Annotated in this window: 51 protein-coding genes and 1 pseudogene (2 of these 52 running past the window's edge); 25 read left to right on the top strand and 27 right to left on the bottom strand. The window is 56.9% G+C overall.

Translation table 11 applies throughout. The features are described from left to right. The 9 genes from nirB to GRX76_RS06735 form a co-directional block, all read left to right on the top strand. Positions 1-1,550, top strand: the 3' portion of a protein-coding gene (gene nirB, locus GRX76_RS06775; protein WP_160152612.1) for a nitrite reductase large subunit NirB. 979 nt of this gene lie to the left of the window's left edge; only the last 1,550 of its 2,529 coding nucleotides appear in the window; the start codon falls outside the window, past its left edge; its stop codon occupies positions 1,548-1,550. Positions 1,551-1,789: 239 nt separating this feature from the next. Next, positions 1,790-2,146: a nitrite reductase small subunit NirD gene (nirD, locus tag GRX76_RS06770; RefSeq protein WP_160152611.1), complete on the top strand. Its 357-nt coding sequence runs from the start codon at positions 1,790-1,792 to the stop codon at positions 2,144-2,146. Between the two features lie 25 nt (positions 2,147-2,171). Further along, positions 2,172-4,874, top strand: a complete 2,703-nt coding sequence (locus GRX76_RS06765) for a nitrate reductase (protein ID WP_160152610.1) — start codon at positions 2,172-2,174, stop codon at positions 4,872-4,874. Between the two features lie 270 nt (positions 4,875-5,144). After that, positions 5,145-6,398: a gephyrin-like molybdotransferase Glp gene (gene glp / locus GRX76_RS06760; RefSeq protein ID WP_160152609.1), complete on the top strand. Its 1,254-nt coding sequence runs from the start codon at positions 5,145-5,147 to the stop codon at positions 6,396-6,398. Between the two features lie 197 nt (positions 6,399-6,595). After that, the gene (locus tag GRX76_RS06755; protein ID WP_160152608.1) at positions 6,596-6,889 is read left to right on the top strand and encodes an antibiotic biosynthesis monooxygenase; all 294 of its coding nucleotides are present in this window, start codon (positions 6,596-6,598) and stop codon (positions 6,887-6,889) included. 220 nt (positions 6,890-7,109) lie between these two features. Then, the gene (gene trmH, locus GRX76_RS06750) at positions 7,110-7,799 is read left to right on the top strand and encodes a tRNA (guanosine(18)-2'-O)-methyltransferase TrmH (RefSeq protein WP_160152607.1); all 690 of its coding nucleotides are present in this window, start codon (positions 7,110-7,112) and stop codon (positions 7,797-7,799) included. A 24-nt stretch (positions 7,800-7,823) separates the two neighbouring features. Beyond that, on the top strand, positions 7,824-8,552 hold the full coding sequence (locus GRX76_RS06745; RefSeq protein WP_160152606.1) for a dienelactone hydrolase family protein: 729 nt from the start codon (positions 7,824-7,826) through the stop codon (positions 8,550-8,552). Between the two features lie 146 nt (positions 8,553-8,698). Beyond that, complete coding sequence (locus GRX76_RS06740) at positions 8,699-9,646, top strand: ABC transporter ATP-binding protein (RefSeq protein WP_160152605.1); 948 nt, start codon at positions 8,699-8,701, stop codon at positions 9,644-9,646. 17 nt (positions 9,647-9,663) lie between these two features. After that, entirely contained in the window at positions 9,664-10,425 is a 762-nt protein-coding gene (locus GRX76_RS06735) for an ABC transporter permease (protein ID WP_160154856.1), read from the top strand. An 8-nt stretch (positions 10,426-10,433) separates the two neighbouring features. Here the strand turns inward: GRX76_RS06735 and GRX76_RS06730 are convergent, their stop codons facing one another. Beyond that, the gene (locus GRX76_RS06730; RefSeq protein WP_160152604.1) at positions 10,434-11,099 is read right to left on the bottom strand and encodes a TetR/AcrR family transcriptional regulator; all 666 of its coding nucleotides are present in this window, start codon (positions 11,097-11,099) and stop codon (positions 10,434-10,436) included. A 247-nt stretch (positions 11,100-11,346) separates the two neighbouring features. Between GRX76_RS06730 and GRX76_RS06725 the strand changes: the two genes are divergently transcribed. Both GRX76_RS06725 and GRX76_RS06720 read left to right on the top strand, forming a co-directional pair. Then, positions 11,347-12,486 (top strand): efflux RND transporter periplasmic adaptor subunit, encoded by a 1,140-nt coding sequence (locus GRX76_RS06725; protein ID WP_160152603.1) that lies wholly within the window; start codon positions 11,347-11,349, stop codon positions 12,484-12,486. A 77-nt stretch (positions 12,487-12,563) separates the two neighbouring features. After that, on the top strand, positions 12,564-15,650 hold the full coding sequence (locus GRX76_RS06720; protein ID WP_160152602.1) for an efflux RND transporter permease subunit: 3,087 nt from the start codon (positions 12,564-12,566) through the stop codon (positions 15,648-15,650). 114 nt (positions 15,651-15,764) lie between these two features. On the opposite strand, the gene GRX76_RS06715 is transcribed toward GRX76_RS06720, so the two are convergent. The 13 genes from GRX76_RS06715 to GRX76_RS06655 all read right to left on the bottom strand — a co-directional run bounded on the left by GRX76_RS06715 (position 15,765) and on the right by GRX76_RS06655 (position 30,370). Further along, positions 15,765-16,688: a glycerophosphodiester phosphodiesterase gene (locus tag GRX76_RS06715; protein WP_160152601.1), complete on the bottom strand. Its 924-nt coding sequence runs from the start codon at positions 16,686-16,688 to the stop codon at positions 15,765-15,767. Next, the gene (locus tag GRX76_RS06710; protein ID WP_160152600.1) at positions 16,685-17,509 is read right to left on the bottom strand and encodes a glycerophosphodiester phosphodiesterase; all 825 of its coding nucleotides are present in this window, start codon (positions 17,507-17,509) and stop codon (positions 16,685-16,687) included. The genes GRX76_RS06715 and GRX76_RS06710 overlap by 4 nt, the downstream gene beginning before the upstream one ends. 6 nt (positions 17,510-17,515) lie before the next feature. Further along, positions 17,516-18,154: a VWA domain-containing protein gene (locus GRX76_RS06705; RefSeq protein ID WP_236250584.1), complete on the bottom strand. Its 639-nt coding sequence runs from the start codon at positions 18,152-18,154 to the stop codon at positions 17,516-17,518. Then, positions 18,151-19,674 carry a hypothetical protein gene (locus GRX76_RS06700; RefSeq protein WP_201276931.1) on the bottom strand — a complete coding sequence of 508 codons (1,524 nt, stop codon included), beginning with the start codon at positions 19,672-19,674 and terminating at the stop codon, positions 18,151-18,153. Before GRX76_RS06700 ends, GRX76_RS06705 begins: the two co-directional genes overlap by 4 nt. A gap of 260 nt (positions 19,675-19,934) precedes the next feature. After that, a complete protein-coding gene (locus GRX76_RS06695) occupies positions 19,935-21,059 on the bottom strand; it encodes an ABC transporter permease (RefSeq protein ID WP_160152599.1) in 1,125 nt (374 codons plus the stop codon). Continuing rightward, positions 21,056-22,027, bottom strand: a complete 972-nt coding sequence (locus tag GRX76_RS06690) for an ABC transporter ATP-binding protein (RefSeq protein ID WP_160152598.1) — start codon at positions 22,025-22,027, stop codon at positions 21,056-21,058. Before GRX76_RS06690 ends, GRX76_RS06695 begins: the two co-directional genes overlap by 4 nt. Then, positions 22,014-23,045 (bottom strand): HlyD family secretion protein, encoded by a 1,032-nt coding sequence (locus tag GRX76_RS06685; RefSeq protein WP_236250583.1) that lies wholly within the window; start codon positions 23,043-23,045, stop codon positions 22,014-22,016. The genes GRX76_RS06690 and GRX76_RS06685 overlap by 14 nt, the downstream gene beginning before the upstream one ends. Before the next feature lie 338 nt (positions 23,046-23,383). Further along, complete coding sequence (locus tag GRX76_RS06680; RefSeq protein WP_160152596.1) at positions 23,384-23,980, bottom strand: NTP transferase domain-containing protein; 597 nt, start codon at positions 23,978-23,980, stop codon at positions 23,384-23,386. Then, on the bottom strand, positions 23,970-24,956 hold the full coding sequence (locus GRX76_RS06675) for an XdhC family protein (protein ID WP_201276930.1): 987 nt from the start codon (positions 24,954-24,956) through the stop codon (positions 23,970-23,972). Before GRX76_RS06675 ends, GRX76_RS06680 begins: the two co-directional genes overlap by 11 nt. A 42-nt stretch (positions 24,957-24,998) precedes the next feature. Continuing rightward, the gene (locus GRX76_RS06670) at positions 24,999-25,718 is read right to left on the bottom strand and encodes a nucleoside-binding protein (RefSeq protein ID WP_236250582.1); all 720 of its coding nucleotides are present in this window, start codon (positions 25,716-25,718) and stop codon (positions 24,999-25,001) included. A 59-nt stretch (positions 25,719-25,777) separates the two neighbouring features. Next, entirely contained in the window at positions 25,778-27,001 is a 1,224-nt protein-coding gene (locus GRX76_RS06665) for a c-type cytochrome (protein WP_160152595.1), read from the bottom strand. Then, the gene (locus tag GRX76_RS06660) at positions 26,998-27,546 is read right to left on the bottom strand and encodes a (2Fe-2S)-binding protein (protein WP_160152594.1); all 549 of its coding nucleotides are present in this window, start codon (positions 27,544-27,546) and stop codon (positions 26,998-27,000) included. The genes GRX76_RS06665 and GRX76_RS06660 overlap by 4 nt, the downstream gene beginning before the upstream one ends. A 13-nt stretch (positions 27,547-27,559) precedes the next feature. After that, entirely contained in the window at positions 27,560-30,370 is a 2,811-nt protein-coding gene (locus GRX76_RS06655; RefSeq protein WP_160152593.1) for a xanthine dehydrogenase family protein molybdopterin-binding subunit, read from the bottom strand. 690 nt (positions 30,371-31,060) lie between these two features. Here GRX76_RS06655 and GRX76_RS06650 point away from each other — a divergent pair. The 8 genes from GRX76_RS06650 to GRX76_RS06615 all read left to right on the top strand — a co-directional run bounded on the left by GRX76_RS06650 (position 31,061) and on the right by GRX76_RS06615 (position 37,552). Next, positions 31,061-31,654 carry a response regulator transcription factor gene (locus GRX76_RS06650; RefSeq protein ID WP_160152592.1) on the top strand — a complete coding sequence of 198 codons (594 nt, stop codon included), beginning with the start codon at positions 31,061-31,063 and terminating at the stop codon, positions 31,652-31,654. 8 nt (positions 31,655-31,662) lie between these two features. Beyond that, entirely contained in the window at positions 31,663-32,094 is a 432-nt protein-coding gene (locus GRX76_RS06645) for a curli production assembly/transport protein CsgE (protein WP_236250581.1), read from the top strand. After that, on the top strand, positions 32,094-32,513 hold the full coding sequence (locus tag GRX76_RS06640) for a curli assembly protein CsgF (RefSeq protein ID WP_160152590.1): 420 nt from the start codon (positions 32,094-32,096) through the stop codon (positions 32,511-32,513). The genes GRX76_RS06645 and GRX76_RS06640 overlap by 1 nt, the downstream gene beginning before the upstream one ends. 118 nt (positions 32,514-32,631) lie before the next feature. Then, the gene (locus GRX76_RS06635) at positions 32,632-33,495 is read left to right on the top strand and encodes a CsgG/HfaB family protein (RefSeq protein WP_160152589.1); all 864 of its coding nucleotides are present in this window, start codon (positions 32,632-32,634) and stop codon (positions 33,493-33,495) included. 38 nt (positions 33,496-33,533) lie between these two features. Beyond that, a complete protein-coding gene (locus GRX76_RS06630) occupies positions 33,534-34,106 on the top strand; it encodes a curlin (RefSeq protein ID WP_160152588.1) in 573 nt (190 codons plus the stop codon). A gap of 46 nt (positions 34,107-34,152) precedes the next feature. Further along, positions 34,153-35,097 (top strand): hypothetical protein, encoded by a 945-nt coding sequence (locus GRX76_RS06625; RefSeq protein WP_160152587.1) that lies wholly within the window; start codon positions 34,153-34,155, stop codon positions 35,095-35,097. A gap of 586 nt (positions 35,098-35,683) precedes the next feature. Further along, positions 35,684-36,556: a hypothetical protein gene (locus GRX76_RS06620; RefSeq protein WP_160152586.1), complete on the top strand. Its 873-nt coding sequence runs from the start codon at positions 35,684-35,686 to the stop codon at positions 36,554-36,556. A gap of 120 nt (positions 36,557-36,676) precedes the next feature. Next, positions 36,677-37,552: a hypothetical protein gene (locus GRX76_RS06615; RefSeq protein ID WP_160152585.1), complete on the top strand. Its 876-nt coding sequence runs from the start codon at positions 36,677-36,679 to the stop codon at positions 37,550-37,552. 72 nt (positions 37,553-37,624) lie between these two features. Here the strand turns inward: GRX76_RS06615 and greA are convergent, their stop codons facing one another. From greA to dapB, 7 genes and pseudogenes are all read right to left on the bottom strand, one after another. Then, complete coding sequence (greA, locus tag GRX76_RS06610) at positions 37,625-38,101, bottom strand: transcription elongation factor GreA (protein ID WP_160152584.1); 477 nt, start codon at positions 38,099-38,101, stop codon at positions 37,625-37,627. A gap of 110 nt (positions 38,102-38,211) precedes the next feature. Then, entirely contained in the window at positions 38,212-41,442 is a 3,231-nt protein-coding gene (carB, locus tag GRX76_RS06605; protein WP_160152583.1) for a carbamoyl-phosphate synthase large subunit, read from the bottom strand. A 69-nt stretch (positions 41,443-41,511) separates the two neighbouring features. Beyond that, positions 41,512-42,660, bottom strand: a complete 1,149-nt coding sequence (gene carA / locus GRX76_RS06600; RefSeq protein ID WP_160154852.1) for a glutamine-hydrolyzing carbamoyl-phosphate synthase small subunit — start codon at positions 42,658-42,660, stop codon at positions 41,512-41,514. Positions 42,661-43,110: 450 nt separating this feature from the next. Next, on the bottom strand, positions 43,111-43,752 hold the full coding sequence (locus GRX76_RS06595) for a YfiR family protein (RefSeq protein WP_236250580.1): 642 nt from the start codon (positions 43,750-43,752) through the stop codon (positions 43,111-43,113). Between the two features lie 188 nt (positions 43,753-43,940). Continuing rightward, on the bottom strand, positions 43,941-44,861 hold the full coding sequence (rimK, locus tag GRX76_RS06590; RefSeq protein WP_236250636.1) for a 30S ribosomal protein S6--L-glutamate ligase: 921 nt from the start codon (positions 44,859-44,861) through the stop codon (positions 43,941-43,943). Positions 44,862-44,945: 84 nt separating this feature from the next. Continuing rightward, a pseudogene (locus GRX76_RS19260) lies at positions 44,946-45,350 on the bottom strand (ATP-dependent zinc protease); the annotation flags it as partial. 52 nt (positions 45,351-45,402) lie between these two features. Further along, the gene (gene dapB, locus GRX76_RS06585) at positions 45,403-46,212 is read right to left on the bottom strand and encodes a 4-hydroxy-tetrahydrodipicolinate reductase (protein WP_160152581.1); all 810 of its coding nucleotides are present in this window, start codon (positions 46,210-46,212) and stop codon (positions 45,403-45,405) included. A gap of 231 nt (positions 46,213-46,443) precedes the next feature. Between dapB and GRX76_RS06580 the strand changes: the two genes are divergently transcribed. Beyond that, complete coding sequence (locus GRX76_RS06580) at positions 46,444-46,887, top strand: hypothetical protein (RefSeq protein ID WP_160152580.1); 444 nt, start codon at positions 46,444-46,446, stop codon at positions 46,885-46,887. 84 nt (positions 46,888-46,971) lie between these two features. On the opposite strand, the gene dnaJ is transcribed toward GRX76_RS06580, so the two are convergent. The 3 genes from dnaJ to grpE all read right to left on the bottom strand — a co-directional run bounded on the left by dnaJ (position 46,972) and on the right by grpE (position 50,896). After that, on the bottom strand, positions 46,972-48,096 hold the full coding sequence (gene dnaJ, locus GRX76_RS06575) for a molecular chaperone DnaJ (protein ID WP_160152579.1): 1,125 nt from the start codon (positions 48,094-48,096) through the stop codon (positions 46,972-46,974). Positions 48,097-48,230: 134 nt separating this feature from the next. Next, complete coding sequence (dnaK, locus tag GRX76_RS06570) at positions 48,231-50,162, bottom strand: molecular chaperone DnaK (protein ID WP_160152578.1); 1,932 nt, start codon at positions 50,160-50,162, stop codon at positions 48,231-48,233. Positions 50,163-50,293: 131 nt separating this feature from the next. After that, on the bottom strand, positions 50,294-50,896 hold the full coding sequence (gene grpE / locus GRX76_RS06565; RefSeq protein WP_160152577.1) for a nucleotide exchange factor GrpE: 603 nt from the start codon (positions 50,894-50,896) through the stop codon (positions 50,294-50,296). A 311-nt stretch (positions 50,897-51,207) separates the two neighbouring features. Between grpE and recN the strand changes: the two genes are divergently transcribed. Together recN and GRX76_RS06555 are read left to right on the top strand one after the other, a co-directional pair. Continuing rightward, positions 51,208-52,860: a DNA repair protein RecN gene (recN, locus tag GRX76_RS06560; protein WP_160152576.1), complete on the top strand. Its 1,653-nt coding sequence runs from the start codon at positions 51,208-51,210 to the stop codon at positions 52,858-52,860. A gap of 147 nt (positions 52,861-53,007) precedes the next feature. Further along, positions 53,008-53,601, top strand: a complete 594-nt coding sequence (locus GRX76_RS06555) for a 1-acyl-sn-glycerol-3-phosphate acyltransferase (RefSeq protein ID WP_160152575.1) — start codon at positions 53,008-53,010, stop codon at positions 53,599-53,601. Between the two features lie 94 nt (positions 53,602-53,695). Here GRX76_RS06555 and fur read toward each other — a convergent pair whose 3' ends face one another. Next, entirely contained in the window at positions 53,696-54,106 is a 411-nt protein-coding gene (gene fur, locus GRX76_RS06550) for a ferric iron uptake transcriptional regulator (RefSeq protein WP_160152574.1), read from the bottom strand. Between the two features lie 386 nt (positions 54,107-54,492). Here fur and GRX76_RS06545 point away from each other — a divergent pair, with 386 nt between their 5' ends. Beyond that, complete coding sequence (locus GRX76_RS06545) at positions 54,493-54,837, top strand: outer membrane protein assembly factor BamE (protein WP_160152573.1); 345 nt, start codon at positions 54,493-54,495, stop codon at positions 54,835-54,837. Between the two features lie 37 nt (positions 54,838-54,874). On the opposite strand, the gene GRX76_RS06540 is transcribed toward GRX76_RS06545, so the two are convergent. Together GRX76_RS06540 and GRX76_RS06535 are read right to left on the bottom strand one after the other, a co-directional pair. Next, positions 54,875-55,204: an RnfH family protein gene (locus GRX76_RS06540; protein ID WP_160152572.1), complete on the bottom strand. Its 330-nt coding sequence runs from the start codon at positions 55,202-55,204 to the stop codon at positions 54,875-54,877. Then, complete coding sequence (locus GRX76_RS06535; RefSeq protein WP_160152571.1) at positions 55,204-55,641, bottom strand: type II toxin-antitoxin system RatA family toxin; 438 nt, start codon at positions 55,639-55,641, stop codon at positions 55,204-55,206. Before GRX76_RS06535 ends, GRX76_RS06540 begins: the two co-directional genes overlap by 1 nt. Positions 55,642-55,904: 263 nt before the next feature. Here GRX76_RS06535 and GRX76_RS06530 point away from each other — a divergent pair, with 263 nt between their 5' ends. Together GRX76_RS06530 and smpB are read left to right on the top strand one after the other, a co-directional pair. Further along, a complete protein-coding gene (locus GRX76_RS06530; protein WP_160152570.1) occupies positions 55,905-57,323 on the top strand; it encodes a sodium-dependent transporter in 1,419 nt (472 codons plus the stop codon). Positions 57,324-57,368: 45 nt separating this feature from the next. Beyond that, positions 57,369-57,671, top strand: partial view of an SsrA-binding protein SmpB gene (smpB, locus tag GRX76_RS06525; RefSeq protein WP_160152569.1) — the 5' portion only. Its footprint extends 177 nt past the window's final position; the window shows 303 of its 480 coding nt (coding positions 1-303); it begins with the start codon at positions 57,369-57,371; its stop codon lies off the right edge, out of view.

Here is a 57,671-nt window from a genome sequence, read left to right as displayed (position 1 = left end):
TGGAAGTCGGCTCCATCGGCGACGCCCACGGCCGCGCGGAAGGCTCTGCCGCGATCACTTTCGTCGACGAGCAGACCGGCGTGTACAAGCGCATGATTACCGATCGCGAAGGCAAGAAGCTGCGCGGCGCGGTGCTGGTGGGCGACACCGGCGATTACGACACCCTGCTGCAATACCACCTGAACGATATGGATCTGCCGGAGCACCCGGAGCAACTGATCCTGCCGGCACTGGACGGTGCCGCCCCGGCATTGGGTGCGGACGCCCTGCCAGACACCGCCACCATCTGTTCCTGTCACAACGTCAGCAAGGGCGACATCGTCGGCGCGGTTCAGGGCGGTTGCTGCTCTGTGGGTGAAGTCAAAGACTGCACCAAGGCGGCCACCGGCTGTGGCGGTTGTTCTGCACTGCTGAAAAATGTGGTGGATGCGGAGCTCGCGGCTCTGGGTATGGAAGTCAACAACGACCTCTGCCCGCACTTCCCCTACACCCGCCAGGAAATTTTCCACATGGTGCAGGTGGAGGAAATCAAAACCTTTGACGAGCTGCTGCACAAGCACGGTTCCGGTAAAGGCTGTGAAATCTGTAAGCCGACCGCGGCTTCCATCTTCGCGTCCCTGTGGAACGAACATATCCACGAGAAGCCCCACGTTGGCCTGCAGGACACCAACGATACCTTTATGGCGAATATGCAGAAGAACGGTACCTACTCCGTGGTTCCGCGTATTGCCGGCGGTGAGATTACGCCGGATAAATTGATTGTTCTGGGTCAGGTGGCGAAGAAGTACGACCTCTATACCAAGATTACCGGCGGCCAGCGTATCGACCTGTTCGGCGCGCGTTTGGAGGAGTTGCCGGAGATTTGGCGCGAGCTGACCGACGCGGGCTTTGAAACCGGCCACGCGTATGGCAAATCCTTGCGTACGGTGAAGTCCTGTGTGGGCAGTACCTGGTGTCGCTTTGGTGTTCAGGACAGCGTGGGCATGGCGCTGACAGTAGAAAACCGCTACAAGGGCCTGCGCTCGCCGCACAAGATCAAGATGGCGGTTTCCGGTTGTACCCGTGAGTGTGCGGAAGCACAGAGTAAAGATATTGGTGTGATTGCCACCGAGAACGGTTGGAACCTGTATGTGTGTGGTAACGGCGGTATGCGCCCGCGTCACGCGGACTTGTTCGCGACGGATCTGGATGATGTGACGCTGATTAAATATATCGACCGGGTGCTGATGTTCTACGTGCGCACGGCGGACAAGTTGCAGCGTACTTCGGTATGGCTGGAGAACCTGGAGGGCGGTCTGGATTACCTGCGTGAGGTGGTGATCGAGGACAAGCTGGGTATCTGCGATGAGCTGGAGCGCCAGATGACCAATGTGGTTGGCACTTACCAGTGTGAGTGGAAAACCGCGATCAACGATCCGGAGATGGTCAAGCGCTTCCGCCAGTTCGTAAACACCGATGAGAAGGACGAGAAGATCGTCTTTGTAGAAGAGCGCGAACAACGCCGCCCGGCCACTCAGGAAGAAATCGTCAAGATTGCCGAGCCGGCCTAATGCCATCTCTGCCACAACCCGCACGAACCCGGGCTGTGGCGGCGAAGCACCGGGTACGGGTTTTCAGGACCGCTGTGAATACATCCCTGTACGCTGCGTCGGCGACGTCCCTGTCGCCGACGCTCCTGAAAACCCGTACCCGGCACTTCGCCTTCGCATCAGATTTTTGATGCCCGAACAAAAAACGTTTTACAAAATTTCACCACCCTACTCTTTTTATATAGATGTGGAGAACCAGAATGAGCGAAGTTGCCATAACCCGCACCGAGTGGCTGCAAGTCTGCAAGCGATCAGATCTTGTAGCCGATTCCGGAGTGTGCGCTCTTGTGGGCGGTCGTCAGATTGCCCTGTTTTTTTTACCCGAGCAGGAACCCCAGTTGTACGCCATCGATAACTGGGATCCTATCGCCAACGCGGGCGTAATCGGCCGCGGCCTTGTGGCGGAGATCGACGGTGAGCTGACCGTTGCCTCGCCGCTATACAAGCAACACTACCGTCTGACCGACGGACAGTGCCTGGAAGAGGAAGAGATCAAGCTGGATATCTTCCCGGTTGCCTTTGAGGGCGATGACGTTCTGATTCAATTCGATCAATAAAACAAGCAAAAATAAGCAGTCGAAGATGGCATTAACAGAACTGTTCAGCGCCCACAGATCCTGCACCACCTGCCCCTATTGCGGGGTGGGTTGCGGGGTGGCGGCGACGCGGGAGTCCAGTCCGGCCACTGGTGAGGATGTGATCCGCATTGAGGGAGATCAGCAGCATCCGGCCAACAAGGGCAAGTTGTGCGTTAAGGGTTCGTCGCTGGCGGATACTCTGGGCAATCATGGACGTCTGTTAAAGCCGCAGTTGCACGGCGAAGAGTGCGACTGGGAAACGGCGATGGAATTTGCCGCGTCTCGGCTGCGCGAGACCATTAATGAGCACGGGCCGGATTCGGTGGCGTTTTATCTGTCCGGCCAGTTGCTGACTGAAGACTACTATGTTGCCAACAAGCTGATGAAGGGGTTTATCGGTACGGGCAACGTGGATACCAATTCCCGCCTGTGTATGTCCTCCGCGGTGGCCGCGTACAAACGCGCCCTGGGCGCGGATGCGGTGCCGTGTAATTACGAGGATCTGGACGAGGCGGAGTTGGTGGTGCTGATCGGCTCTAACGCCGCCTGGACCCACCCGATTCTGTTCCAGCGTATGCAGGCGGCCAATGCCAAGCTGGTGGTTGTGGACCCCCGCGGCAGTGCCACCAGTGAAATGGCGGACATACACCTGGCAATTACCCCGGGTAGTGATGCCGCGCTGTTCAATGGTCTACTGCACTATCTCACTGAGTTCGGTGCGCTGGACCAGGGGTTTATCGACAACCACACGGAAAATTTTACCGACACCCTCTACGCCGCAGCGGAGTGGACGCCAGAAAAGGTAGCGGAATACTGCAGTGTGGAGCTGGAACAGTTACTTGAGTTTTACGAGCTGTTCCGCACCACCGAAAAAGTCATCAGCTTTTATTCCCAGGGTGTCAATCAGTCCAGCACCGGCACCGACAAAAACAACACCATTATCAACTGCCACCTGGCCACCGGTCGCATCGGCAAGCCCGGCTGCGGACCCTTCTCCATCACCGGCCAGCCCAATGCCATGGGCGGGCGTGAAGTGGGCGGGCTGGCGAATATGCTCGCTGCGCATATGGATTTCACCGAAGACAATATCGACCGTGTGGGCCGTTTCTGGAACGCCACAAAAATGGCACAGGCCCCGGGCCTAAAAGCGGTGGATCTGTTTAACGCGGTGGAGAGTGGCCAGATCAAGGCCGTATGGATCATGGCCACCAACCCGGCGGTGAGCATGCCGGACGCACGCCGCGTGGCCGCCGCCCTGAAGAATTGCCCCACGGTGATCGTTTCCGACTGCGTCGGCGACACCGACACCGCACGCACCGCCGATCTGTTGCTGCCCGCGACCACCTGGGGCGAGAAGACCGGTACCGTCACCAACTCCGAGCGCCGTATCTCTCGTCAGAAAGGCTTCCTGCCCAAGCCGGGCGAGGCCCGCCACGACTGGGAAATCATCTGCGACGTGGCTAAGCACCTCGGCTTTGGCGAAGCATTTGATTTTGAAAGTCCCGCAGATATATTCCGCGAACACGCCGCCCTGTCCGGCTTTGAAAACAACCGCGACCAGGCCCGCCGCGCCTTTGATATTTCCGCGCTGGCGAATATCAGCGACCAGGAATACGATTTCTTCACTCCCGTTCAATGGCCGGTCAATGCCGAACACCCCAACGGCACCGCGCGCCTGTTCAGCGACGGCGACTTCTACACCCCGAACGGCCGCGCCCGCTTCGTCGCCGTACAACCCCAGTGCCCGAAGCAGGAAACCCGCGACAAATACCCGCTGGTACTGAACAGCGGCCGCTTGCGCGACCAGTGGCACACCATGACCCGCACCGGCCGTGCGCGCAAACTGCTGGACCACAGCGAAGCACCGGAGCTGCACGTACACCCGCAGGAAGCCGCAAAATTCGGTATTGAAGACGCGCAACTGGTACGTGTGGAAAGCGAAAAGGGCCAGTTCTTCGGCCGCGCCCATCTCACCAGCAGCCAGAAACCCGGCCAACTGTTCGCCCCGATCCACTGGAGCGACAGCCTCGCCCACAACGCCACCGTCAGCGCACTGGCCATCCCCTTCACCGACCCCCTCTCCGGCCAGCCAGAGTTAAAGCAAGTGGCGGTAAAGGTAGAACCCCTCTCCGCCCACAGCTACGCCTGCCTGCTACTGCGCACCAAAGCCGCGGAAGAACTCCACAGCCGCCTGCAAGCCGGCGATGCGCCACTATTCGAAACCATCCTGCACTGGTACCGGGTACCAGTAGAAGGCGGTTACCGTTTCGAACTGGCCCTGAAAAAACAGCCGGACTGGCAGTCCATCGCCGACAAGCTGTTCAACCTCAGCGGCAAAAAACTCAATCGCAAACAACTGCAATTGCCCAGCGGCGAACGCTGGCTGCTACACAGTGAAGAAATGGAATTACTGGTCTTCACCAGCGCCGATTGGCAGGGCCTGCCGGACCGCAAAACCCTGGAAAACGCCCTGCAAGAGCCATTGCCAGACGCCCCCGCAAAACTCTTACATGACGTCCCCGCCGGCGCGCAGATGATATGCACCTGCCTGCAGGTATCCCGCAAGGAAATCGAAGCGGCGATTGCGGAAGGTGCAGCGTCGGTTGATGAGCTTGGTGAACTGCTGGGATGTGGTACCAACTGTGGTTCCTGCAAACCGGAAATTTCGGCGCTGCTGAATACCAACCTTGCAGTAGCAGTCGGATAATTCTCTCGCTGTTTATCAGCCGGTACACGCTCGACGAGAAGGCAAAGTGCCGGGTATGGAGTTTCAGGAGCGTCGCAAACAGGATGTTTGCGCCGCAGCGCCCAGGGATGGGTTCACAGCGGTCCTGAAACTCCATACCCGGTGCTTTGCCGCCACCACCCCACCCAAGTAAGTACCACAAAGATCCAAAATCTACTACCACGCACTTGGCAAATCCCATCCAGCCCAGCTATCTTCTCGACCAAACAGACAAGAATTTAGGCAATAACAATGACCGATGCCTGTGCAGAAAACGGCCTGCGTTCCGTAGAAGCCGCCAAACAAATGCTGATCGACAGCATCAACCCCATTACCGCGACCGAAACTATCCCATTGAGTCAGGCCTGCGGCCGCGTACTGGCCGAGCCCGTATTGGCCGCACTCGACCTCCCCCCCTGCGACAACTCCGCCATGGACGGCTACGCCCTCAGTGGTGACCATGACAACTACACCATCATCGGCAAAAGCCTCGCCGGCCATCCTTTTGATGGCACTCTAGAGCCAGGCCAAGCCACCCGAATCACCACCGGCGCCGCCCTACCCACCGGCGCCGACCGCGTACAAATGCAGGAAAACTGCACCTTAAACGGCGACCAACTCACCATGAGCCGCCCCGCCAAACCCGGCGAAAACATTCGCCGTCGCGGTGAAGACGTGCACACAGGCCAGAGCCTCATTCCCGTTGGCTCGAAAATCAAAGTCCCCCACATTGCACTGCTAGCCGGCGCTGGCGTGGCCGAAGTCACGGTACTGCGCAAACTCAAAGCCGCCCTGCTCTCTATCGGCGACGAACTGAAACCCATAGGTACACCCGCTTCCGAGTTGGGTGACGGCGACATTTACGATAGCAACCGCATTGCCCTACAGGCTGCGCTGGAACAACTGGACGTGGATATTCTGGATCTGGGCTGCTGGCCGGACCAACCGGAAAAAATCCGCGAGGCGTTTATCAAAGCCCGCGACAATGCAGATTTTGTCATCACCAGCGGCGGTGTATCCGTTGGTGAAGCGGATTTCACCAAAACCGTTTTGCAGGAACTCGGCGAAATCGGCTTCTGGAAACTCGCCATCAAACCCGGCAAACCCTTCGCTTTCGGCCGCCTCCCCAAAACTGACGCTGAAACCCTGTTCTTCGGCCTACCCGGCAACCCGGTTTCCGCGATCGTTACCCTTTACCAGCTGGTTGTTCCCGCCTTGGAAAAATTGCGTGGCACCTCCGAACAATTCCGTCAGCCTCCGCTGCAGCTTCGTGCACGGTTGTTGAACGATATTCGAAAGAGACCTGGACGTACGGATTACCAACGCGGGTTTACCTATCGCGATGAGGATGGGATTCAAGTGGTCGAGACTCGCGGCATTCAGGGGAGTCATATTCTTTCCGGCTTTGCCGCGGCGAACTGTTTTGTTGTTTTGCCTCGGGAAGGGGGGGATTGTGAGACTGGGGATTGGGTTACTGTGGAGCCTTTTAATGCGCCTTTGGCTTAGTTTTGTGGCCCCGAGTAAGCAAGTTTAGTGGCGGCAAAGCACCGGGTATAGGTTTTCAGGACCGCTGTGAATACATCCCTGTACGCTGCGTCGGCGACGTCCCTGTCGCCGACGCTCCTGAAAACCTATACCCGGCACTTTACCTTCGCTTCAAATCTTGTATTTTTACAGACAACATTGTTTTACGTGGAAATAACATGATTCTTGAAGTGGCGATTCTGGACGTGAAGCCAAACCAGAATGAAGAGTTCGAACGTGCCTTTAAAAAGGCACAAAGTATCATTTCCTCAATGCCGGGCTATATCAACCATCAACTACAAAAGTGCCTGGAAAAAGAAAATCGCTATATCCTATTAGTGAATTGGAAAAAACTAGAAGACCACACAGAAGGCTTCCGAAAATCCCCCGAATACCAAAACTGGAAAGCCCTCCTCCACCACTTCTACGACCCATTCCCCGAAGTAGAGCACTACTCACTAGTCGAACATTAAAAACCCAGATGCGAAGGCCAAGTGCCGGGTAGGAGGTTTCAGGAGCGTCGGCGACAGGACGTCGCCGCCGCAGCGCCCAGGGATGGGTTTACAGCGGTCCTGAAACCTCCTGCCCGGTGCTTGGCCGCCACCAAATCACCCAAGTAAGTACCACAAACCCGGACACAAACCACAATGCTATAATCCGCGGCCAGATCAGAACCCCGAAGATAGAAGTACCATGAGCCGCAGCCGCTACGAGAAATTCAAGCAGGTGCTCCGCCAGCGCCAGCACGACATGACCATCCTCACCGACCAGGTCCACAAAGCCCAGAATATCTCCGCCATGCTGCGCACCGCCGACGCCGTCGGCATCCCCGAAATCCATATGGTACAACCCACCCACGGGCACAAGATCTACCACAACACCGCCGGTGGCAGTGGCCGCTTCACCGGCAATAGCGTCTACCCCGATATTCAGACCGGCATGGCTGAACTCAAAAACCGTGGCATGCATTTATACGCAGCCCACTGGTCCGACCGCGCCATCGACTACCGCGAAGCCGACTACACCAAACCCTTCGCTCTCGTTATGGGAGCAGAAAAGGACGGCCTCAGCGACTACGCCGCCGAACATGCCGACGATCATGTCACCATCCCCATCATCGGTATGGTAGAAAGCTACAACGTAAGTGTCGCCGCCGCGATCATCCTGCAGGAAGCCATGCACCAGCGGCAGAAGGCCGGCCTCTACGACAATAAAACCCTCGATGAGGAAGATCCGAAAATCAAAGACATCCTGTTCCGCTGGATGCACCCGAAAATGGTGAGATACTGCGAACAGTACAAACTGCCATTCCCGGAACTGGACGAAGATGGCGATATCATTCCACCGCAAGACCCGAGATATCGCCAACCGAAGAAAGCGTAAAAACCATCCCTCAAGGAGGACACCATGTACACCGAAGATATCGAATACACCGTAAACGGCGAATCCTTCACCGGCTATCTGGCCTACGACGAAACGGTCGAAGGCGAGCGCCCGGCCATCCTCCTGGTACACGAATGGTGGGGTCTCAATGACTTTACCCGTGAAGAGGCCGAGCGCCTCGCCGCTGAAGGCTACGTCGCCTTCGCCCTCGATATGTACGGCACTGGAGTCGGCGCCGACAATCCCAGCGACGCTGCCGCCCTCATGAACAAAACCATCGAAACCGAAGGCGCGCCCGTCGCCCGCTTCCAGGCCGCGCTGGATCTGATCAACGGCCACGAAAAAGTCGCCTCCGGCCAAATCGCCGCCCAGGGTTACTGTTTCGGTGGCGCCGTCGCGCTCACCATGGCGCGACTGGGGCTCGACCTGAAAGGTGTCGTCAGCTTCCACGGCGCACTGCAGACGGATGTAAAAATCAAACCGGGTGATGTGAAAGCGGAGCTCCAGGTGTACACCGGTGGCAGCGACGACATGATCCCCGCGGATGAAGTCACCCGCTTCGTACAGGAAATGTTCACCGCTGGCGTGCGCTTTGACCTAGCCTGCTTCCCCGATGCCAAACACGGCTTTACCAACCCCGCCGCCACTGGTCGCGGTGAAAAGTTTGGCATCCCGCTGGCTTACAATGAAGACGCCGCCAACCAGGCCTACGAAGGCGCCGTCGCCTTCTACGAGCGTATTTTCAATCGCTAGGCGCTGTTGATTGGCAATTCTGATCGACGCTTTTTAAAAGCCGCACGCTTTCCCGCTCCAAGACTGGCGCCGCTGGTGCCAGCGCGGCACAATGTCCGCCCCCGTGAGCAACCTCACGGGCACGACACACAGCGAAAGGGGAAAGCGTGCAACCCATCATCTCCATCCAGAACGTCGGCAAAACCTATGCCGGCGGCTTTACCGCCCTCAAATCCGTCGACCTCGACATTCAACCCGGTGAAATCTTCGCCCTGCTCGGGCCCAACGGCGCCGGCAAAACCACTCTGATCAGCATTGTCTGCGGCATCGTCAATCCCAGTAACGGCAAGGTGCTGGCGGATGGCCACGATATCCAGCGGGAATTCCGCGCGGCACGCAGCAAAATCGGATTGGTACCCCAGGAGTTATCCACAGATTCCTTTGAAAGTGTCTGGGCCACGGTCAACTTCAGCCGCGGCCTGTTCGGCAAGGCACCCAACCCGGAATATATCGAGAAGATCCTCCGTCAGCTGTCCCTGTGGGAAAAGCGCGATAGCAAGATCATGGCGCTCTCCGGCGGCATGAAACGCCGAGTGATGATCGCCAAGGCGCTGTCCCACGAACCCTCTATCCTGTTTCTCGACGAACCCACCGCCGGTGTGGATGTGGAGTTGCGCCGGGATATGTGGGAAATGGTACGCGGCCTTCGGGAGTCCGGAGTGACCATCATCCTCACCACCCACTACATCGAGGAAGCCGAGGAAATGGCGGACCGTATCGGTGTGATCAACCACGGTGAGCTGGTGCTGGTGGAAGACAAACATACCCTGATGCGCAAACTGGGCAAGAAGCAGCTGGCCATCCAGTTGCAGAACCCGATTCAGGTACTGCCGGCGTCACTGGGTGAATTTGCACTGGAACTGGCCGACGAAGGCAACCAGTTGATCTACACCTTCGACACCCAGCGGGAGCACACCGGCATCGCCGATCTGCTGCGCAGCCTGAACCAGCAGGGTATCGAGTTCAAAGACCTGCATTCCAGCGAGAGCTCCCTGGAGGAAATCTTTGTAAACCTGGTGCACCAGAACCAGAGCGAACGCCAGCAGGCGGGATGACTGAGGAAGTAATGACAATGAATACCTATGGCATCCGCGCCATCTATAAATTTGAAATGGCGCGCACCGGGCGCACTCTGATGCAGAGTATTGCCTGGCCGGTAATATCCACCTGCCTCTACTTTATCGTGTTTGGCACCGCCATCGGCGGGCGCCTGGGAGAGATTGAGGGGGTCAGTTACGGGGCCTTTATCATCCCCGGGCTGATCATGCTGTCGCTGCTGTCCGAGAGTATTTCCAATGCCTCTTTCGGCATCTTTTTCCCGAAATTCTCCGGCACTATTTACGAAGTGCTGTCAGCGCCGGTATCGGCGTTTGAAATTGTGGCGGGTTACGTGGGAGCGGCAGCGACCAAGTCGGTGGTGATTGGCATCCTGATTCTGATTACCGCGCGCTTTTTTGTGGACTATGAAATTGCACACCCGTTCTGGATGATCGCATTCCTGATTCTGACCGCGGTCACCTTCAGTATGTTCGGTTTTATCATCGGGGTCTGGGCGGATGATTTCCAGAAACTGCAGATAATCCCGCTGATGGTGATTACCCCACTGACCTTCCTCGGTGGCGCCTTTTACTCCATCAATATGTTGCCGGAGTTCTGGCAGAAGGTGACCCTGTTCAATCCGGTGGTGTACCTGATCAGCGGCTTCCGCTGGGCATTTTACGGGGTGTCGGATGTGAATGTGGGCATCAGCCTGGGGATGACCCTGTTCTTCCTGCTGCTGTGCATGACCGGTATCTGGTGGATTTTCCGCACCGGTTACAAGATCCGTACCTAAGCCCCCAATCAGCCACCAAACGCGCGCATAAAGACCCGCACAACTTCGGCGACATGCGCGCGATTCTCTTCTGGCGACGGCGCCTCACAGCAACCGAGCATAATGTGCACGTGCCGGCAGCCGCCCTGCAACATGCCAAAAAATAATTCGCTGGCACTGATGGTATCCGGCACCCGCAATTGCTGCAGTTCATCCGCCCGCGCCAGGAAGCGCACCATTTCACCGCGCGTGCGCAGTGGCCCCGCCTCGTAAAATAATTCCGCCATGGTCTGGTCCTGCGCACCAATCGCATTGATCAGGCGCATCAGTTTCATTGGCTCTTCGCTGTAGAGCATCTCCAGAAAGGCTTCACCGATTTTCTGCAGCATGTCCGCCACATCCATGCCCGGCTCCAGGTCAAACATGGGCACCGGCATCTGGCTTCCGCACTTGTCGGCAATGGCCGAGGTAAACAGTGTCTCTTTATCCGAGAAGTGGTTGTAGACCGTGAGCTTGGATACCCCCGCCTCCGCCGCCACCGCGTCCATATTGGTACCGGCAAAGCCATGGGTCAGGAACAACTGCTTGGCAGCTTCCAGAATGGCCAGTCGTTTGGTCTGGTCCTTTGGGCGACCGCGGGCTGTAGTGGCAGCCCCGGGAGAGGCGGTTCCGCGGGTGGAGATATGTTCTGGCATGGCGCGCTCATCATCTATTCATCGTCAGCTCGCGAGCACAGAGAAACATCCACGCAATTAGTGGACTCGCGAGTTTAATAAAATTACTATACTGGCCAGTATAACAATTCAGCAGGCGCTCGTGGCGCCTGACTGCACTGGTAACACTAGAGTACCAGCTTTTGTGATTGTGCCACGTCTTTTGCAACCGGCCAGTCACCCCCTGAAGACACTGCTTGTTCGCGGAAATACAAGGAAAGAGGCCCTTATGAACAGCTCACCCATTCGCAGACTGCGCCAGTTGCCCTGGCTTGCACTGATTGTCGGCGGGTTGCTGACCAGCGCCTGCTCGGCTCCGGAGTCCGGTATACAGAAGCCCCCGCGCCCGGCAATCGTGGTCCAGCCTACATTGGCCGGGGCCCAGCTTGAGGTCTACCCCGGGGAAGTGCGCGCACGCCATGAGCCGGCGCTGGCATTCCGCGTGGGCGGTGCTGTCACCCAGCGGTTAGTAGAGGTGGGCGACCGGGTAGCACAGGGACAGGCGCTGGCGACACTGGATGCGCAGGACCTGCTGTTGCAGCGGGATGCGGCCCAGGCGCAACTGGAGGCTGCAGATGCGGAAAAGCGCAATGCCGGCAACGAGCTCGCCCGTTTTCAGGAACTGTTTGATCGCAAGCTGGTAGGCGAATCCCAGTTGGATGCGGTGAAAACCCGTCACGAGAACAGCCTGGCCCAGCTGGAACGCGCGCGTTCGCAACTGAAAGTCGCCGCCAATCAGGTGGATTACGCCACCCTCAAAGCCCCGAAAAATGGTGTGATTACCCGGCGCATGATCGATGCGGGCCAGGTTGTCGCCGCCGGGCAGTCCGCGTTTGTGCTGGCCGCCGATGGCGACCGCGAAGTGCGTATCGATCTTCCAGAAAAAGAAATCACCCGCTTTGCCGTGGGCCAGCCGGTAAACGTCGAACTCTGGTCCAATCCCGGCGCCCCCTTCCCCGGACAGATCCGCGAGCTGTCCCCCTCTGCAGAGTCCGGCCTGCGCACCTTTGAAGCCAGAGTGGCCTTCGACAACGGCAATGCTGGTGCCGAACTCGGCCAGAGCGCACGGGTGTATGTACAGGGCGCAACCAAAGGCAATTCCCTGACCCTGCCGATGGCTGCGGTAACCGCCGACGAAGGCCGCGCACACGTCTGGGTGATGGACCCGGACACTTTTACCCTGCGCAAAACCCCTGTCACCCTCACCAGCTTTGGCGATAAAAATGCGATCGTCGAGGGCGGCCTGACGCTACAGGATTGGGTGGTGGCTGCCGGCACCCAGCTGGTGCAGGAAGGCCAGCGCGTGCGCCCGGTGGACCGCCGCAATCGCCCCATCGAATTCGACAACAGCCTCGCGCGGACGCCATGACCGCTCGGGCCTGACCCGCATATCAGAACCGCCTACAACAATATTCGCACTGCCGACTTGCGCACGGAATGACTGCCATGGGATTCAATCTCTCCGAATGGGCGCTGAAGAACCGCCCGCTCGTGCTCTACGCCATGATCGTACTCAGCGTCATGGGCGCCATCTCTTATACCCAACTGGGACAAAGTGAAGACCCGCCTTTCACCTTCAAGGTGATGGTGGTCAATACCCTCTGGCCCGGAGCCAGCGCCGAGGAAGTCTCCCGCCAGATTACAGAGCGGGTGGAAAAGAAGTTGATGGAGACCGGCGAGTACGAGCGCATCACCTCTTTCTCCCGCCCCGGTCAGTCCCAGGTCATGTTCGTGGCCAGGGACAGCATGCGCTCCCACGAAATTCCCGACCTCTGGTACCAGGTGCGAAAAAAGATTGGCGATATTCGCCACACCCTGCCGCCGGATGTTCAGGGGCCATTTTTTAACGACGAGTTCGGCACCACCTTCGGCAATATCTACGCCCTCACCGGTGACGGTTTCGACTACGCCCTGATGAAAGACTACGCCGACCGCCTGCAGCTGGCGCTGCAGCGGGTTGGCGATGTGGGCAAGGTGGAACTGCTCGGCCTGCAGGACGAAAAAATCTGGATCGAAATCTCCAATGCCAAACTGGCATCCCTCGGCATTCCGCTGGCAGCAGTCCAGGGCGCCTTACAAAATCAGAACCAGGTGGCGGATGCGGGATTTGTGGAAGCCGCCAGCGACCGGGTGCGCATGCGCGTGAGCGGCCAGTTCCGCACGGTTGAGGAAATTCGCCAGTTCCCGATTCACGCCGACGGCCGCACCCTGACGCTGGGCGATATCGCCACCATCGAGCGCGGCTTCAGTGATCCGCCGCAACCGCGCGTGCGCTTTATGGGGCAGAATGCCATCGGCATTGCCGTCTCCATGAAAACCGGCGGCGATATTTTGCAACTGGGTGAACGCCTCGACAGTGCAGTTGAAGGACTGCAACAGAACCTGCCCCTGGGGCTGGAACTGCGCAAAGTCTCCGACCAGCCAGCGGCGGTAAAAAGCAGTGTGGGGGAGTTCGTCAAAGTATTGGCAGAAGCCCTGGCCATTGTGATGCTGGTGAGCTTTTTCTCGCTGGGACTGCGCACCGGCCTGGTGGTCGCACTGTCCATTCCACTGGTGCTCGCCATTACCTTTGCGCTGATGAATTACTTCAACATCGGCCTGCACAAGATTTCCCTGGGTGCACTGGTACTGGCGCTGGGGTTAATGGTCGACGACGCGATCATCGCGGTGGAAATGATGGCGATCAAAATGGAACAGGGGCTGTCGCGCCTGAAAGCCGCCGGTTTTGCCTGGACCAGTACCGCCTTCCCCATGCTTACTGGCACTCTGATTACCGCAGCGGGCTTTCTGCCCATTGCCACGGCGCAGTCCGGTACCGGTGAATATACCCGCTCTATTTTCCAGGTGGTTACCCTGTCGCTGCTGGCATCCTGGGTGGTCGCGGTGATCTTCGTACCCTATCTGGGCCACCGACTGCTGCCACAAACACTGGGCCACGACGCACAGCACAACCCCTACAACAAACCGTTCTATGAGAAATTCCGGCGCTTGCTGCAATGGTGCCTGCACTACCGCAAAACCGTAATGCTGCTGACGCTGATCGTTTTTGTCGGTGCCATTGCCCTGTTCCGCTTCGTGCCGCAGCAGTTTTTTCCTTCCTCGGCGCGCCTGGAACTGATGGTGGACCTGAAACTGAACGAAGGCGCCTCCCTGAAGGCGACCGAGGAGCAGGCAATGCAGCTGGAGTCGCTGCTGGCCCAGCATCCGAAAGTCGAAAACTATGTGGCGTATGTCGGTACCGGGTCCCCGCGTTTCTACCTGCCGCTTGACCAGCAATTGCCCGCCGCCAGCTTTGCCCAGTTCGTGGTGCTGACCCGCTCGGTCGAAGAGCGCGAGGAAGTGCGCCAGTGGCTGATCGCCACCCTGAGCGAACAATTCCCCAGCGTGCGTACCCGGGTTTCGCGCCTGGAGAACGGCCCACCGGTAGGCTATCCGGTGCAGTTCCGGGTGTCCGGTGAACACATCAGTGAGGTACGGCGTATCGCCCGCGAGGTGGCAGATACTATTCGCCCGAATACTGCCATTTCCAACGTGCACCTGGACTGGGAAGAACCCAGCAAGGTCGTACAACTGGACGTGGATCAGGCGCGGGCGCGCACCATGGGTATCAGCAGCGGCGCACTGGCGCAGGCTCTGCAGGGCTCACTCTCCGGCACCACCGTTGGCCAGTTCCGCGAAGACAACGAGCTGATTGCGGTCGCCCTGCGTGGCGAGGAGCGCGAGCGCCAGGCGCTGGAGCAACTGGGTAACCTGGCGGTACAGACAGATCAGGGCAGCCGCGTGCCGCTGAACCAGATAGCCACCCTGGATTACGCCTTTGAAGAGGGGGTTATCTGGCACCGCAACCGCCTGCCCACGGTCACCGTGCGCGCGGATATTTACGGCACACAGCAACCGGCATCCGTGGTCGCGGAAATCTGGCCGCAGTTACAGGTGCTGCGCGACACCATTCCCCCGGGCTACCTGCTGGAAATCGGTGGCAGTGTGGAGGAATCCGCACGGGGACAAAAATCGGTGAACGCCGGTATGCCCCTGTTTGTGCTGGTGGTCTTTACCTTGCTGATGTTGCAATTGCGTAGCCTGTCGCTGTCCACCATGGTGTTTCTGACCGCGCCGCTGGGGATTATCGGTGTCACCCTGTTCCTGCTGCTGTTCAACAAGCCCTTCGGCTTTGTCGCCATGCTCGGCACCATTGCCCTGGCCGGTATGATCATGCGCAACTCGGTGATTCTGGTCGACCAGATAGAACAGGATATCAAGCAGGGGCTGTCCGCCTGGGATGCCATTGTGGAATCCACCGTGCGCCGCTTCCGCCCCATTGTGCTGACGGCGCTCACCGCGGTACTGGCGATGATCCCGCTGTCTCGCAGCGACTTCTTCGGCCCCATGGCGGTGGCAATCATGGGGGGACTGATTGTGGCCACCGCGCTGACCCTGCTCTTCTTGCCGGCACTTTACGCGGCCTGGTTTCGGGTGCGCAAACCGCAAGAGGATGCACCGCTTGCGCCTGAGGCCGCCGCCATCCAGAACTGAGCGAATGGTAAAAACCAATTAAATGGTAAAACCAATTAAAAAGGGGCAAGGTGTTTTCACCTTGCCCCTTTTTTATCGCCAGCTATTGCCAGGATTATTTTCCAGGCAATCACACTATTGGCTCATTTCCTCAAACTCCTGCATCTCCGCAATCACCTGCATAAGGCGGTCCGGCCTGTCCGTCATGATGCCGTCTACCCCCAACTCGATCAGGTGCCGCATTTCCGCTTCGTCATTCACCGTCCACACATCCACCCGCACGCCGTGTTGTTGTACCTGCTCCAGTGCACTGCTATCCACCAGGGTAATACGGTCGTAGGTCACCGGAATATGCAGGGCCTGATAGTGCGGACTCAGCAAGCGGAAGGCCTTGAGCTTGGACGCCAACGCAAACAGTTTGACCTCATCGGATCCGGCACCAGTGGCCACATGGGGGCATTCGCTGCGGAAGGCATCGATCGCCCCCTGATGGAAAGAGGAAACAATCACCTGATTACTTTTGTTGTACGCCTTGAGTTTGCCACACAGAGCCAGGGCTGCATCCGCTTCCGGCGATTTCAGTTCAATCACCATGGGGTATTTGGGATATTGTTTGAACACTTCATCGGCTGTGAGGATACGCTGCGGATTTTCCCGGTAGGGGTAGCTGCTGCCGTCCTGGCTCCAGTTGTAGGCCACATTGAGTTTTTTCAATTCCGCCAGGGTCAGGTCTCTGATCGCACCCTCGCCATCGGTGGTGCGATCCACGGTGGCGTCATGCATCAGCACCAGTTCATCATCGGCAGTGGCATGCATGTCCATTTCCAGCACGTCGACCTTCATCGCCGCCATCTGCTGCAGAAATACCGGGGTGTTCCCCGGGTAGAGCCCCTGCCCCGAGTCGTCCGCATGGGCAATCACCAGGGGCCGGCGGAAGCCGTCTTTTGGGTAAGCGGGGAATTGCAGCCCCATATCCGCCGCAGGGCGCGCTGCGAGATAGCGCCAGCCGACAAAAACCACCAGGGCCAGCAGGATAAAAAACAGCAGTCGCTTGATCATTCAACTTTCCTGAATCGAGAGTCCAGAATCGACAACAACCGGTCGGGCCTGTCGGTAACAATGCCGTCCAACCCCTGGTTGATATATTTTTTCATGCTTTCGAGATCGTTCACTGTCCACACTGCCAGGTGCAGACCGCAGCGGCGCGCCGCCTGTACAAAGCGCCGGGTAAATACCGGTAGGCCGTAGTAACGACAGGGCAGCTGCATGGTCTGGTAGGCGGACCGCAAACGTCTTTCTGCAAACAGGCACTGAGCGGCAAAAAACAGCAGCGCCTCCGGCAGTGTGGCCCCGGTAGCAACCTGTGGACACAGATTGCGAAAGCGACGGATCACGCCCCGGTGGAAGGATGAAACAATCACCCGCGTTTCACAGCCAGCTCGCTGTATTACCCGGGCCAGAACCTCTGCCGCACGGTGATCACTGTCCTTGAGCTCGATAATCAGCGGGGTGTGCGGAAACTCGGCCAAGACTTCATCAATGGTGGCCAGCGGCTGCGGGTTCTCGCGATAGGGGTAGCGTTCACCATCCGGGGACCAGTGGTAGGCCGCATTGAGCGATTTCAGTTCCGCCAGGGTTTTACTGGCCACCATGCCTTTGCCATCGGTCGTACGCTCCAGGGTGCCATCGTGGAGCATGACCAGGTGACTGTCGGCGGTGAGATGCAGATCCATCTCCACCGCATCCACCCCCAGCGCCACCATCTCGCGCAGGTACAACAGGGTATTACCCGGAAAAAGTCCGCGCCCACCCTCGTCGCCGTGGGCAACAACCAGCGGGCGCGAGCGGCCCGGCCGCAACCAGTGATCAGTGTTGTTCAAGCGTGATCACGGCAGTATTTTCTCCAGCCGCTCCAGATCATTTACTACGCGCCAGCTACCGCCGCCCTGCTCCACTTTTTCCTGCCACTGCTGCAGACGCCCGAGGTATTCACCGGGGTCGACATTGTCACTGTTGAGCTTGGTTACATTCAGGGCGATCAGGTCGAACCCGTTCAGCGACAGCGGCAGATCGCGATTGTAGCCCTGCTTTATTTCTTCCTTGAGGTCCGAAAAAATCAGGATGGTTTTACGCCCCGGCTGCTTTTCATTCAGGAATTCCACCGCCTGCAGCAGGCCACCGGTAATATCCGTGTAAGCCGCAGGCTGCGCGCTTTTCACAAAGGCATCGATGCTCTGCTGGAAGGCCTGCTTCTGCCGGTTGGCCACACTGGGTTTGTCGTCAAAGGTGACCTTGGCATGGATGTTTTTCTCACTGAAGCTGCCGGTATTGATACTGGCCACCGCAAAGGTATCCCCGGGGTTCAGCCGTGCCAAGGTGAAATTGATCACCTGCTGCGCCTTGCCGAGCTCCTCGGTGTAGGTACCCGAGGTGTCGATCAGCATATACACACCCTGGTTGCGGGCCACCGGCTCTCCACAACCGGTGAGGACAAACAGCAGACACAGCGTTAGACAATTTTTCACGAGGGCTGCTCCTCCAGGTTTGTAGGAAGTTTTGCTGAAGACTTCGATACGGACTTTGCAGATCGCCTGGAGGGCGACCGGGAACTAGCCTTGGAAGCCGGCACAGATTCTTCAACCGTACTTTCTACAACGGCTTTTTCCGCAGCCTGCTCACGCCAACCCAGAAAGCGCGCTTCCAGCCACAGGGGGAAAAAGATCACGATATCGTAGAGTCGCACAAGCAAGGTGCCGGTGCGCAGGCTGCCCGTTCCCGCAAGGCGCAAAACAACCGACAACAAACGCAGAAAAAATGCCGTAACAATACCGATCACAGTGCGGGTAGAGGCGATAAAATTTTCCAGTGGTATGGCCACAAACGTGAGCGCAAATGGCAGGATAAAGCCCATCCCCATTTGCGCCGCCGTGGTGATCCAGTAAACGCTGCTGTCCACTGCGGCGACCTCCGCGCCCCGCAGTTGCGCACTGACGGCCAGGTCTTCCCGCATCAGGATTTCGCGCATAAACGCCAGTCCGGCTTCCACCGTGGCCAGGAAAAACAACAGCGCGAAGGCGGCCCACATCATCCGCGTGCGCAGCTTGTCACTCAGTGCACTGATCACCGGAAACAAGCGGGTAATCCGCAGGCATTCCATGACAAACAGCCCCATGGTGATCTCCACCAGGATGATCACCAGCGCGGAGATGTCCGCCACTTTAAAGTTGCCGATATAGCTGGTGCCACCCACCATTTCCGTCATTGGTCGTGCGATCAGATGGAAATTAATCAGCGCACCGCCGACCGCAATGGCCAATACAAAGGCGGAAATAAAGAACTGACTCAGGGATGAGGACGACAACATGCGCTGGGCGCGGTCGCTACCCTGCAGGATTTCCTCGTAGCGGTCCATATGGCCATCGACGACTTTGGAGCGCTGTTGCACCGTGGCAACGGTTTTATTCACCTTGCCCAGGCTTTTCAGGATGGAACGCCACGCCGGCATCATACGTTTTAGCAACTGGTGACGCTCGCGGGCGGACTCGCGGTAGGCCTCCAGCGCTTTGCCCTCCGCCTTGCGCATGGAGCCGTGAATGGTTTCCAGCACATCCCCCACTACCGGATCCTGCTTGGCAGGAATTTCGGCAACGGCCTTGATGGCCTTGGCCCAGTTGGTGGGTTCCGGCGGCACTTCAGCGCTGCGTACGTAGTCTTCGTCAATGGCGGTGAGCTGCTCGCACAGTTTTCGATGCAGCGCCGGGTACTGCGCCAGCTCCTTTTTCATCGCTCCTTCGATACGGTCGAACTCGCGCTCGATATGCCGCTCGGTGGCCTCGCGCCCGGCAGCGAGCAATACCTCGCGGTTGCGCAGTTGCAGGCGGTGCTCCGAGGCGGCGACCGCGTTGGCGCCCAGGCGCAGGGATTGGTGAAAAAAGCGCGCCAGGGCGAGTATTCCCTGGTGAACAGGCTTGCGCGCCAGAAACAGCGCAACCAGTGCAATGACAAACCACAACCAGGGTGGCAGGCTCTGGAAAATTCCGGTCATGGTACAGCTTCCTCCCTTGCTGACAGGCAGCAACAGTTAACGTGTGTACAGACCCGACCTCAGTCTTGTAGTAGAAAGTTGGCGGCCTTTACCACCAAATTATGAGAAATGACCGCCCTATCCTATCAGGGCTCGGCGGCGGTTTCTTTTATGTCATCACAGTTCCGATGCAATTCGTCGCACCGAACCGGGGAACCGTCAATATGGACAGGGAAGAACACTCGAGAGGAGAGGCTTTTTGCGCCAATCTTGGAAGGACGTCAATCCAAGCGCTTGCGGAAGCGCGCTATCGCCAGGGTCATCATCAGCAGGATAAACGCCAGCAGTGCCAGCAGGTCCGGCCACAGCTCGAAGATACCGGCGCCGCGCAACATTACCCCGCGGATCAGGCGCAGAAAGTGCGTCAACGGCAATAGCTCCGCCAGCCACTGGGCGGCTTTGGGCATACCGTCGAACGGAAACATAAAGCCAGACAGCAATATGGACGGCAGAAATACAAAAAAGGTCATCTGCATGGCCTGGAACTGGGACTGGGCGCGGGTGGAAATCAGCAGCCCCATGGCCAGGTTGGCCACAATCAACAGCAGCGCCGCAATATAGACATCCAACAGGCTACCGCGTATTGGCACACTGAACAGCCAGGTTCCCAGCAGCAGGATCAGGCTGGTCTGGATCAGGCCGATGATGCCGTAGGGCAACACCTTGCCAATCATCAATTCGGCGCTGCTCACCGGGGTGGCAATCAACAGCTCCATATTGCCCCGCTCGCGCTCGCGCACTATGGCCACCGATGTGAACATCACCATGGTCATGGTGAGAATGATACCGATCAGCCCCGGCACAATATTGATCGCCGATACCCGCTGCGGATTGTAAAAACTGACGATGCTGACCGAGGTCTGGGGTAAAGGGATCGAAGACTGGCGATTGGGCAACCTGGGATTGTTCTCTGGTGGTGGCTCACCCACCGGCACCTGTGCGAGCTGGGCAGCGGCACTCTGTACTACCGTATCGCTGCCATCCACCAGTATCTGCACCGCCTCCTGGCCCAGAGCAAGGCGCCGCTCGTAATCGTAGGGAATCGCCACACCGACGCTGATTTCCCCCCGGCGCAGCATTTCCATCAACTGCTCAGGGGTGCGGGCATCTGCTACCGGCTCGATCACTTCCGTCGCCAACATATCCATCACCAGTTGGCGCGAGGCACTGGTACCGGACTGATCGGCGATGGCCGCCGGCAGATGGCGCAAATTCAGGTTAATGGCATAGCCGAACAACACCAGCTGCATCACCGGAATGCCAATAATCATCGCCAGTGTCATACGGTCCCGGCGCATCTGCCGGAATTCCTTGACCAGGACCGCAAACAGGCGACGCAAGTTCACGAATCCGGCTCCCCGGTTTGACCAGGCTCACCCGGCTTTTGCGACGGTTGATGGGTCACCGCCACAAACACATCTTCCAGGCTCGGGGTTACCGGGCCCACGTCCGCTTCAATCCCCGCTGCCTGCAAGGCTTGCTGAATGTTCTGTCGACAGTCCTGCTGGGGCCCGGTCAAAACCCGCAGGGTATTGCCAATCTGCGCCGCACTGATCACGCCGGACACTTTGAGAATGGCCTGCTTGGCACGGCGCTGACTATCGGTATTAACCAGCAAGGTTCTCCCTTCCAGGTCACCAGTCAGCTGTGCCGGGCTGCCATCGGCGACCAGGCGCCCGCGATCGAGAATGGCCAGGCGGTGGCAGCGCTCGGCTTCATCCATATAGTGCGTGGAAACCAGAATCGTGGTGCCGGCGTCGGCCAGCTCGAACAGCTTTTCCCAGAAATCCCGCCGGGATTCCGGGTCTACCGCACTGGTCGGCTCGTCCAGAAACAGCAGCTCCGGCTTCTGGATCACCGCGCCCGCCAGCGCCAGGCGCTGCTTCTGGCCACCGCTCATGGTACCTGCCAGCTGATCCGCTCGGTCTTCGAAATGATACTCTTGTAACAGCTCGGCAATGCGCGGACGCGCTTTGCGCGAGGGTATATTTTGCACCGCGGCGAGAAACTCCAGGTTTTCGCGCACGGTAAGGTCCGCGAACAGGGAAAATTGCTGCGTCATATAACCAATGTGCTGCCGCAGAATTTCTGCCTGCCGTGGAATTTCCAACCCCAGCACTTCGATCTCGCCTGCGGTTGGCGTCAGCAGGCCGCACAGCATGCGGATACTGGTGGACTTTCCCGAGCCATTGGGCCCGAGAAACCCGTAAATCTGCCGGCGTGCGACGGTGAGATCCACATCATCCACTGCCTTCAGGCTACCGAAGGTTTTACTCAGGCCCCGGGCGCGAATGGCAATTTCACTTTCCGCCATCGTAGGGCTCGGGATCTTCCGGGAAAGCGGGGGATGATTCAGGCTCCGGTATATTGGGAGAGCGGAGAGACTCTGCCTTAGCTTCAGTACCGGCATCTTGCCCTGCCGGAGCGCCCGCTAAAAATTCTGCGTGCAATGGGAGTCCCGCCGGTAAGCGCGCCGCGTCCTGTTGCAACTGGATCTCGGCAATGTAGCTGAGACGGCTGACATCATCTCCGGTCAGCGCGTAATACGGTGTAAAGCTGGGCTCGTTGCGCACCAATCGTACCCGCCCGGAATAAATGCGGGGCTGCCCCTTGTCTTTACCTGCCGGATCAATGTTTTTGCCTTGCAACGTGACCTGCGCAGGGCTTCCAACCGCTACTTGCAAGCGCATGGGCTGGGGTACATAGACGCGCGCATAGGGCGTATCCCCGGTCAACATCACCACTAGCGAGGCGCCTATGGGTGCTTCGTCCCCGAGTTTGAAAGGAATACTGTCGACGATACCTTCCCTGGGTGCACGCACCGTCAGCTTTTCCAATAGCACACGCTGCGCCTCGGCCTCTGCCCGCGCCTGCGCCAGCGCAGCCCTTCCCTGCTCGATCTCCTCGCTGCGCGTGCCGCGTTCTAACTCCAATAATTGCTGGCGGGCGGACTGCACCTGAGCTTTGGCGCTATCTGCCGCAGCCCTGGCCCGATCCAGATCGGACTTTGAAACATAATCGCGCGACTCAAGTGGCAACAAACGCTGATACTCGGCAGCCCGATCCCGAGCCTCCGCCTCGGCAGCATCCAGGCTGGCCTTGGCTCGCGCTATTTCTTCTACCCGCGGCCCCACATTCAATTCTTGCAGCTGCGCCTCCTGGCGTTTCACTGCAGCCTCGAGTGAAAGAAGACGAGCGCGGGTCTGCGATGGATCCAGCTGCAGCAGAATCTGGCCCGACACAACGCGCTGACCTTCCTTAACCGGAATGTCGACAATCTTTTCTGCCACCGGTGCCGGTAGTGCAATTCGGTCCCACTCCAGCGTACCCAAAACGGTTTCTTCCCGCTGGGCGCAAGCTGCCAGAAATAGGTAAGTTACAAAAAGTAGGGCCCCGGGGGTTTTGCTCAACGTCCACATCACTATCAGCCACGCTGTCGTCCAATTGAAGCAGTCATCAAGTCAGAGCGGTCACCAAATACCGGCAAACGCAAATCAGCCCAGTACAACACCCCGAAAAACATCAGAAATAAAGAGGAATCGCAGAAAGGCTCACCAAGTATACATTGGCGCTTCAATTTCTATCCACAGGCGCAATTATCCAGATGACAGCGAGCTTGCGTTCGGAATTGTTGTGGAATCCCCGGAAAATTAAGATCAAGACTTGGGAATTACAGAACCCGAGCGATGTCTTCGCGGGTATCCACATCCGAAATCACCCCCCGGTCCGCTACCGGCACTTCGTGATAATGCGAAAGATTGCGGCGAATAATACGTATCGCGCCCAAGTCGCCAGTTAGCGCGGCAAGTTCAGGCCAAAATTCACGCCCAATAATGACCGGGTGCCCGACGTGCCCCCCGCATGACGGGCGCACGATGATGGTGCGATCTGCCTGCTTCACTACCGACTGCAAAGTGCTGAACTTAATAGCGGGCATATCCCCGAGAAATATCGCGGTGGCGTCTATAGCGTCCAAACTCGGATCAGCACTGATAACGCGAACCGCGTCTGCCACACTGCAGCCCAAACCACCAAGCGCATTAGGGGCATGGAGAACGGGCGTACTCGGAGGTAACCCGAAGCTTTCAAGGCTATCTTCTGGCCGCCATACAAGGCGCCAGTTTCGAAAAAATGCACTGACGTGAAAAACAGAATTCTTTAACAGCATCTGTCCATTGGGCAACAAGGCTCGACGCTTGTCCCGGCGACCAAAACGCTGAGAAGTACCCGCGGCCATCAACAGTGCGACGATGCGATCAGAGTGCATCGCGAGATCGACCGCGTTGCACGCGGATAATATCGGCCATAACCGCCATGGCGATTTCAGCCGGCGTTTTACTGCCAATAGCAAGTCCGATGGGCATATGGATCCGGTCTACCTCCTGTTCGCTTAATCCGCCAGATCGGCGCAGTCGTTCACCCCGGACCACCGATGTGCGTTGCGATCCCATAACACCGATGTAGAAAGCTGGCGTCTTTACGGCTTCCATCATCGCAAGGTCATCGATACGGGGATCATGGGTTAGCGCAACGACGGCGGTGGCGGCGTGACAAATTCCGGAACTTGCAATAACCAGAGAGGGGAGTATCTGCCGAAACTCGACTCCAGGCACATCGAAAGCGCCTTGAGCCTCTTCCCGCGGATCACAAACAATAACTTCAAAGCCAAGGGTATGGGCAAACTCCGCGCAGATTTTTGAAACCGGGGAAACCCCGGCAATGATTAATCGCGCTGCGGGTCCAACGCGGATCTTTACGGTGCCTAGTTCTATACTGCGGAAAACTCTTGGGCCGACACCGAGATCTTCATGGAGTGTCCGCTGGCCGCTGCCGATATCCACATTCCGAACCAGTGAACGCTGACCATGCAGGCTCGAAAGTAGCACTTCCAGGTGCGCCTGGTTGGAAGGCTCGGCCAACAAGCGCTCAACCAGAACGTCAAGGCTACCCCCACAAGGAAGCGACACCCGAGCCCCGTTGGCACCGCCGCAGCCATATCGCAAAACTTCGACATTTTGCGTAAAGCAACCATTGACCAGGCGTTCCAGGAAATCTTCTTCAACGCAGCCGCCGGAAATCGAGCCGATATGACACCCGCTGCCCAGCGCCGCCATCATGCAACCTGGTGCGCGCGGCGACGAACCGAAGGTGGACAACACCGTACACAACCAAACGGTATTCCCTTGATTCAGCCAGGCAAGTGCTTGCTCTGCGACCTGTAAATCAAGATGCTGCATGCTCATGCCACTATCCGACTCCGCGCCCTTCGAAAGACCCTGCGATTATCAGAAACGCCAAACGACCAGCGCCTGCACGGCACTTTCCTCAATATTGATACCCAACTTGTTTCGCCAGTACTGGTACTCGATACCAATAAACAGCTGCTTCGGGCTTTTGAACAGAGCCTTACCCAAATCCCAGCGAAACTGGGGTTGAGCGAGGACCCAGCTTTTCACGTCGCCGAATTCGCTGGTGCGGTTATGGATATATTCGATATGCCCTTCAATACTGAAGTCCTGATTGCCAATACTGAAGGGAAAAGCGCCATTGAAATCGATCATATAGCTGTCCCCCTCTTTTGGCGCACCATCGCCGTAGCCGATATCCTGATAGCCGGTAATGTCCGTATTCAAGAAGGACTCGCCAGGCGTTGCCCAGGCGATGCGGAAGCCCGGCAAAAATTTCTCGACATTGGCATCGGCCGAGTAGTTGAATCCCGCCACTAACCCAAAATCTTTTATCGGCCCAATACTCAGATCGCAACGGCTAATTTTCCCCAGGCTAAATGTGGCATACCACTCTGCATAGACGTCAGTGTCATTAAAGCCATCGCGCCTGCCGTCATTAAGAAAATCAACGAAGAAAAAATTTTCACCATATTTCCAGCCACTGGCATGCTGGAGCGTGAGGATAGTGGTATCGGTTGTTGATTCATCGAATGGATTATCCAACCGGCCGTACTGCAGCTGAGCTTCGGTAGCCGACCATTCTGCCGCCAGAGCCACCACCGGGCTGAAGATCGTAAGCGCGGCACTGAAGGCGCCAATAAAATGGCGTAGACAATTCATTCCTGCGCTTCCAGATAGCCGTGATCCTGCAACTGCTTACGAATCTCCGCCACTTCTTCCGGCGTTACTTCCCCCGGAGCCCCGCCCCAGGCAGTACGCATAAAGTTCACCAAGCTGGCGATTCGTGTGTCACTCAGCTCACCATGGAATCCTGGCATGCCCGCGCGGGCGTTGGTGCGGCTCATACGCTGGGCCGGCAAACCGCGAAGAATCGCGGCAATACTGTTGTAAGGTTTTTCCGCACGTATACCGGCATTTCGATTCATCGGGGGCGCTACCGCAAGTGCTAACCCGCGCCCTTCCCGACCGTGGCAGCCTGCGCAATAGGCTACAAAGTCCGCACGTCCCTCGGAAAATCGCTCGGTGGCCAATTCCGGTTTACCGGAAATACCTGGTTCGTCTTCAGTATCGTCAAGCAGGTAGGAGATCATCGCATTGATGTCATCATCGGACAGATGACTGAGACTGTGCTTAACAACACTATACATTTCTCCAACGGCAGTACCGCGCTCGCTAGCACCCGTCTTAAACAGCTCCCGCAGCTGCGCTCTGTCCCAGCCTTGACGACGCAACGCCTGGGGCCGGATATCAACCGCATCCCAACCTTCAAGCACATTGCCTGCAAATTTATGCTCCTCCTTCATTGCAAACGCAAAATTGCGCGGCGTGTGACACTCGCCACAATGACCCAGCGCGTTGACCAGATAGTTACCCCGCTGCCACTCGGGGCTTTTGTCGGATTGCTCTACCAGCGATGCTTCGTCAAAGAAAATCCAATTCCAGAAAGTCAGGCCAAAACGCAGATTGGCGGGAAAAATCAATTTGTTCTTTGGTGTCGCAAATTCCACCGGCGGTAACTGCATAAAGTATGCGTACAGTGATGCCAAATCCTCGTCATTGATCAAATAAAATGAGGTATAGGGCATGGCCGGATAAAGATTACCGTGTGTGCCTACACCACGGCGCATGGATGCAGTGAAATCTTCCAGCGCGTAATGACCAATCCCGGTTTTTTTATCCGGAGTGATATTGGTCGAAAAGAGCACCCCGAAAGGGGTCTGAAAGGGTCTTCCGCCAATCATGGGACGGCCGTTTTCCGCGGTATGGCAAGCGACGCAATCACCTGCGGTAGCCAGATAGCGACCTTTTTCCACCGCTGACTGCGCAGCGACCACATTACCGACCAACAGTAAGAGAAATGTGAGAATGACTCTCTTCATCTCCCCCCCTCCTTGACCAATCCGGGAGTGGATTCGATGACTTCCTTGACCGCACGGAAATAACGCACATAACCGGTACAACGGCAGATATGCTCTCCCAAGGCTTCTTCAATCGCATTCGTTACATTTTCCGCCGCCACCGGCTCACGCTTTAGGCGGTCGATCAACGCCGTTGCGCCATTGACGAACCCCGCGGTACACCAGCCACACTGGAAGGAAAAGTTACGAAGAAAAGCTTCCTGAACCGCCGACAGCGCAACAATTTCCCCGTCTGCGTTGCGCTCGGCCTGCCCTTCAACAGTAGTGACTTTTGCACCGTTGAAGCGGCCGATGTTGTTTATACAGCTACGTACCGGCTCCAGTGAGCCATTCTCGCGCTCAACCAGAATCGTACAAGCGCGACAGACGCCGATACCACACCCCAATTTGGTGCCGGTCAGGTTCAGAAATTCGTGCAGGAAGTCCAGAAGAGAGGTGTATTCGTCTACCTCTACGGGTCCCACCTTTTCGCCATTGACCACTAAGGACAGTGGAATCTTTGCCATCGGTTTGATCTCCTCACAGCACCTGTGGGTTGAGTGCGCGGCGCAATTTCTCCGGCGTGATCGGCGTTTCATTGAAACGCTGCCCGGTGGCCTGATAGATGGCCTCGGCCAGAGCCGCAACAATCGGGATCATCACCACTTCCGCAATACCTTTATGAGGATCCTCGTCCGACTCTGGTGGCAATATCTCATGTTGCTGGTTCCAAACCGGCACATGTTTTGCCAGGGGCACCTGATACCGGTTCAAATTCCAGGTGCCGTTGCCAGCCCCTTCTGCAAGGGGTGGCAGGACTTCATAGAGTGCGTGACCGATACCCATCGCCACACCGCCTTCAATCTGGCCCTCAACCAGCTGGCGCACGATGGTGCGGCCACAATCCATATAGTTTTGCAGCCCATGAATTTTGACTTCGCCTGTCCCCGCATTCACAGCCACTTCCACCAGCGCCGCGGTAGGTGCGTAGTAGGTGACCATGGCATTGTTCAGGGCAGTTCTCGGGTAGCGCACCGCCTTGCGCTTTACCACCTGATATTCATCGGCGCGAACCGTCTGTGCTGAACCTCCGCGGCGGAACGCCAGGCCATCGATGCGCCAGATCTGCTGGCGGCCTCCCAGCTCGAAGTCGGCCTCCGCCCACTCCCAGCGGTTGAACGTGTGCACCATCACACCGGTTACATCACCGTTACGATGCGCCTCTGCCGCTAGCTGTGCCAAAGGCAGTGGCGACTTATCGCCATAGTGAAGCTTCCCGGCACGCCACTGCAGCTGCGTTTGATCTATCTCCGTCATCTGCCATAGGCGCCGGGCCGCGGGTAGCAGGCCCTGTTCAAATAGAATTTCGGCAGCCTGCCGGGTCGCGTGCCCCTGGTAATAAGCAGACATGGACGCCGCACTGGCCATTGCTGTTACCGGCGTCCACAAAGGACTGGCGGACATCTGATCCTGATGTGCCTGACTCATGAGGTAGGGACTTTCGGTCTGGAATTGCTGCAGCGCATGCCAGGCATCCACTTCACCCACAGCACAGTAATCAGCCGAATGTCCGAGAAGTGTTTCCAGTAACAGAGACTGAGACGTCGCAATACCGGTGCCCATTTCCATAAATTCAACAGCCATGGAGAGTCGCCCCTCCGCGTCGAACTGCACTGCGGAGCTCGGCGCAGCAGCGCCAGTACCGTAATCCTTGGTGACAATGGCGTAACCGGTACCGAATAAATAGCCCGGGTTATTCTGCTCGAACTCTTTTTTGCGCCCGGTGCGTTCGAGCCACATCGGGTGTTGGCTGGCGCGCTCCAGCAACTCCCGGTAGCGCAATTGAACCGTAGGGACAGCGCCCTGGGTGTTGCGCCAACCGGACTCTGAAGCATTGCGCAACCGCAATTCGATCGGGTCGATGTCCAGCTCCGCTGCAGCCTGGTTTACCATCATCTCCATAGCGGTCATTGACTGTAGCGTGCCGTAGCCTCGCATGGACCCGGAGTCCACATTCATGGAATGGTTGGCAACAGCAGAAATATCGTTACGCGGCAGATAATAGATGCCTTGTAGTGCACTAGCGCCCACCATGGAGACCGAGGCACTGAAGTTCTGCCGCCCACCGCCGTCCACCTGCATCTCGGAAATCAACGCCTGGAATTTTCCGCTCTTCTTATCCACCGCCAGGGTATTGCGCATATGAAAGGGGTGTCGCTTCAGACCGGTCTGGAACTGCTCGAAGCGGTTGTTGGATAAGCGGACAGGCGCCGAGCCAAAGAGCCCCGCCACCAAGCCGTAGTAGGGAAATATGGTGTGGTCTTTACCCCCGAAACCACCGCCCACGACAGAGGAATGCACCACGATACTTTTTATATCGGCAGAGAATTCGCACTCGGCGATCATATGTGCCGCCAGCTCCTGAAAGTCCTGCGGCGATTGGTTGGTGAGTACCAAATGCAAAGACTGCTGCTCTCTGTCGAACCAGACATTGGCAGCCTCAGGCTCCATCATCATCGGATCAACAATTTGCGTTTGATACTCGGCACTTACCAGGTGCCAGTTGCCCGCATCTGTCTCATTCCGGGTCTGAGTGCGAATTTGCCCCGCGTAATACATGCCGCGCTCACTGACATCACCGGATTGGCTCGATTTCGCAGGCCACTCGACTTTGCGGTCGCGATAGTTGGGAAAGAAGAGGCCGTCCTGCAATGGCGAGTACAGATCCTCGCCAGTTGGCCCTTCCGGGCCCTCGGCACGAATAATGCGCCAGCTGGCATAGGGATCTCGCTGCACCGGTGGCGCCTGATCGCCATAGCGGATTACTTGCTCATTGAACTGCAACGTCTGTTTTGCAGCAGCGAATTTTTCAAAGTCGTCAAACAGCAGCATGGCCACCGCGTGGCCATAGTAGTGCGGCGTTTCCCCCTCGCTCAGCAACATCGCATCGCCGTAGAAGGACGGCAGCTTTAACTTCCTTTCCGCCAGATCTTTTGCGGCAATTTTTATGTAAGGCTGACCGTCCGGTGGCAACTGACTCCAGTCAAAGCCGATAAAGCGCCGGTCCACCCGGTTACATCGCAGGACAAATGCATAGTGCTGCGACTGATTCCAACCAGGCATGTCTTTGGCACGAAAATCTCGACCAAATATCTTCTGGCCAGTCACCTTGGCAATGCCGTCGGCCCGGAAAGCCGGTTCCAGCCCACGCCCTCGCCAGTTCAGCTTGCCCGCTGCCGTTGCCGGTCGCGCGCTACCAAGCTGCCAAAGTGCCGGTGCAGCGAACAGCGTAATGCCGGAGATAGTGCAGAGTTTGATGAAATTTCGCCGATCGGAGCGGAAACCTTCCATGATTTTCCTGGATTCTTTGTAGGCGTAATAAAATTATGCTTTTCGCTAATCACACGGATAGCCAAATATAGGAGCAACAGCGCGCCACCCTATCGATCACCACCACCCCGAGCTCACAAACTAATAGCAGCGGACTAGATTAAGTTCCACATGACCGACGCATTCTTCTCCTATAGCCTGAGTTCCAAATTCAAATCGCACATAACCAAAGCGATACCCATCACTGTCAACCATACCGGAACCAACAACTTCATACCCTGATCTTAAGGAACTCTTCTGTTAAAACCTCAGACCCATTAAAACTTCAGCTCCGTTAAAACCTCAGCAATGAAAACAACACCACGCCATGATAAAAAATATCACTACCAAGCTTTAAAAAAAGAAAAAATAGAACATCATCACTTTCGAAAAAAGCTATTGTAAAAAAATTTTTTAATAGAAATTATTATTTCACGACTGTCACCCGCTTCATCCTTGCACCCGAGAATCCCGTCTACACTCCATACAAATTTCTCAAGGAATGAGATTTTCCACTTAATTGGGCTGGCGCATACTCCTCAAACCAGGGCACAAAAAAGCATTTGCCCGCAAAAGAAGTAAGAAGAGGAAGTGCAATGGGGAACCCCTTCTGCATCTGATGTCGCTTGAATCTCTACCTGGGATTATCTTGGGCTAATCATGGGGTAATTTATGCCGATTCTCTTTTTGAGCGATTCCGGCCTGCATGGGGATTTACTCTACTCACTCGTTTCTGAGCATCTTCATTTCAGCTGGGAAAAATCAGAATTCGGACGTCAAAAACACTGCCTGAAAAACTACGACGCAATTATTGTTGACTGCTTTGCGCTTAGCGCTAAGTCCACACCCAGCGCTGAATTCAACTACCTGAAAAATATTGATCATCCCAGGGTTCTTTTGATTAATTTCCCGCTGGACCTTCCCAGCCATATCACCAAACCGCTGGAACAGAGAAAGTTTCAGTTTCTGTGTGACAACCGCGCCGGGCAAAAGGACCTGATCGGCAAGCTCGGCTTCGCCATTCAGAACTCACGAATCCAGAGTGATTCCGAATCCCGCTCCCGTCTGTTATTGACCAAGCGTGAGCAAGAGATCCTGGCGCAGCTGACCACCGGAGAACCCAACAGCATTATTGCGTCGAGACTGCACCTCAGTGAACACACCGTGAAGAACCACATGTACAACATCTTCCGGAAAATCGGTGTCAAGAACCGCCTGCAGGCGAGCAACTGGGCGAAGTTACACCTTCAGGTCGAGCGGATATGAGAGCTCTGGTGATACTTCTCCTGTTCGTCACCAGCTATTCCCTGGCTCAGGGCGTCAACGACGATGAACTGGAGCCGGTGGCTTCCGCCAACGAAGATACCGGACGCCTTGAAGATGAAATTAGCGGCTTCAATATTGACCAGACCATCACCAGAACCGGGCACGATTTCGCCCGCTTCATGAGTGAGTACCGAAACCTGCAGTACCCCGATAGTGATTACAACCTGACGATTCAAGAGCGGCCATCCGCACGCTGGGGCAACCTGATCTGGATTACCTACAACAACAAAACGGTTTTCCGGCAATTTATCAGCCCCAGCACCAACAACATTCGAGGTTTGGCAGAACAAGCCTCACAAATGATTCATGAAATGGTACTGCAAGAAAAAATTCGCGCAGCCTTCACCGACCACTTCGACTTAGGCAAGGATGAACTCTGATGAACAGAAAAAAAATAGTTGGTATTTTGCTATCGCCCTGTGTCGCCCTTGGAAGCTCGATTGCGCTTGGCACAGAACTCATTTACGAACCTACAAACCCGAACTTTGGCGGAAACCCGCTGAATGGCTCCTTCTTACTGCAGAATGCTCAGTCTCAGGACGATCACGAAGATCCGAACAATCCTGCAGACCTCTATGAGCAGCCAAGTGCCCTGGACAGGTTCACCGATTCCCTGGAAACCCGATTGCTCAACCAGTTACTGACCGACGTGGGCGACGGCAATAGCGGCGAACTGGTCACCGATGATTTTATCGTCCAGATTCTCGACAACGATGGTGTCTTGACCGTTTTGATTACAGACAGGGCAACCGGCGACAAAAGCGAGATCGTGGTAAGCGGCCTGAATCCAACCAACTGATCGTCCATACACACTCAGAATCACCTAAAAGGAATTCCTATTATCAGTTCCACCTAGAAGCACCCAGAGCTGACACCTAAATCCTAAATAATTGTGAATAATATTGGAGTCAAGTGAGATGTTTATTAGAGGTTCTAAACTTGCCGCCGCCCTTTCCTTTCTGATGGCAGTAAGTGGTTGCACAGTTGTAAAAAAAACCGGTGACGCCCTGTTCGGCCCAGGAATTACCGACGCCCAGCTGACCCCCCGAGTCAGTACTTACCGGGACCTGGTCAATCTCCCCCAGCCCAAGGGGAAAATCCTGGCCGCCGTTTACAACTTCAGGGATCAAACGGGACAGTACAAGCCTGCCCCGGCCAGCAGCTTTTCAACCGCCGTAACCCAGGGCGCCGCATCCATGTTGATGAACGTGCTCAGCGAATCCGGCTGGTTCATTCCCCTGGAGAGAGAAGGCCTGCAAAACCTGCTGACCGAGCGCAAGATCATTCGCGCCGCCCTGGCCAAGCCAGATGCCCCCGAAAACAACATAATGCTGCCCTCGCTAATCGCGGCCAACGTTCTACTGGAAGGCGGCGTAGTGGCCTACGACACCAACTTGCGCACGGGAGGTGCCGGCGCACGCTACTTTGGTATTGGCGCCGATGAACAATACCGGGTGGATCAGGTCACCGTAAATCTGCGTGCCATTGACATACGCTCTGGTCAAGTTCTGCACACAGTACTCACCTCCAAAACCATTTACTCGAAAGCAATCAGTGCCGATGTATTCCGCTATGTAAAATTCAAGCGCTTGCTGGAAATTGAACTTGGCACCACAACCAACGAACCCGCTCAGATGGCGATGCTTTCCGCGATGGAATCTGCGGTTATTCACCTAATCAGTCAGGGAATTGTCAATAATTCCTGGGCGCTGCAAAACCCGGAAGATATCAATAACCCGGTATTGCAGTACTACCTGAATGAAAATGCCGTAATTTTATAACGCTGATAATCGATAACTGACACAGCTGAGCAAGTGATATGAATAGCCTAACCTTGTCATGGTGCGGTGACTTTCGCGCGCGAAAATTGACGACGCTTTGTACCGGCGCTGTATGTTTCGGCCTGTTCAGCACTCCAGGGCATACCCAGAATTATTTAGGAAGTTCCGAACTTTCCGCGATCAGCGAAATCGACCAGCCCCTGGGTTATTCCGTTGCCAACATGGCCATTATCAATCAGGAAGGTAACTTCAATCATGTTTCCGCACAGCAGTACGGGACCATTAATTTTCTAACGGTGCAACAGGCTGGCTATGGAAACCTTCTGTTAAGTAGCCAGGCAGGACAAGCGAACAGCACCACCTTGAGCCAGCTCGGTGAGAGTAATATCGCCATTCTGGTTCAGGCAGGCTACGAAAACATGATTCTGCTGGAGCAGATTGGGTTTGCCCACAAGGCGGGTATTTCACAATATGGCGTCAATAATTCGGCCAAGGTAGAACAGATTGGATTATCCCACCAGATAACCATCAACCAGCGCGGCAACGGCCTGCACACCGCCGTAACCCAGACCGGTGTCTCGATGACAACAACCGTGAATCAATACGACTGACAACCGTATTGCCACTCAAATAGTTCGGTATATGAGAATCAGAGCCATGCCACAGGTTTACGCCAGCGAAGTTGTCATATCTTCATCAGTAACGACTACATTTCCGGCATTGGCGGTGGCGTTGCTCGTCGCTATTTCACTCCCGACGCAAAAACTGAATGCCGAAGAGAACACCATCTATCAACACCAGATCGGTATTGAGAATCTCGCGATATCAGGGCAGACAGAAATAAACACCGAGAATAATGATTTCGAACAGCGCCAGAAGGGCTATCAAAATACTGCCGAGGGAATTCAGAAGGAAGAGTCTGGTAGCAGTATTCTCCAGGTTCAGGACGGGCTGTTCAACGACATCGAATCTCAGCAACAATATGGCCGTGTGAATACCATCAACAGTTCACAGGTCGGTGTTAAAAATTCGGTAACCGTATTGCAGTCTGTCACCTACAAGAACACAGTGACTACCCGTCAGGGCGGCTATGGCAACGAGGCTGAGGTATCTCAGGAAAATGGTAATTTCAACAGAGTGCAGGTAAGACAAAAAGGGGCTGAGAACCAAGCCAATTTAACGCAGCACACTAGCTTTCACAGTGCCATTTTCGTCAGCCAAATTGAAAATGACAATAAAGCCAGCACCCACCAGAGCGGCCTTGCGCACTTCTCCGCAACCAACCAGGAGGGCGTATACAACCGAGCTACCACACTACAGTCTGGCAGCTTGCACGAAGCCGATTTACTCCAGTCAGGCTTCGCAAACCAGATTGAATTAATTCAAGAAGATAACAACAACGATATCAAGGCCACACAAAGTGGATCTCTCAACCAAGCGAGTATTACTCAAAACGGGTCATTTGGTATGGGTGGGAGTCACCAATCCATCGTCAGTCAGATAGGTACGCTGAACAACATCGCAGTTTCCCAGAATGGTATTTCTGCTACGGCCGTTGTGACGCAATTCGGCAATGGCAATTCGGTTTCTTTAACCCAGTAAACCAGCTACCTAGCAGCCCACCGATTTGTTGTGTACCTATACGCGTAATTCAAGCTACGCCCGCCAATCACTATTCCCTGGCAACCTCTCTCACCGCTACCTTCTACTCGCCAGCTAAATCATACGCCAGTGATTTTCGCTCGTTAAAAGCGCAACGGTTATCCAGAACAGCATCAAAAAAGCTGGAATTCGTGTCAAAAAAAGAATTTTTGCGACACCTCCCATCCATTCGGTTATGAAATCGGTATTTCCGGAATCAATACTGATTAAAAACTGTACTTTCTTCCTAGTCTTTCATGACTTCTCTCCTATAGCGACCCACCCATGAGCAAGCAACACTCAATACCAAGATGATCACTTTTTAACCCGAAAGATCAAATTGCACTCACTCATGGTCATTTACTGCCCCCACAGGGATTAGACCACAGGTTTGACACTCAACGATTCAGGTAGCGAAGCCCCACCGAGTAGGCAATGACGCCACTCACAGAGCTTCACCTTATGGAACATGGCGCTTTTCATTGCGCCATCGTTAACCAGTCTCACGGGGCTGGTTGTACTAACGTCCGAAGTAAAGGAGCAACTCATGAAGACGTTTTCCCCGATCGCCGCAGCCATCCTAATCGCCGCCAGTGGCAGCGTAATGGCAGATGACAACACAGCCCTCCAGCTACAACTTGGTGGTGGTAACAACGCTACCGCTGACCAGTCTTTTCTGGCTGCACACAACCTAATCAGCCAGACCCAGATCGGCTACGTGAACAAGGCGGATGCCACCCAGGCACTCCATGCCTACGGTAAAATTTACCAAGTGCAGCTGGGTATCTACAACAAGGCTTCCGCCTCGCAAATTCTCGGTCTCGGCAACGTAAGCAGCAGCCTGCAAGTGGGTGTCGGCAACTACTCCGATACACAGCAAATCTTTGAATTCTTCAGCCACGCGAATACCGACCAGTATGGCAAGGGCAACAAATCTCACACCCTGCAAACCTTCGGTGCAGGCAACTATTCAATGGTGAAGCAAGACGGTAAATCCAACGAGCAGAGCACTACCCAGATCTGGAGCTTCGGTTCCAAAGCCAGCACTAGTCAGTACGGCGATTACAACATGGCCCATACAACTCAGTCTGGTAAAAATCAGGATTCCGATATTCTGCAAGTGGGTATTGCTAACTATGCCAATGTTATGCAGTCCAACAAAAACAACACCTCTTATGTCGGTCAGGTAGGTGTCGTGAATATTGCGGATGTTAACCAGTCCGGTAAAAACAACGTTCAGGTGACCCTACAAGGTGGCCTCCTGAATATGGCCTCTACTCACCAGTACGGCAATGGTAACTACTCATTGACCGGTCAAATTGGTGTGCTTAACCATCACTACACCACGCAGTTCACCGATAACAACGTTGCGATCGGTCTGCAAGCCGGTGGTGGCAACTTCGGTGTAATTGTCCAGTAATTACATCGCGAGCGATAAGATCCGGGTGCTTTCGAGGCACCCGGAGCTTATACCTACGGCACCAGATATAAACCTCTGTGCGTAAACTCCTTTTTTGCATTTCATATAAGGGAGCATCCAGTGAAAGTACCCTCCCTACTATCTGCTCTATCCGCTGCGGTCTTATTGGCTAGCAGTGGCTGGACGATAGCATCCAACAATACGGCCATCCTGACGCAAACCGGGAATGGCAACGAGGCGTTGATTGATCAGACCGCTGACAACGGTTCAGTCATTATCATTACCCAGCACGGTGGATCGAATGAGAACAGTTCCGATACGCTCTCATTAGGCGGACTGGTGCACCACTCGCAGTACGGGCAATTAAACAATGCTTACTCACTGCAATTGGGTGGCGCGGATAACAGTGCAACAATTTATCAGGTCGGCCAGCACAACTGGGCAAGTACCTTTCAAATTGACACTGTCAACAGTGACGCTCTAATCGATCAAGCAGGTAGCGGTAATGTCGCCAGTATTTTTCAGTATGGCGGTTACGACAACATGGCCACCATCAAACAATACGGCGACGTTCACTACGGCCTTATTGGCCAGTACGGAGCAAGCGACTCCGAAGCACATATTCTGCAGTTCGGCAGCTGGCAAATTGCCAGTATCACTCAAGTGGGCAGCGGTCATTACAGTTCCATCACCCAGAGTGGGTTCGGCAATAATGCACACACTACGCAACATGGTCAGTACAACAATGTGGATATTGTCCAGGATGGTATTGGCAACCTTGCCGTGGTGACGCAGGCTTCGAGCCATAATACCGCTCTGATAAATCAGGGTGGGATAGCCAATATGGCCGTGATTTCGCAGGTTCAGGGAGGAAACTCCGCGATCGTGAATCAGTACGGAAATCTCAATCGGGCGTATATCTCGCAAAGTTCCACATCGAACGAAGCGATCATTACCCAGATTGGTTCAGGGAACCACGCGAATATCCTGCAGTAAGAACGTTGTTACACTCAAAACAAAAAGGCGGCCATTTTGGCCGCCTTTTCAATTCTGGAAATAAACCAGAGATTACAGGTGCGCTACCGCATCAATCTCATATTCGATGGCGCCCGACGGAGTGTTGACCACAACAATGTCACCCACCTCTTTACCAATCAGCGCGCGGGCAATCGGGGAGTTCACGGAAATTTTCTTGTTTTTCACATCGGCTTCATCGTCACCTACGATCTTGTAGGTCACTTCACTGTCGTTTTCCATGTGAATAATGGTGACGGTAGTGCCGAAAATGACTTTGTCGCTAGGCTCAATCGCCTTTACATCAATGACCTGAGCCATGGAAAGCTTGGCTTCGATTTCCTGGATGCGCCCCTCGATAAAACCCTGTTTTTCACGGGCCGCGTGGTACTCGGCGTTTTCTTTCAGATCGCCGTGTTCACGGGCTTCGGCAATGGCCTGTACTACCGCCGGGCGCTCTACTTTCTTCAGGTTATCCAGTTCTGCTCGCAGGGCTTCTGCGCCCTCTACGGTCATGGGTACGCGGTTCAAGGGAACCTCCAAAATGGTCATTTCACAACGAAAAAGCTTCGCCAAACGGCGAAGCTTTTTACTTAAGGTTTTATTGCCCCTTTATACAAGGAGCAGCAGACAGATGCCAACTAGCCTTGCAGGTGGCGGACCCGCTGATGCAGATCCTGCAGGCTACGCACCTGATGCGGTTCCGCAATCTGCATGGCCATGGCCATGGCGCGGGCCGCAGCCAGCGTAGTGGTGTAGCACACCTGATGGTTCTCGGCACTGCGACGGATATCTGCAGAATCGCGAATGGCCTGACGCCCCTCGGTGGTGTTGACCACCAGCGCAATTTCGTCATTTTTGATCATATCGACGATATGCGGGCGACCTTCGCTCATCTTGTTGACCGTTGTAACGGTAATGCCAGCATCTTGCAAGACCTTGGCGGTACCGCGGGTAGCCACCAGCTCGAAGCCCAGACTGGACAACTCGCGAGCCACATCCACCACACCGGGCTTGTCCACATCGCGCACGGAGATGAACACCTTGCCGGACTCCGGCAGTGCGTCACCCGCACCGATCAAGCCTTTGTCGAAGGCTTCGGCGAAGGTTTCACCTACACCCATCACCTCACCGGTGGATTTCATTTCCGGGCCGAGGATCGGGTCCACTTTCGGGAATTTGTTGAACGGGAATACCGACTCTTTGACGGAGTAGTAATCCGGCACAATTTCCTTGGTGAAGCCCTGCTCCGCCAGGCTGATACCGGCCTGACAGCGCGCGGCGATCTTCGCCAGGGAAGTACCGATGCACTTGGATACAAAAGGTACGGTCCGGGAAGCGCGCGGGTTCACCTCGATCACGTAGATCTCGCCGTCCTGGTAGGCCAGCTGGGTGTTCATCAGGCCAACCACGCCCAGTTCGCGGGCCATGGCTTTGACCTGCTCGCGCATCTTGTCCTGCACGTCCGCCGGCAGGCTGTAGGGCGGCAGGGAGCAGGCGGAGTCACCGGAGTGCACGCCACACTGTTCGATGTGCTGCATGATCGCGCCGATTACCACGTCCTGGCCGTCGGATACCGCATCGATATCCACCTCAATGGCGGAGTGCAGGAAATGATCCAGCAGTACCGGTGCATCTTCGGAAACTTCTACCGCTTCCTTCATGTAGGTCTTGAGTTCGTCTTCCTTGTAGACGATCTCCATGGCGCGGCCGCCCAGTACGTAGGACGGGCGCACCACCAGCGGGTAACCCACTTCTTTCGCGCGCTGAATCGCTTCGTACTCGGAGCGCACGATGGCATTCTGCGGCTGCTTGAGGCCGAGGCGCATGATCATCTGCTGGAAGCGCTCGCGGTCTTCGGCGCGGTCGATCTGTTCCGGGGTGGTACCGATGATCGGCACACCTTCGTTGGCCAGGTAGCGCGCCAGGTTCAGCGGCGTCTGGCCACCAAACTGGACGATCACGCCCACCGGCTTTTCCTTGCGTACGATTTCCAGCACGTCTTCCAGGGTTACCGGCTCGAAGTAGAGGCGGTCGGAAGTGTCGTAGTCAGTGGAAACCGTCTCCGGGTTACAGTTGACCATGATGGTCTCGTAACCGTCTTCACGCATGGCCAGTGCCGCGTGTACACAGCAGTAATCGAACTCGATGCCCTGACCGATACGGTTGGGGCCACCGCCGAGTACCATGATTTTCTTGTTGTCCGTCGGCTCGGCTTCACACTCTTCATCGTAGGTGGAATACATGTAAGCGGTGCTGGTGGCGAACTCGGCCGCACAGGTATCCACACGCTTGTAGGACGGGAATACACCCAGCTTGTGGCGGAATTCACGCACGGTTTTCTGGCTTACGCCCAATAGGTCGGCCAGGCGCTTGTCGGAGAAGCCCTTGCGCTTGAGGAAGCGCATGGTCTTGGCATCCAGCGCAGAAGTCGGCATGGACTTCAGCGGCTCTTCGATATCCATCAGTTCCTTGATCTGCACCAGGAACCAGGGGTCGATACCGGAAAGCTCGTAAACCTCGTCGATGCTCAGGCCCATACGGAAGGCATCGCCCACGTACCAGATACGCTCGGCGCCCGGTACGGAAAGCTCTCGGCGCAGGTTCTCCATGGAGCCCACTTCTGCCGGGTCGAGTTTCGGCTCGAAACCGAAGGAACCCACTTCCAGACCGCGCAGGGCTTTCTGCATGGACTCTTGAAAGTTACGACCGATCGCCATCACCTCACCCACGGATTTCATCTGGGTGGTCAGGCGGGCGTCAGCTTCACCGAACTTCTCGAAGGTGAAGCGCGGAATCTTGGTAACCACGTAATCGATGGACGGCTCGAAAGACGCCGGGGTCGCACCGCCGGTGATGTCGTTCTGCAGCTCGTCCAGGGTGTAACCCACCGCCAGCTTGGCCGCGACCTTGGCGATCGGGAAACCGGTGGCCTTGGAGGCCAGTGCGGAGGAACGGGACACCCGCGGGTTCATCTCGATGATCACCATGCGGCCGGTTTTCGGATCCATACCGAACTGCACGTTAGAACCGCCAGTCTCAACACCGATCTCGCGCAATACCGCGATGGATGCGTTACGCATCAGCTGGTATTCCTTGTCGGTGAGGGTCTGGGCCGGGGCCACAGTGATGGAGTCACCGGTGTGCACACCCATGGGGTCGAAGTTTTCGATCGCACAGACGATGATGCAGTTGTCGTTTTTGTCACGCACAACTTCCATCTCGTACTCTTTCCAGCCGAGCAGGGACTCGTCGATCAGCAGCTCGTTGGTCGGCGACAGGTCGAGGCCGCGTTTGCAGATTTCCTCGAACTCCGGCCAGTTGTAGGCCACACCACCGCCGGAACCACCCATGGTAAAGGACGGGCGAATGATCACCGGGAAACCAAATTCCTCCGGCACCTTTTTCGCTTCCTCCATGGAGTGCACGATCTTGGCACGCGGGGTCTCGAGGCCAATGGCCTTCATCGCCTTGTCGAACAGGTTGCGGTCTTCCGCTTTTTCGATGGCGTTCTTGTCCGCACCGATCAGCTCACAGCCAAACTCTTTCAGCACGCCGTGCTTGTCCAGCGCCAGCGCACAGTTCAGTGCAGTCTGGCCGCCCATGGTAGGCAGGATGGCGTCCGGGCGCTCTTTCTCGATGATCTTGGCAACGGTTTTCCACTCCACCGGCTCGATGTAAGTGGCATCCGCCATGGCCGGGTCGGTCATGATGGTGGCCGGGTTGGAGTTCACCAGGATCACCCGGAACCCCTCTTCGCGCAGGGCTTTACAGGCCTGGGCGCCGGAGTAGTCAAATTCACAGGCCTGACCGATGACGATGGGGCCGGCACCGATGATCAGAATGCTTTTAATGTCTGTGCGTTTTGGCATCTTTCTTCCGTATCTAGCCGGCCGCAGCCGGTGGATAAAATTCTGGTCTTCGTTTCAAGTAGAGGCGGCTTAGCGGCGCGCTTCCATCATCTCGATAAACTGATCGAACAGCGGCGCCACATCGTGCGGGCCGGGGCTCGCTTCCGGGTGTCCCTGGAAGCTGAAAGCCGGCTTGTCTTTCAGGCGAATGCCCTGCAGCGTGCCGTCAAACAGGGACTTGTGGGTGATTTCCACATTCTCCGGCAGGGTGTCCACGTCCACCGCAAAACCGTGGTTCTGCGCGGTGATCATCACCTTGCTGGAGTTCAGGTCCTGCACCGGGTGGTTGCCGCCGTGGTGGCCGAATTTCATTTTTGCGGTCTTGGCGCCGACTGCCAGGCCCAGCAACTGGTGCCCCAGGCAGATGCCGTAAGTGGGCAGGCCGGTGTCGAGGATCTCTTTGATCGCCTTGATGGCGTAATCGCAAGGCTCAGGGTCACCAGGGCCGTTGGACAGGAAGACGCCGTCCGGGTTCATCGCCAGCACTTCAGAGGCCGGGGTTTCCGCCGGTACCACGGTGATGCTGCAGCCGCGGTCCACCAGCATGCGCAGAATGTTGCGCTTCACGCCGAAGTCGTAGGCCACTACCTTGTGGGGCTGCGCCGCCGGTGCCGGCTTGTGGCCCTGGCCCAGTTCCCAGGTGCCTTCGTTGAAGTCGTACTTCTCTTTGGTAGAGACGACCTTGGCCAGGTCCATGCCCTTGAGGCCGGCAAATTCCTGGGCCTTTTTCAGGGCTTCGGCTTCGTCGATGCTCTCGCCTTCACGAGCACCGGCCACGATGCAGCCGCTCTGCGCACCCTTGTCACGCAGAATGCGCGTCAGGCGGCGGGTGTCGATATCGGCGATACCGACAATGTTGCGCGACTTGAGGTAGTCCTCCAGCGACTGCTCGCTGCGGAAGCTACTGGCCATCAGCGGCAGGTCGCGAATCACCAGACCGGCAGACCAGATCTCGGCACACTCTTCGTCTTCAGAGTTGGTACCGGTATTGCCGATATGGGGGTAAGTCAGGGTGACGATCTGGCGGGCGTAGGATGGGTCTGTCAGGATTTCCTGATAACCGGTCATGGAGGTGTTGAATACCACCTCGCCTACGGTTGAGCCTTCGGCGCCGATGGCGCGGCCGTGAAAAACACTGCCATCAGCGAGCACCAGCAAAGCCGGGGTAGTGCTGGGCATCAAGGATTCCGGCGTGGGAACAGCGTTGTTCAATTCAATCTCCAATCGTCAGAACAGCTTCCGGGCGGGGTGAGAGGGCCTACAGTCAGCAGCAGTTTCACCTGCAACTTTTTTACCGGGTGCCTTTTATAAAAAAGCGAGATGAAACGTCTGCTTCATCTCGCTTTTTTATAAATTTATTCACGCGCGGTTTTTAAAGGGCTCACTTGGGCTCTCACTGCGTGTGCGGTGCTTGCCACCGGCACTTATCTTGGCGGGAAAGCCTCAGGCCCAGGACACAGAATGGCATCAAAATGCACTTTTCGGCGCCGGGCGACTGCGGAGGGACCTTTCCAAGCCGGGCGCAGATTCTACGGGAAAACAGCCCCGGCCGCCAGTACAAATATGCGCCAAACCCGACCACAGCGACAGCAAACCGAGAGATGCCCCGGGCAGCACAAAACCTGTCAGTCAATTCACCTGCCGACTCAGCCGGAACAGGCTGTTGCCCATTTTCAATTCAGCCCGCTCCAACCGGGTCTTATTTAGCTGCAGCGCCATATTGCCGCCGCTACCGGCAAACTCGACCATACCGCCCAAGGCCGCAAAACGGCTGAAATCGCTCACTGTCAGTACCGGGAAGAATTCCAGTGCTCCCACCGCCTTCAGCAATTGCTCAGCAGTCATATCGCCCATGACAATGATCTGGCAGCGGCGCGCGCGCAGCATTTCACCGTCGTGGACTTCCTCCAGCGCCACCAGACGCCCCTGCACCCGGTGCCGGTTGAGCCGCGCGGTCAGCGGGGCTACCAGTTGATCCTCGCCCATGACACAAATCCGGAAGGGCGCGTTTGTCCCGTTGAAAACATCAATGGGCCACTGCAGGTGATGGGCGAAATGCACGATATAGTCCACCATCACCTTGCGCCCGAGATCGCTGTCTGACAGGTGCTCGCTGGCAGCGGCCTTCAGCGGAGACAGACACACGAGCATGACAAGAAACAGGAAACCGAGACGATCGGGACGGAAGCGGACGGGTATGCGGGAAAGTCCCCCCGTCGCAGAAACGGCCAGCGGATTGGCGGCAGGAGCTTTATTTTCTGACTTCAACATCTTTTGGGGTCACAACTTGGGATCACAAAGTGTGAAAACCTGAACCGGGCGGTGCACCCCAAAAGACTAGTACCGGCCAACCGCAGCCACCAACGGAAAGGCAGCAGCTGCGCGCCAGAATCTAGCGCCGGAACTGACCGCTTCTCAGCAGTCAGTTCCGGACTTCTCAGCCACAGGTCAGTGGCGAATCACTCGCTGTCTGGCAGCTCCACCGGCTTGATGGTGGGGCGCCACTTCAGCGCTTTTTCAATGGCCATGATCATGGACCCGGCCACGTCCTTGCGGGTGGCGCTTTCAATGCCTTCCAGACCCGGAGAGGAGTTCACCTCCAGCAGTAGCGGGCCTTTCTTGGAGCGGATAATGTCCACGCCGGCGACTTTCAGGCCCAACACCTTGGCGGCCTTGATCGCCAGCTTGCGCTCTTCCGGCAGGATCTTGACCACCGAGGCGGTACCACCCTGATGGATGTTGGCGCGAAACTCTCCTGGCGCCGCCTCCCGCTGAATCGCAGCAAACACTTTGCCATCGACCACAAACAGGCGCAGGTCCTTGCCCTGGGCCTCGCGGATGAACTCCTGCACCAGCAGGTTCACTTTCAGGGATTTGAAGGCGTTGATTACGGATTCCGCGGCCTTGCGGGTTTCCGCCAGGACCACGCCGCGCCCCTGGGTCCCTTCGAGCAGTTTCACGATCAGCGGTGCACCGCCCACCATGTCGATCAGCTCGTTGGTATCCATCGGCGAATTGGCGAAACCCGAGATTGGGATGTTCAATCCGCCTTCCTGCAGCAACTGCAGGGAGTACAGCTTGTCCCGGGACTGGCTGATGGACTGGGAGCCGTTCAGTGCGAAGACCCCCATGCTTTCAAAGTGGCGGGTAAGCGCACAGCCATAAAACGTCTGGCTGGGACGAATACGCGGAATGATCGCATCCAGGTTGTTGAGGATACGGCCATCCCGGTAGTGCACTTCCGGCTCCGCCGCATCCAGCTTCATATAGCACTGGCGAATGTTCAGGAAGGTCATACGGTGACCGCGCTCGGCCCCCGCTTCCATGATCCGCTGATTGCTGTAGAGGTCCGGGTTGGATGCGAGTACCCCGATACGCAGCCCGGTGCCGGCAATATGGTGCTCGTCGCGGTAGTACTCCTCCAGCTGGCTCGGCGGAATTTCACCCAGGCAGAAGCTCTCGGAGGGATCCACCAGCATCCGCCCCATCATTGCCTCGCGGCCGAGCAGCATGCGGTAACCCATGGTGTCGCGATTGGTCAGGGTCAGTTCAATATCCCAGACGCTGCCACCAATGCTGAGGCTGGTTTTGATGACGATGCGCTTTTCCGCATCGCCGGATGAACTGCGCACGGTGCGCTTGTCCAAAACCCGCGCCTCACAACGCACCCGCGGACGACGCAGGTTCTGCAGCGGATGCGCCTCAAAGCTTACCCAGGGTTCGCCATTGCGATTGAACGGCTGGATATTGTAAGCGTGCAGACTGGAGGTTTTGGCACCGGAGTCCACTCGCGCCTTGATGGCGGGAATACCCAGCCCAGGAAAGGCGCACCACTCTTCACTGCCAACAATGATTTTCTTTTCCAACACAGACTCCTAAGCAGACCCCGAACAAGGTGGTCGCCTTTGTTTGAGGACCAGATTATTTAAGGGCCAGAACGTCGCGCATGTCGTAGCGCCCCGCTGCACGGCCATGTAACCAGACCGCGGCGCGTACGGCGCCACGGGCAAATGCCAGCCGACTGCTGGCCTTGTGGGTAATTTCTATGCGCTCGCCATCGGCAAGGAAAGATACCGTGTGCTCCCCCACCACATCGCCGCCACGCACGGTGGCAAAGCCGATGGTTTCGCGTGCGCGCTCGCCGGTTTGCCCTTCACGGCCGTAAACCGCCACTTTGGACAGGTCCCGCCCCAGGGTATCCGCAATCACTTCACCCATGCTGAGCGCGGTGCCGGAGGGTGCATCCACTTTGTGACGGTGATGGGCTTCGACAATTTCGATATCGACATCGTTGCCCAGAACCCGCGCTGCAGTTTCCAGTAAGTTAAAGCACAGATTCACACCGGTGGAGAAATTGGTTGCGAAACACAGCGGGGTCTTGTCACCGGCACTCAGCATCTGCGCTTTCTGATCTGCTGTGAAACCGGTAGTTCCGATGACGATGGCTTTCCCGTGTTCGGCGCAATAAGCCGCGTTTTCAAGGGTTGCCTGGGGAGCGGTGAAATCGATCAGCACATCAAATTCCGCCTGCTCCAGGCTATCGACGATTGCCAGGCCGTTGCGACCGATACCGGCCACTTCACCCGCGTCCGCGCCCACCAGAGTGGAGCCCGGGCGAACAATCGCAGCGCTCAGTCGCGCCTTGCCATCCTGCTCAGCCTGTACCAGCGCTTCCGCCAGCACGCGCCCCATACGGCCGCCAAATCCTGTGATTGCTACTTTTACCGCCATGTCTCTTCTCCTTCGGCCGGGCTGTGAAAGGCGCGGATTCTACCCCGGTTTTCCCGGTGGGCAATACCGTATTCAGCCGGGGGCTCCATCACCAATCCCCGCAGCAGCACCCGCAGCCGGACTCTCTCCGCGACTGCACACAACATAACAGACCAGTGACTGCCGGGTATGCCTTGCGGCGCGCAAATCCTCTACTAGGCTTTAAATATCCCGATGTACGGAGCGCCAAGCATGTCCCCGGAGTCTCGCAATCCTTTCTGGTCTTCCCTGTCCGCCGCCCTGTTTGCCCTGCTGCTGTTCACCGTGGTCTCCACCGGCAAAGCCGTGGATAGTACCGGACTCGGCGACGACTTCTGGGAGAAGTATGACGATATTACCGACTGGGTCAGCCTGCGACTGAAACTGACCCCGGAACAGGAAGACAAGGCACTGCCACTACTGGACAAAAGTTTCGACCTTAAACTGATGATCCTCAAAGACTATGGGTTTGCCGACGGCAAAATGCCCAAGCTGACGCGGGAACAGAAGGAGGAGCTGGACGCGAAGATCATCGCCACCCGTGCAGCCCTCAGGGCGGAGATGGTCCCTATCCTGAATGCGGAACAACTGGAAGAACTGAAAAAGCTCCAGAACGAATTTCACGATGAGTTCCGGCGCCGCCTTGCAGAGAACTGACAAAGCAGGCGGATAGACAGCAAAAAGTAAAAAGCCCGAATCCAAGGATCCGGGCTTTTCGCGCTAACGAAAAATCGTATAGCTTCAGAGTTTCATATCGCCGAAGAAATTCTTCACTCCCTCAAACCAACCGGTCTGACGGGGGGAGTTTTTCTTTTCGCTCAAGGTATTGGCAAACTCTTCCAGCAACTCTTTCTGCTTGGCAGACAGATTGACCGGCGTTTCCACCACTACCCGGCACAGCAGGTCACCGGGAGCGCCACCGCGCACCGGGGTTACCCCCTTACCGCGCAGGCGGAACAGCTTACCGGTCTGGCTTTCCGCTGGAATTTTCAGTTTGACCTTGCCATCCAGGGTGGGCACTTCCATCTCGCCGCCCAGTGCCGCGGTGACAAAACTGATCGGCACTTCGCAGTACAGGTTTTTGCCATCGCGCTGGAACAGTTCGTGTTCACGCACCATCACCTGCACATAGAGGTCGCCCGCAGGTCCGCCGTCCGGACCGGCTTCGCCTTCACCTGCGAGGCGGATGCGATCACCGGTATCCACACCCGGCGGCACTTTCACGGAAAGGGTCTTGGTTTCTTCCACCCGGCCACGGCCGTGACAGCTGCCGCAGGGGTCACTGATTACGGTGCCGCGTCCACGACAGTTGGGGCAGGTCTGCTGCACAGAGAAGAAGCCCTGCTGCATGCGCACCTGACCAGCACCGCCACAGGTGCCACAGGTCTGGGGCTTGGAGCCAGCCTTGGCGCCGGAACCGTGACAGGTGCCACAGTTGGCCAGGGTCGGCACCTTGATCTTGACCGTGGTGCCGCGCACCGCGTCTTCCAGGTCCAGATCCAGGTCATAGCGCAGGTCGGAACCGCGCTGGGGACCGCGACGGCCGCCACCGGCGCCGCCACCAAAGATATCGCCAAACACATCACCGAAGATATCCGAGAAGCCACCAAAGCCGCCGGCACCTGCGCCGCCCGCCTGGCCGTCTACACCGGCGTGACCAAACTGGTCGTAGGCCGCTTTTTTCTGCGGATCAGAAAGTACTTCGTAGGCCTCGTTGGCCTCTTTGAATTTATTTTCCGCCTCTTTATCGTCGGGGTTGCGGTCCGGGTGAAATTTCATCGCCACCCGGCGGTAAGCTTTTTTCAGCTCCTTTTCATCCGCGCCCTTGCTGACGCCGAGGACTTCATAGTAATCGCGTTTGGACATAGCTCTGTGTGTTCTTTTTAAAACTGCAGAAGGCGCGAAAGCTCAATTGAGCCCCGCGCCTTTTTTATTGCCCCTGAGAAGCCGGGCTACCGGCTCCCCGAGGGCTGAGACAAGTCGTTGTTACTCTTGCGGAGTTACTTGTCTTCTTTCTTGTCGTCTTTGACTTCTTCGAACTCAGCGTCCACTGCGTCGTCACCACCGGACTGGGCCTGCTCCGCCTGTTCCGCGGCCGCTTCGCCGGCCTGCGCCTGCTCCGCGTACATCTTCTGGGCTACCGGGCCGGAGGCTTCGGTCAGTTTGGTGGTAGCGGCTTCCATGGCCGCCTTGTCGTTGCCTTTTACCGCTTCCTCGGCTTCTGCCAGAGCGGCGTCGATTGCGGCTTTCTCTTCCGCAGTCGCCTTGTCACCGGCTTCTTCCAGGGTTTTCTTGGTGGCAGAGATCAGGCCGTCGAGGGTGTTGCGGGTGGTGACCAGCTCCTCGAACTGCTTGTCCGCTTCGGCGTTGGCCTCGGCGTCCTGTACCATTTTTTCGATCTCTTCATCGGACAGACCGGAAGAGGCCTTGATCACGATGGACTGCTCTTTGCCAGTCGCCTTGTCTTTGGCGTGCACGTGCAGGATGCCGTTGGCATCGATGTCGAAGGTCACTTCGATCTGCGGCATGCCGCGCGGCGCCGGCGGGATGTCAGCCAGGTCAAAACGACCCAGGGACTTGTTCTGTGCCGCCTGCTTGCGCTCACCCTGTACCACGTGAATGGTCACGGCAGTCTGGTTGTCATCAGCAGTAGAGAACACCTGGGACTTTTTGGTCGGGATGGTGGTGTTCTTGTCGATCAGAGGAGTGGCCACGCCACCCATGGTTTCGATACCCAGGGTCAGCGGGGTTACGTCCAGCAGCAGCACGTCTTTCACGTCACCGCCCAAAACCGCACCCTGGATCGCTGCACCAACGGCAACCGCTTCGTCCGGGTTCACATCTTTACGCGGCTCTTTGCCGAAGAATTCAGTCACCTTGGACTGTACCAGCGGCATGCGGGTCTGACCGCCCACCAGGATCACTTCGTCGATGCCGGAGGCAGACAGGTCGGCGTCAGCCAGAGCCGTTTTTACCGGCTCCAGGGAGCGGGTAACCAGATCTTCCACCAGGCTTTCCAGCTTGGCGCGGGTCAGTTTCACAACCAGGTGCTTGGGACCAGTAGCGTCTGCGGTGATGTACGGCAGGTTCACTTCGGTCTGCTGGCTGGAAGACAGCTCGATCTTGGCTTTTTCAGCGGCTTCTTTCAGACGCTGCATGGCCAGGGGGTCGCCTTTCAGGTCGATGCCCTGGTCTTTCTTGAACTGCTCGGCGAGGTAGTCGATCAGGCGCAGGTCGAAGTCTTCACCACCGAGGAAGGTGTCACCATTGGTGGACAGCACTTCAAACTGCATTTCACCGTCAACGTCGGCAATTTCGATGATGGAGATATCGAAGGTACCGCCACCCAGGTCGTAAACCGCGATGGTGCGGTCACCACCTTTCTTGTCGAGACCGTAAGCCAGCGCAGCCGCAGTCGGCTCGTTGATGATGCGCTTCACGTCCAGACCGGCGATGCGGCCGGCGTCTTTGGTGGCCTGGCGCTGGGAGTCGTTGAAGTAGGCCGGTACGGTAATTACCGCTGCGTCTACTTTCTCACCGAGGAAATCTTCCGCGGTTTTCTTCATTTTCTTCAGCACTTCGGCAGAGATCTGCGGCGGTGCTTTCTTGTCGCCCTTCACTTCCACCCAGGCATCGCCGTTGTCGGCTTCAACGATGGAGTAAGGCACCATTTTGATGTCTTTCTGTACTACGTCGTCTTTGAACTTGCGGCCGATCAGGCGCTTGACGGCGTACAGCGTGTTGGTCGGGTTGGTCACGGACTGGCGCTTGGCGGACTGGCCAACCAGTACTTCGTTGTCGTCGGTGAACGCAACGATGGAAGGCGTAGTGCGATCGCCTTCGGCGTTCTCAATAACGCGCGCTTTGTCGCCGTCCAGTACTGCCACACAGCTGTTGGTAGTACCCAGGTCGATGCCGATGATTTTTCCCATTGGTTTGATTCCTCACTTTGCTGCGCGCCGGATTCTGTCCTGGCGGCGCACGTTTGTATTCGGTTGCTGCTTATATTGGTGCCGTCGTTTTGTTTTCAAGGGCACCCAGCGCAGGGATTTCTATTTCTGCCTTACGGCGCCTTGCTGACCACGACCATCGCCGGTCGAACCAGGCGGCCGTTCAGGCGGTAGCCTTTCTGGAAGACCTCGAGCACGGTATTTGGCTCTACATCGCCGTTAGGCACCTGGGCCATGGCCTGGTGCAGCTCCGGGTCGAAGGGTTCACCCGCCGGGTCGAGCACTTCCACGCCCGACTTGGTCAGGGTGTCGATAAAGGACTTCTGGGTCAGCTCAATGCCTTCGACCACCGCCTTGTGGGCTTCGTGTTCGCTGTCGATGGTGGCAATAGCGCGCTCGAGGTTGTCCACCACCGGCAGCAGATCCTTGATCAGCTTCTCCACGCCAAACTTGTGGGCCTTTTCCACGTCCTGCTGGGCGCGGCGGCGGGCATTCTGCACCTCGGCCTGGGCGCGCAGCACCATGTCTTTGTGATCTGCCAGTTGCTGGTGCAGGGAGGCGATTTCCTCTACCAACGCACCTTCTTCACCAGCTTCACCTTCGGCGGCCAGCTCTTCCGCCAGAGCCTCCTCGGCGGCGTGCTGCTCTTCTGCACTGGGCTGCTCGATTTCGGCCTGCTCGCCGATCTGTTGTTCTTCGCTGCGCTCTTTGGCCACTGCTTTCTCCGTCTGTAGTCCGTCGGTCTACTGCCAATAGGTCAAATGAGTAACTCGCCGGTACGGCCGCGCCGAACCGGGGGTGAAGGGCTATATGGGGGCGGCCCGAGGCACTTCAAGTGATACCGCTGCAGTCCGGAATCAAGGCCCTCACGCGGCGGAGCAAACCACAGGGTAAGGTGGCAATGCAGCTGTGGCGAGACCAACCCCCGGGAATCGATCGCCGCACAAACAGCGCCCGGGGTGATTGAAACCGCGCCCCCAAATACTGTATAAACAACCACTACTCCGATAGCCATGAAAATAATCCCATGTTGCTGCACCTGTCTATCAGCCAATTCACCCTGGTCGACCAGCTGGAGCTGGAATTCGGCCCCGGCACCAGTACCCTCACCGGCGAGACCGGGGCGGGTAAATCCATCACCCTCGATGCCCTCGGCCTCGCCCTAGGCGACCGCGGCAACGGGGAACTGGTGCGCGCTGGCGCCAAACGTGCCGATATCCACGCCACCTTCGACATCGGTGAACACCAAGAGGCCCGCGCCTGGCTGGAAGAACAGGAGATGGACGCCGGCCGGGAAGTGATCCTGCGCCGCACCATCGGCGTCGACGGCCGCTCCCGCGCTTACATCAACGGCCAGCCGGTCACGCTGATGCAGCTGCGCACCCTCGGCGAACAGCTGATCGATATCCACAGTCAGCACGAACACCAGTCGCTGCTGAAAAAAGAGACCCACCGCCGCCTGTTGGACGAATACGCCGGTGCCGAGGCGCAAAGCGCCGAAGTGCGCATTCACTACAAGACCTGGCAGGACCAGTACCGCCGCTACCGCAAGCTGGCAGACAGCGCCGAAGAGACCCAGGCCCGCCGCGACCTGCTGGAGTACCAGCTGGAAGAGCTGGAACAGCTGGACCTGAAACCGGCCGAGCTGGAAGAACTGGAAAGCGAGCAGCGACAGCTGGCCAACGCCGGCGAAATCCTGAGCGGCAGCTACCAGCTGGCCGCACTGCTCAATGGCGGCGAGGGCGATATCGCCGAGCAACTACACCGCGCCCTGCAGCTGGTCGGCGCCATGCCGGAGCAAAGCACCGCACTTTCAGAAGTGGCGCAGATGCTCGACAGTGCGCGTATCCAGGTGGACGAGGCCGCCAGCACCCTGTCGCGACACATCGACCGTTTTGAAATGGACCCGGAGCGGCTGGCGGAAGTGGAAGAGCGCCTCTCCGCCATCTATTCCATCGCCCGCAAGCACCGGGTACAACCGGATCAACTGCCGGAACTGCAGCAGCAGTGGCAGCAGGAGCTGGAAGAAATCGGTGCGCCGGATGCCCTGGATAAACTGGCCGCCGAGTGCGAACGCCTCGAAAAAGCCTTCCGCACCAGCGCCGGCAAACTCAGCAAACTGCGCAGCGCGGCCGCCAGCAAACTGGCCAAGGCCGTCAATGCGCAGCTGGCTGATCTGGCGATGCCCCACGCGCGCGTCGAGCTGGCGCTGACAGAGCTGGAAAAGCCCACCGCTACCGGCCTCGAAGAAGTGGAAATCCTGATTGCCACCAACCCCGGCCAGCCGGCGCGGGCGCTGGGCAAAATCGCCTCCGGCGGTGAACTGTCCCGGGTCAGCCTGGCGATCCAGGTGGTTACCGCGCAGACTTCCCGCACCCCCACCCTGGTGTTCGATGAGGTGGATGTGGGTATCGGCGGCACCACCGGCGACGTGGTAGGCAAGCTGCTGCGTCAGCTGGGTGAGCGCGGCCAGGTTATCTGTGTCACCCACCTGGCCCAAGTCGCCGCCCGCGCCCATCGCCAGTATCTGGTGGAGAAACACAGTGACGGCAAGGCCGTATTCGTGGCCCTGCGTGAATTAAAAGATACTGAGCGCAGCGTGGAAGTAGCGCGCATGCTGGGTGGGGAGACCACCGCGCAGTCCCTGGCCCACGCAGAGGAAATGCTGGGCAGGGCCTAATCGCCCGGCCCGGAGCAAGTCCCACCAGTCACAACTAGGCGGCCCACAGACCGAAATTGACCGAAAGCGGCAGGAAATTCATTTTATACTGCCGCGCCCTGGGACAAAGCGCCAACTACACTGACGGGCAAAGAATTCGGTCTTATCATGCAAACAACGATTTTCAACACTCCCATTCTCACCCCCTGCCTGCGACTGCTTGCACGCCTGTTGCTCAAGCTGCACGGCTGGAAAGTGGTGGCCGACGAGCGCGCCCTCAAGCTGAAAAAGTATGTGCTGCTGGCCGCCCCCCACACCTCCAACTGGGATGGCTACTTTTTTATCCTCGCCGCCCTCAAGCTGAAAGTGAACCCGCAGTGGATGGGCAAGGACAAACTGTTCCAGTTCCCGCTGGGCGGCACCATGCGCTGGTTTGGCGGCATTGCGGTGGATCGCAGCAAGGCCAACAACCTGGTGGAAGCCACCGTCAACCAGTACAACACCCGGGATGAACTGGTCATTGCCGTGCCGCCGGAAGGCACCCGCGGCAAAGCCGAGCGCTGGAAAACCGGCTTTTACCACATCGCCCGCGGCGCCGCGGTGCCGGTGGTCTGCGGTTTTATCGATTTCGCCAAGAAGGAAGCGGGTCTGGGACCGGTAATGGAGATGGGCGAAAACCTCGCCAAGGAGCTCGCTCGATTCGGCAATTACTATGCGGGCAAGGTGGGCAAGTACCCGCAAGACTACACGGCGCCCGTCTAAGTACTGGGTATCGGAACGCATAAAAAAGGGGAGCCAGTGGCTCCCCTTTTTTGTCGCTCTGATTTTCGGCCTGTGCCCAAAATCTGAACGTTGCTCAGCTCTCTTTCTTTTTCACGTAGAGCACCAGGCTGTGGCCGGTAAGCTCGTAGCCGTGCTCTTCAGCGATCTGGTGCTGCAGCTCTTCGATCTTCTCGTTGTGAAATTCGATCACCTTGCCACTATCGGTGCAGACCATGTGGTCGTGGTGATCGCCACGGTCCAGCTCGAATACCGAGTGGCCGCCGTCAAAGTTGTGGCGGATCACCAGGCCGGCGCTCTCAAACTGGGTCAGTACCCGGTAAACGGTGGCGAGACCCACATCTTCCCCGGCTTCCAGCAGCATCTTGTACACATCCTCTGCACTCAGGTGCTGTTCACTGGCGCTCTCCAGCAGTTGCAGAATTTTGACTCGCGGCAGGGTGACCTTGAGGCCTGCTTTGCGCAGTTCCTGATTTTCGTTCGACATGGGTAATTGCTTTCCGGATGTGTGTGCTCGTAATAATGGTGTAGCGCCTGTCGGCAGGCGAACAGTTCGGGTATTATCCACGCCCAGCGAAGGTAGCGGAACCCCAAGGGGGCAATCGGTCCGATAGATGGCCTTGCGCCTGCACCGCAGAGCACAGCCGGTAAGTGACTGTTCACTTTCTGGGTTTGCCTTGCGGAAAATAGGGAGGTGGCGAAACGCCTTTGGGAACTTTATCGGCAAAATAGCGACTATTCTGTCGATCGGTGTGGTGATTCAACCCGGGTACGATCCCGGCTTAGGCCCCTACCCAACCCGGATGCCGAACCGGCACCGAAACGGTACCGCTACCAAATACGGACCTAATAAAAATTCAGATGGAGCATTCAATGCCATCAGTTGTACGAATTCTGATCATTGCCGGGCTGTGCAGCCTGGCCACCGCCTGCAGCCTGTTCAAGTTTCCCGGTGTACACCGTATCCAGGTGCAGCAGGGCAATATCATCACCCAAGAAATGGTGGATCAGCTGAAACCCGGCATGACTCGTCGCCAGGTGCGCTTCGTGCTCGGCACCTCGCTGCTGGAAGACACCTTCAATCCCAACCGCTGGGATTACATCAACCGCGTCCGCTCCCCCAAAGGGGAAGAGACCCAGAAGCGTTTCTCGGTTTACTTCAATGGCGATCTGTTGATCGCAACCAGCGGCGACTGGCAGCCTGCCGGCTGGCCCTGATCCAGGCCCGCCACCGCGCGGGTAGCCACCAACCCGGTTATTCGCCCTGCGCTTGACGCTTTGCTTTTTCCGCGCGCTGCTTGCGGGCCTCTTTGGGGTCCGCAATGAGTGGCCGATAGACCTCCACCCTGTCCCCCGGCTGCAGTACATATTCCGCCGCCACCGCCAACCCCTTGGTGCCCAGGGCCTGGCCAAAAATCCCCAGCTTCGCCGTTGCCGGCTCCACTTCCGGATACTCCCGGGGAATGCCGGACAACTCCAGCGCCTGTAACGCAGTGGTACCGGGCGGCACCAGCAGGCTCATCAAACGCTGTTCATGGGGCAGTGCATAAACCACTTCCACTGCGATTGTTTTCTGGCCGCTCATCAATTCTCTCCATAAATCTGTTTCGCACGCTCACACATGGCATCCACCATCTGATTGGCGATTCCGCTGAACAGCTTGCCCGCCGCCGCCCCCAGCAAACGATTTTGTGCACGGAACTCCAGGGTAAACGCCACTTTGCAGGCATTTTCCGCAAGTGGGGTAAAGGTCCAGCAGCCATTGAATTCACTGAAGGGGCCGTCCACCAGCACCAGCTCCATTTTTTCCGGTCGCTGTAGACGGTTGCGCGTTATAAAGCTCTGGCTGATACCCGCGCGGCTAAGATCCAGCCGCGCCTCCAGGGTCTCTCCATCCCGGTGCAGGATTTCCGCACCGCGGCAGCCGGGCAAAAACTGTGGATAACTGGCGACGTCATTCACCAGGTCAAACATCTGCTCGGCACTGAACATCACCAGTGCGCTGCGTTCAATTTTTGTCATTGTTCCACTTTTGCCATTACTGCTTAACGGGTTCAAAACGGGATCATTGCCTAAACCCTGCCCGGTACAGGCAGTTTTATTGCCTATCCTGTGTTTCACGGGCCGATTTTGCCCGCGACGCTACTCAAGGCGGATAAATCCTGCAACAATCTGTTACCAAATGCGCCCGCACATTTCCGGGCCGGGCCCTTGTTACCGTCAATCTCGGACTGCAAGGGTCGCCATCATTCAGACGACAAGAATAAAAGGCAAGCGAGAAAACTATGTCTGCAACCCGAGAACATTTCGGCTCCCGTATCGGTTTTATCCTGGCAGCCGCCGGCTCCGCGGTCGGCATCGGCAACCTGGTGTCTTTCCCGGTAGCCGCCACTAAAAGTGGTGGTGGTGCCTTCCTGCTGGTGTACGCGCTCTTCGTATTCCTCATCTGCTTGCCGGTGATGATGGCGGAACTGGCCCTCGGCCGCAAAACCAATAAAGACCCGGTAGGTGCATACCGCCAGCTTTCCGGTGGTTCGAAACTCTGGCGCATTCCCGGCTGGCTGGCCCTGTTTACCCCCTTTATGATCGCGGTGTTTTACATGGTGGTCACCGTCTGGGTACTTGGCTACCTGGTAGAAATCTTCAAGGGCAACCTGACCTCCCTCACCACCGAGGCCTATTTCGGCGAGTTCATCAATTCCAAAGCGGTCTTCCTCTACCTAATCGTGCTGATGCTGATGATCAACGGCGTGCTGTCTCTGGGCGTGAAAGACGGTATCGAGCGCGCGGCCAAAACCCTGATGCCGATGCTGTTTGTGATGCTCGTCGGCCTGGTACTGTTCGTCCTTACCCGGGAAAACGCCGTGCTGGGACTCAAGTACTACCTGATCCCGGACTTCTCCAAGATTAGCGCTGAGGTGGTGAGCAAGGCCATGGCCCAGGCCTTCTTCTCCCTCTCCCTGGGGATGGGCATCATGATCACCTACGGCTCCTATATGAAGAAGCGGGACTCGATTCCCGGATCCGCCAAGGCCGTGGCCCTGACCGATACCCTGGTGGCCTTCACTGCTGGCCTGTTGATTCTGCCGAGTATTTTCCACTTCAACCCGCAGATAGACCCGTCCACCCTCAGCGACTCCTCTGCCGGCATGATCTTCCTGTTCCTGCCGAAGATCTTCCTGTCACTGCAAGACGGCATCGGCTACTTCGGCGCCAGCGCGGTGGCTGCCATCTTCTTCTTCCTGGTCTTCGTGGCGGCGCTCACCTCATTGGTATCCATCATCGAGGTCCCCATCGCCACCCTGCGGGACGAGCGCGGCATGAGCCGCAAGAAGGCCATCTACACCGTGGCCGCAATTCAGTTTATTCTGGCGGTCGCCTGCGCCATGTCCTTCGGTATGGCAGACTGGCTGACCCAGCTGATCAGCCTCGCCGGCAGCGACAAATCCTTCTTCGATCTGGTAGAAATCATTTTTTACGATACCATCCTGCCCCTGAATGGCCTGCTGGTGTGTATCTTCGTGATCTACAAGTGGAAGCGGGCCAATTTGGATGCCGAACTCCAGGAAGGCGACAGTGGCTTTGCCGGCACCCTGTCGCAGAAGTACGTTAACTTCTCCCTCGGTACCTTTATTCCGGCAATCCTGCTGTTGATCTTTATCAACACGGTTGCGCTGAAGTTCTTCGGAACCAGCTTCATTTAGACAATATTTGGACACCCGCCTGTCACAGGCACTTAAGTAGTATTCATGGCAAAAAAGAAGAAAGCCCCGGCTTCCAACACCATCGCCCTCAACAAGAAGGCCAAGCACGACTATTTCATTGAGGAAAAGTTTGAGGCTGGCTTGGAGTTGCAGGGCTGGGAAGTCAAATCCTGCCGCGAAGGCAAGGCTCAGCTCACCGACAGTTACGTCCTGTTCAAAGATGGCCAGGCGTGGCTGCTGGGCTCCCGTGTCCAGCCCCTGGCCAGCGCCTCCACCCACTTTGTCACCGAACCGGACCGCACCCGCCGCCTGCTGTTGAACAAGCGCGAGATTGCCAAGCTGGTGGCC

The organism is Microbulbifer sp. ALW1 (assembly GCF_009903625.1).
Taxonomy (GTDB): domain Bacteria; phylum Pseudomonadota; class Gammaproteobacteria; order Pseudomonadales; family Cellvibrionaceae; genus Microbulbifer.
The sequence above is the reverse complement of the archived record's forward strand: the minus strand, read 5'-3'. Positions and strand labels throughout refer to the sequence as shown.

Coding starts and splice junctions, on each gene's coding strand:
- nirD (WP_160152611.1), top strand. CDS start 1,790: ATGAGCGAAGTTGCCATAACCCGCACCGAGTGGCTGCAAGTCTGCAAG.
- GRX76_RS06765 (WP_160152610.1), top strand. CDS start 2,172: ATGGCATTAACAGAACTGTTCAGCGCCCACAGATCCTGCACCACCTGC.
- glp (WP_160152609.1), top strand. CDS start 5,145: ATGACCGATGCCTGTGCAGAAAACGGCCTGCGTTCCGTAGAAGCCGCC.
- GRX76_RS06755 (WP_160152608.1), top strand. CDS start 6,596: ATGATTCTTGAAGTGGCGATTCTGGACGTGAAGCCAAACCAGAATGAA.
- trmH (WP_160152607.1), top strand. CDS start 7,110: ATGAGCCGCAGCCGCTACGAGAAATTCAAGCAGGTGCTCCGCCAGCGC.
- GRX76_RS06745 (WP_160152606.1), top strand. CDS start 7,824: ATGTACACCGAAGATATCGAATACACCGTAAACGGCGAATCCTTCACC.
- GRX76_RS06735 (WP_160154856.1), top strand. CDS start 9,664: ATGAATACCTATGGCATCCGCGCCATCTATAAATTTGAAATGGCGCGC.
- GRX76_RS06730 (WP_160152604.1), bottom strand. CDS start 11,099: ATGCCAGAACATATCTCCACCCGCGGAACCGCCTCTCCCGGGGCTGCC.
- GRX76_RS06725 (WP_160152603.1), top strand. CDS start 11,347: ATGAACAGCTCACCCATTCGCAGACTGCGCCAGTTGCCCTGGCTTGCA.
- GRX76_RS06720 (WP_160152602.1), top strand. CDS start 12,564: ATGGGATTCAATCTCTCCGAATGGGCGCTGAAGAACCGCCCGCTCGTG.
- GRX76_RS06715 (WP_160152601.1), bottom strand. CDS start 16,688: ATGATCAAGCGACTGCTGTTTTTTATCCTGCTGGCCCTGGTGGTTTTT.
- GRX76_RS06700 (WP_201276931.1), bottom strand. CDS start 19,674: ATGACCGGAATTTTCCAGAGCCTGCCACCCTGGTTGTGGTTTGTCATT.
- GRX76_RS06690 (WP_160152598.1), bottom strand. CDS start 22,027: ATGGCGGAAAGTGAAATTGCCATTCGCGCCCGGGGCCTGAGTAAAACC.
- GRX76_RS06680 (WP_160152596.1), bottom strand. CDS start 23,980: ATGCACTCTGATCGCATCGTCGCACTGTTGATGGCCGCGGGTACTTCT.
- GRX76_RS06675 (WP_201276930.1), bottom strand. CDS start 24,956: ATGAGCATGCAGCATCTTGATTTACAGGTCGCAGAGCAAGCACTTGCC.
- GRX76_RS06665 (WP_160152595.1), bottom strand. CDS start 27,001: ATGAAGAGAGTCATTCTCACATTTCTCTTACTGTTGGTCGGTAATGTG.
- GRX76_RS06660 (WP_160152594.1), bottom strand. CDS start 27,546: ATGGCAAAGATTCCACTGTCCTTAGTGGTCAATGGCGAAAAGGTGGGA.
- GRX76_RS06655 (WP_160152593.1), bottom strand. CDS start 30,370: ATGGAAGGTTTCCGCTCCGATCGGCGAAATTTCATCAAACTCTGCACT.
- GRX76_RS06650 (WP_160152592.1), top strand. CDS start 31,061: ATGCCGATTCTCTTTTTGAGCGATTCCGGCCTGCATGGGGATTTACTC.
- GRX76_RS06640 (WP_160152590.1), top strand. CDS start 32,094: ATGAACAGAAAAAAAATAGTTGGTATTTTGCTATCGCCCTGTGTCGCC.
- GRX76_RS06635 (WP_160152589.1), top strand. CDS start 32,632: ATGTTTATTAGAGGTTCTAAACTTGCCGCCGCCCTTTCCTTTCTGATG.
- GRX76_RS06630 (WP_160152588.1), top strand. CDS start 33,534: ATGAATAGCCTAACCTTGTCATGGTGCGGTGACTTTCGCGCGCGAAAA.
- GRX76_RS06625 (WP_160152587.1), top strand. CDS start 34,153: ATGCCACAGGTTTACGCCAGCGAAGTTGTCATATCTTCATCAGTAACG.
- GRX76_RS06620 (WP_160152586.1), top strand. CDS start 35,684: ATGAAGACGTTTTCCCCGATCGCCGCAGCCATCCTAATCGCCGCCAGT.
- carB (WP_160152583.1), bottom strand. CDS start 41,442: ATGCCAAAACGCACAGACATTAAAAGCATTCTGATCATCGGTGCCGGC.
- carA (WP_160154852.1), bottom strand. CDS start 42,660: ATGCCCAGCACTACCCCGGCTTTGCTGGTGCTCGCTGATGGCAGTGTT.
- GRX76_RS06595 (WP_236250580.1), bottom strand. CDS start 43,752: ATGTTGAAGTCAGAAAATAAAGCTCCTGCCGCCAATCCGCTGGCCGTT.
- dapB (WP_160152581.1), bottom strand. CDS start 46,212: ATGGCGGTAAAAGTAGCAATCACAGGATTTGGCGGCCGTATGGGGCGC.
- GRX76_RS06580 (WP_160152580.1), top strand. CDS start 46,444: ATGTCCCCGGAGTCTCGCAATCCTTTCTGGTCTTCCCTGTCCGCCGCC.
- dnaJ (WP_160152579.1), bottom strand. CDS start 48,096: ATGTCCAAACGCGATTACTATGAAGTCCTCGGCGTCAGCAAGGGCGCG.
- dnaK (WP_160152578.1), bottom strand. CDS start 50,162: ATGGGAAAAATCATCGGCATCGACCTGGGTACTACCAACAGCTGTGTG.
- recN (WP_160152576.1), top strand. CDS start 51,208: ATGTTGCTGCACCTGTCTATCAGCCAATTCACCCTGGTCGACCAGCTG.
- GRX76_RS06555 (WP_160152575.1), top strand. CDS start 53,008: ATGCAAACAACGATTTTCAACACTCCCATTCTCACCCCCTGCCTGCGA.
- fur (WP_160152574.1), bottom strand. CDS start 54,106: ATGTCGAACGAAAATCAGGAACTGCGCAAAGCAGGCCTCAAGGTCACC.
- GRX76_RS06545 (WP_160152573.1), top strand. CDS start 54,493: ATGCCATCAGTTGTACGAATTCTGATCATTGCCGGGCTGTGCAGCCTG.
- GRX76_RS06540 (WP_160152572.1), bottom strand. CDS start 55,204: ATGAGCGGCCAGAAAACAATCGCAGTGGAAGTGGTTTATGCACTGCCC.
- GRX76_RS06535 (WP_160152571.1), bottom strand. CDS start 55,641: ATGACAAAAATTGAACGCAGCGCACTGGTGATGTTCAGTGCCGAGCAG.
- GRX76_RS06530 (WP_160152570.1), top strand. CDS start 55,905: ATGTCTGCAACCCGAGAACATTTCGGCTCCCGTATCGGTTTTATCCTG.